Here is a 57,671-nt window from a genome sequence, read left to right on the forward strand (position 1 = left end):
CGGGCGGCTGCGGTTCGATGGGGGTCTCCGACTCACGCGGCGACTCGGTCAGCGCCGGAGGCTCGGTCGGTGCCGGGGCCCCCGCCGATCCGGGCGACGCGATCGGGGCGGGCGATGCGACGACGAGAGCAGACGACTCTTCGGCATCCGGGGGCCCCACCGGTGCCAGCTGCGCGGCGACCGCCGCGACCGCGACGACGGCCGTTGCCGCGGCGACAGATCCACCGACCAAGAGCCATTGTGACGTACCCCGGGGCATCCAGCCCGTCAGAGAGGCAGCCATGGCGGGCGCCGGAGATCCGGCCGAATAGGCTGCTGCCGCGGGTCCGCCGATGATCACGGGCAGCAGCACCGCCCGCAGCTTCGACGACGCCTGCTCGACCTCAGCGCTGGCCATCGTGCATCGGGCGCAGCGTTCGAGATGTGCATCGAAGCGGGCACGGTCCGCGCGCGCCACATGGCGCTTCCGGCCCTGCGCCACGATGCGCTCACAGGCCCAGCGGCACTCCGCGTCGCGTCCTGGTTCCTTGATGTGCGCTTGCAGCCACGCGATCTTGAAGCCCTCGCGTGCCCTCGCCGCCAGCACCGAGACGGCGTTCGGGGTCATGCCCATGAGCGGCGCGATCTCTCGCGGCTTCATGCCCTCGACCTCGAGGTACCAGAGCAGGGTGCGCCACCGCTCGGGAAGATCCTTGAACGCAGCCGTCAGCAGCGCCTTGTCTGATAGCAGGTCGAGGGAGTCGTCGGTGTGCTCGACAGGCAGCTCGTCGATGTACTCGAGGGCGACGACGTCCTTCTGCTTGCCTCCCCATGTGGCGGCGGCACTGCGCACGGCAGCGAAGATGTAGGGCCGGAAGGCGTCGGTCGGCCCGCCGCCGTTGCGGATGGCGCTGAAGGTCTTGGCGAAGGCCTCGCTGACGAGGTCCTCCGGATCGATCGAGCTCGTGATCGAACGCGCGGCGCGCAGTGCGGCCGGCGAGTGACGATCCCAGAGCACGCCGAACGCGCGGCTGTCCCCCGCGCGGGTGGCGAGCACGAGCTCGTCGTCACTCACCTCGGAGTCGGACCGGGTGCGCGGCTCGCGCACACTCGAAGAGCTCACGGCGTGACGCCGGTCACGAGCATCGAGTCAGGAGCAACGGGCGGGTTGTTCACTGGGTTCCCTTTCGACTTCTTACCACTAGTCTTTCGTTCAAGCGATCTGACCGGTATGTAGATTCGTACGAGAGTGCTCCGTACTGAGTAGAGAAGATTCCATGACGTCTCCCGAGATTCATCCTGAATCGCCCACATTGCGCGACGCGATGCTTCTCAGTGACGGCCGCCTCTTCGCCGCCACCCGGAGCACCCGCTTCGATTCGACGTCGTTCGCCGGAGTGGAGTTCTACGACCCGTCGGCGCCGACCTCCGAGTACATCGACCGCATCGTGCTCGGCGCCGGTGTCCCGCCGACGCACGTTGCGGCGCTCATCGCCGAGCTCGCTGACGTCGGAGCGGCCGCACTCGTGCTGCGGGCCCACGACGCCAGCGATTCTCGGGAATGGACACCGACCGATCAGCACCCCGCACTCGCCGTGCTCCACCACAGCGAAGGAGACTGGGCGCAGCTCGCGAACGTCCTGCGGTCGCTGCTCAGTGCTCATTCGATCGGGCAGGTCGCGGGTGTGCGGATGGGAGATCTCTTCGGTCTCGCCAACGCCATCGCCACCCTCGCAGACGGAGCGGTCAGCATCGTCGATTCCGCGGGCCAGGTCGTGGGGTATTCCACGCACAGCGAGCAGCCGATCGACGACGCCCGACGACGGACCACGCTTCTGCTGCAGGAGGATCTGTCGATCGCGTCCGACTCCCGCTACCGATCGCTGCTCCGCGCCAGTGAGGCGCGGCACTTCCCCTCGAGCACCGACCAGTTCGGCCGCGTCGGGATCGCCGTCAGGGCGTCCGGAGAGCTGCTCGGCTCTATCTGGGTGATCCAGATCGACCCGTCGCCGGCTTCCCGCACCCGATCTCTGCTTCAGGAGATGGAACCGATCGTCGCCCAGCATCTGCTGCGTGCTCGAGAGGACGCGGGCGACCGGGACAACCGCACCTCCGGGCTCCTCCGCACTCTTCTCGAGGACCGGAAGCACGCACGTGGCGCGGCGTCGCAACTGCTCATCCGCCCCGAGACCGGATGGACCGTCGTGTGCTTCCGCGTCAACACCTTCGACGACGTCGAGGCGGTGCGTGGACTGCACCGAGTTCTCCATCTGGCGATCAGCGTGTCGGGCGCAGCATTCCCGGGCTCTCACAGCGCGGTCGTCGGCTCCCAGGTCGTGACGCTCATTCCCGGGCCGCATGCGGCAGCAGTGCAGACCTTCACGCAGGCAGTGCTGCGCACCGACGGAGCCTTGATCGCCGGCATCGGCACGCGCGCGCACGACATCAACGGCATCATCCGTTCGTACCGCGAGGCCGGAGCGACCGCCGGCGTACTCATGAGCTCGCTGCACCACGACGAAGAACATCACGCCCGCATCGCGACCTTCGATGAGATGCGCGATCGCCTCGCCATCCTGCAGGTCGCTGATCTCATCGAGGGTCTTGACGCCGCGGTCGGCGATGCGGCGAGCACCCTCGCCGCACACGACGCCGCGCAGGGCACCGACCTGACGCGCACCATGCGCGTCTACCTCGACCAGCTCGGCAGCGTCCGCGAGACGGCGAATGCGCTGCACGTTCACCAGAACACCGTCCGATACCGGCTCGATGTCGTGCGCACCGAGCTGGGGATCGATCTCGATTCGCCCGACACTCGCCTCTGGCTCTGGCTTCGACTTTCGGTCGCCTCGCGCAACGCGGTCTGAGCGCTCATTCGATGGCCGCCGGCAGGAGGACGGTCACGCCGGCACGCGTCATCGTCGGGTCGATGTACCGGGCGGCGACGAACCGCTCATCGGCTCCGGAGCGGATGATCGCCTCGCCGTCGTCAGCCGGAAGCCGCACCGTGCGCGACCGCCCCTGCTCGTCGAGCAGCTCGACCCACGCGTCAGGCTCCGCGCGCAGATGCAGGCAGCTCACAGCGCCGAGAGAGACCCCGGGACAGACGTCCTGATCAGCCCGCGCGATCGTCGGAGTCGCGAAGGTCAGAGGCCCGATGTCCTCCGCCCACTCGGTGACTCCGGTCGCGGCGTCCTGCTGGCTCACGCTGAGCGTCATGCCCTGATGCGTCGCTTCGCCCGAGATGTCGAGCACGAAGGTGCCGAACTCATCGACGATGGCCGTGTGCAGCACGGCTCCGTTCTCGTCGACCACCGTGATGATCGCGCCGGGAATGCCGGTCCCCTGAAGGAGATCCGGGACGAGAGAGCTCTGCGCGATCGACTGGGTGAGGCGAAACTCCGATGCCTCGAGGGGAGCAGGCGTCTCCTCTGGCCCCTCGGTCGTCGGAGTCGTCCCCGGTGCGACCGGCGACGGAGCCGCGATACCGTCACTGCCCGCAACCTCGGGCTGTTCGCTCTCGTCGACGGGTGCCGGGTTCTCACGAGAATCGCTCTCCGTCGGATCCGGCGCAGGCGCATGCTCCGGTGTGGGCGTCGGCTGCGGCTGCGCCTCGAGCGTCGGTTCCGCCGCAGGCGGCAGGACCGGAGGGCGGGGCAGCTCTTCGCGAACCGGGCCGGCCTCACCCGCGATCGCCACCTCAGAGGACGACGGAGTGAGTTCGGTGCGGTCGGAATCCGCTGCGGACAAACTCAGCACACTCCCTGCGAAGATCACTGCTCCGACGACGACGACAGCAGTGGCCGCAAGTGCCGCCAGGCCTCCAGCAGGAACCACCGACGCCACTCCGTGCGCTGCGGCAGGAGTGCCAGCGCCGAACGATGACGCCGCCCCACCGTCGGCAACGAACGCCCCGGTTGACCCCATCAACGAAGCCGCCCCCAGGACCTGGGCCTCTGCCGACGCATCGCCTGTGTAGATCGCCGCCGCCGCGCCGCCGAGCAGCGCCGCGGGCAGGATCGATCGCAGCCGCTGCGAGACGGTGTCGATCTCCGCAGCGACGATCCGGCATCCGCCGCACGTGTTCATGTGCTCACTGAAGCGCTCGGCGTCGCCGTCGACCACCGAGCGACCGCGCCTGGCCACGACGCGCTCGCAGAACCACCGGCAGTCCTCCGACCGCGATGGGTCGTGGATGTGCGCCTCCAGCCAGGCTCGACGGAAGCTGTCGCGTGCACGTGCGGCCAGGGCAGAGACCGCGTTGGAGGTCATTCCCATCAGGGGCGCCAGCTCTCGCGGTTTCATCCCCTCGACCTCGAGATACCAGAGCAGGGTGCGATGCCGTGCCGACAGCGTGCCGAACACCGCGGCGATACTGGACCGCTCGGCGATGCGCTCGAACGCATCGCCCTCTTCCGGCGACAGGTCACGCTCTGACACCGTGTCGATCGAGAGCGCGCTCCCGTTCCGAGCCCAGCGCGCGGCGGTGTTGCGCAGCGTGGCGAGGAGGTAGGGCCGGAAGGCGTCGCTCGGACCACCGCCCGCCTTCGTCACCCGGAGTATCGACGCGAAGGCCTCGCTCACGAGATCGTCGGGATCGGATGACGGCGAGATCGCCCTGGCTGCACGCCGGGCGGACTCGACGTGCCGGCGCCAGAGAAGCGCGAAGTCGCCGATGTCACCGCCCCGCACGGCCTCGATGATCTGAGCATCGGACGGTTCGCCCGGGATATCGTCATCGCTGTCGTTGTGCGTGCCGAGATTCATGCTGCTCCGGATGCTGTCAGGGCCGCCGTCACGAGCGGAGCGCCGGAGACGGATGAGGGACGAGGCAGTGGGGATGCCTCGTCCCTCTGACTCTCGTGAGAGTCGATTCCGCTGGAAGAGGGTTCGGCCGGGGAGCGGTCGATCTCTGCTGTGCGGGCGTCGGCCGGGAACCCGACGCGCGGCCGATGGCCATACCTACAAGACCGGTATGACCGGAAAACATGACGACGCCCACCCGAGTTTCTCGACGAGACACGCATCAGCCGACGCTCGCCGCCGGGCCCACCGGTGCAAGAGACAGGAAACGCATCTTGTTCTCTCCGTAGAAGCAGGTCTGCACCATGAAATCGCCCGTCATGCCGGCGAGCGCCTCGACGTTCGACCACTTGGGAGTGTGCCTCTCCTCGACGACCTCGTAGACGACGTCGGAGCCCTCGACCATGACGCGCTGCCCGAGATCCCACCCGAGGATCACGTCGCCCCCGCAGTTGTTGTGCGCGGCGAAGAGCGGAAGCACGTCGTCGATGCGGTAGCTGACCATCTCGGTGAACGTGCCGTCGCAGTGGTCGAGCTCGACCATCCCGCCCTCAGCTCCGAGGCTGATCGTCGGCAGCTCGTCTGGCGCGAAGGTCTGATGGAACTGCTTGAGCACCGAGACCTTGAGGTCACCGGTCACCTTGTCGACGAGGTCGGGGGCGAGCACGGATGCCGAGAGGAACGACATTCCGAGGCCGACGAGCACGATGCTCGCGAACAGCAGACCGAACCGTCGCCGCGGCCGCCGATCACGGGCGGTCTCGCCGGGATCTTCGCGGTCAGAGGCGGTGGGGTCCACTGCGATGTCGACTGTCATGAGTCGGAATCGGAGGGAAGATGCGTGGCTCGCCGGCCGCTGCGATCCTTGCGCGCGCGCCGAGGCATGACGATGAGGAACGTGACCGCAGGCACCCCGACGACGAGGAGTGCCCACCAGGGGAATCCAGCCGGGTCGGTGGTGTCCGCGATCGTGGTGACGGAGGAATCCTCGGTCGGCGCATCGATCCGTTCGGCACGCACCAGAAGACGGTGGGTGTTGACGCCCGTGGGCGTGCACGTGACAAGAGTGAGATAGTCCTTGCCGGCGACCTGGCGCAGGTCTTCCGCATCGTTCGGAAGAACGGTCTTGGTCTGGTCGACCTCGTAGTAGAGGTCTTCGCCCAGGGCGCTGACGACGATGATGTCGCCCTTGACGAGCTCGTCGATGTCATCGAAGAGCGTCGCCTGAACGAAGCCGTTGTGCCCGGTGAGAACCGAGTGGGTGCCCGAGCCACCCACCGGGAGCGACGAGCCATAGAGGTGGCCGATGCCGCGCGACAGCGTCTCTTCGTCGGTGCCGTGGAAGATCGGCAGATCGACGTGGATGCTCGGGATGCGAATGCGCGCCATCGTGTCGGTTCCCTCGGTGGTGAGGGTGTCGAAGTACGCAGACGCGCCCTCCCCGATCGCCGTCTGCTGGCCGTCGGCTCCGAGTGCATAAGGGTCACGCAGCGGTCCGGTCGGCAGGTTCTCGTTGTACTCCTCGGCCGCGGCGAGCATCTCGTCGACGGCGCCATCCGGAATCTGCTCGACGGACTGGACGTAGCCGTCGACATCGGTGTCGTGACTCCATGCGGAGAACCACGACGCGGCGGTCGGATAGACGAGGACTGCGATGCCGATGGTCGCGATGAGCATGACGATCGACTGGCTCCATCCCCACCGCGCCTTGTGCGCGGCGGCACGCGTGGAGGGTCGCGCCGGAGAATCCGGTGTGGACGCGTCGATGAGGGTCATGCTGCGCTCTCTGATCGGAGAAGGGGAAGAGGAGGGGAACGAATGGGCCGTGCGGGGGAAGGGATGTCACCTCCCCCGCACGGCCGGTCTTTCGTGTTACGCCTGTGCGGCGGCCTTGCGGCGGCTGCGGATGGCGAGCAGGACCGCTCCACCGAGCAGCATGACGCCGCCGGTGAGGAACAGGGTCGTGCCGGTGCCACCGGTCAGCGGCAGGGTGAAGCCGGCGTTCGAGGGAACGTTGACGACCTCGAGGTCGACGCCCACCGCCGTGGTGGCTGCGGTGACGGTGAACTCGATCGGAGCTGCGAGCAGCTCGTATCCGTCGGGTGCGACGATCTCGGCGAGCCAGTACGACTGGTAGCCGTCTTCGCCCACGGCAACCGTGGCGTTGTCTGCCCAGTCGGAGTAGCGCAGACCCGAGATGGTCACGGTGCCGTCAGCGGCGACCGCGAACTCCGTGGAACCTGCGAGCGCGATGGCGTTGGTGCCGTCGATCGCGTCCTGCTGGGTCGGGTACACCGAGAACACGGCGCCGGTGAGGGGTGCACCGGCCTTGTCGGTCTTCTCGACCGTGATGTCGCCCCACTTGGTGATGACCTCGGGGGTGACGGTGGGTCCGCCGGGCTCGCCCGGGGTGACCGTGTACGAACCGGCGTTCGGGTAGAGCACTGCCGTGTTGGCGATCTCGCCGACCGTGTTGACCTCGGTCGTGACGACGACCTGCACCTGCGTCGCGGGGTTGGCCGCGAGCACTGCGAGACCAGAAGCGGTGAACTCGACCGTGACCGCGTTGGTCGCGGCGTCGTGGACGACCGTGTAGTCGCCCGCAGCGAGCGGGGTTCCGTCGACGAGCGAGACAGCGGCGCTGACGTAGTCGAGCTTCGCGTCGAGCGTGTCGACGATCTTGTAGGCGTCGATGACGGCGACGTTGGGGATGTCGCCCGTGATCGTGAAGTCGATCTCGTCGCCGAGCTTGACGTCTTCCGAGTCCTCGACGGTCTTGGTCGCCTCGGTGAGGGCGTTCTTCGGGTAGACGTGCACGTCGTACAGCCAGGTGCTGTCATCGGCGGGGTCCGTCAGCGGCACGGTCACGAGGAACGGCGCCACACCGGTCGAACCGGCCAGCGGCGCGGTCTCGACCACGAAGTACAGACCGAGGTCGAGGTTCGCCAGGGCGATCTCGCCGTTCGCGTCGGTCAGCGTCTCGCCACCGACCGCGCTGGCCGTGTAGCCGGCAGCGGTGATGTCGGCGACGCTGTCGGGGTCGAGGTCGGCGAGATCGTTCGCGTCGACCCATCCCTGGTTGCTCGTCAGATCGATCGTGTCGACCTTGTAGACCGTGAAGCCCACGCCCGGCAGCGGTGCCAGTGCGACGTTCTGCTCGGTGCCGTCGTTCGGCAGGCCGGTCGGCGTCTCGGGCGCCTCGAACTTGTGGATCGTCAGCGAACCGACAGCATCCGGGTCGACGAGGTTGGGCGTCGCGGCGCTTGCGGGCGCTGCGAGGGTCAGCGCGGCGACGCCTGCGACGAGCAGACCTGCCGCGACGCGGGATCCGCGTCCGTTGTTGGGAGTGTTCACTGTGTCTCTCTCTAGGTAGCCAGGTCGCCCTGGTGGGTTACAGGTGGTGGTCGGTGAGAAGTGCAGATCAGATCTGCGGGTCGGTGGTGTCGACACGCGCGTTGCGTCGGCGGACCCACAGGGCCAGCGCGCCCGCTCCGAGCACGGTCAGGGAACCGGCGAGGATGTAGGGCAGTGCGCCCGTACCGCCGGTGGTCGGAAGGCTCATCGCCGGAACATCGCGCACCGTGATGATCTGACCGGTGGCGGTCACCGCCTCATCGCCGCCTGCCGTGATGCTCACGGTGCGGTCGGGGTTGATGGTGAACTTCACCGGGGCGGCCAGAAGGCTGAATCCGTCGGGCGCAGTCAGCTCGCTCAGCCAGTACGTGCCGGCCGGGATGCTGTCGATCTGGAACAGTCCGGTCTCGACGTCTCCGATCGTGAAAGGCAGAGCCGTTCCAGGCTCGCCGTTCACGTCTTCGAGGATCGCGAAGGAGGATCCGTCCATGCGCACCCACGTGTTCGCGGATGCCTCGCCGACCTTCTCGATCTTCAGCGGGATGCGGAACGGCTCGATCGGCGTCTCGGTGCTGTCGTCGTTCGAGCGCACCGGGCCGCCCTTGGGGTCGGTTCCCGTGGAGTAGGCCGTGTTGATGACCTTCTTCGCGTCGACATCGGCCTGTCCGATGACGTACGGCGCGTTCGCGACGCAGTTCGCGACCTGGGTCGGTGCGATCGTCGTGGGCGTGCAGGTGACGGTGATGTTGCGCTGCGTCAGCCGGTCGTCGACCACGGTGATGTTCGCGACCGTGACGTTGCCGGTGTTGGTGACGACGAACGCGTACATGATGTGGTCGCCGAGCCCGGTCACACCGTCCTGGTCGACGTCGACGACCGAGGCTGTCTTGTCGAGCACGAGTGCAGGTGTCCAGGTGGCCGGGATGATCTCGTCATCGCTGTCGGTGACGTTCGGGCCGACCGCCGGGGTTCCGGTGGCGCGTGCGACGTTGGTCAGCGGAGCGTTGTCGATGTCGGCCTGCTGCACCACGTAGGTGGCCGTGCAGGTCATCTTGGCGCCGCTGGCGAGCGTGGAACCCTGCGGCGGGACGCAGGTCAGCGTGCTCATGTCACCGACACCCGAGAACGCGTCTTCGGTGATGCGCACGTTCGTGAGGTTGGTGTTGAGCGTCGTGTTGGTCGGTGCCTTGGGCGTCGTGTTGGTCGCCACGAAGCTGTAGGTGATGACATCGCCGACCGTGGTGTACACCTTGTCGGGGTCGGTGTCGCTGGTCACCGCGACCCCGTTCACGGCGGTGATGCTCTTGACGATGTCGATCGACGGCTGGATGACCTCGAGCGAAGCGTTGGCCGGCGGGTTCAGGTTCGTCGTGATGTTGGCTGGGCCGTTGATGTAGGTGCCGTTGACCGTCGAGGTGACGTCGACCGTGATCGTGCACGATGCCTCGTTGAGGGCGAGGTCGCCGCCGGTGACCGACACCGACGTTCCGCCTGCGGGCGCCGTGACCACGTAGGCCGCACCGGTGCGCTGGACGCAGGTTCCGCCCACGTTCGGCGCCGCCGCGATCTTGAGGTTGGTCGGCAGAGCGTCAGTGATGAACCAGTCGTTCTTGGCCATGAGGTCGCTCGTGTTCGTGACCGTGAGCGTCATCTTCGAAGTCGATCCGTTCGTGATCACCGTCGGGCTGAACGCCTTGTCGAGCTGAGGGGTCACGTCGACGATCTGCGGCAGGTCGAAGGCAGCGTCGTTTCCGGATCCGCTCGCGGTCGCGTTGAACAGGGACAGCCCGAGGTTCGCGGTCGTTCCGACGGGAATCTGGTAGGCGGCGGACTGCAGCTTCGCAACCTGAGCGGCGAAGGTGTTGGTGGTGCAGGGGTTCAGGCCGGTGCTCAGCACGATCGGAGAACCGTTCACGATGAGCGAGAACGTCTCCTTCGGCTGGTTGGCCCCGCCTGCGGCGGGGCAGTTGATGGCGGCGAAGTACGCGGACACCGCGTAGTAGTGCCCTGCGATCGCGGGGATCGTGTTGACCGTGCGGAACTGCGTGCCAGCCGCGATGGCGCCGTTCGTCGCGTTCGTGTACGACGTCAGCACCTGGTTGGTTGCGGCCTGTGTCGTGGTCTGGCCCTGTGCGACTCCGAGCGCACGAGCCATCTGCTGAAGGGCGGGCCACGTCGTGGTGACGTTGTTCGCGCATCCCAGGTCTGTGAGCGGGGCTGCCGGAGTCGTACCGCTCATGACCCACCCGTTGCACTGGTTGCCGGCGGGCGTGTACTGCGTCGACGCCGTGTACGTCGAGTTCGCGGCGGCTGCGCCACCTGTGTAGTTCAGGATGCTGATCGGCAGCACTGACGCGTTCTGGTTCGAGAAGGTCTCGGTGTACACCGGCGTGCCCGGCTGAGGTGTTCCCGGAGTGCCGGGCACCGTCGCCGCGGCCGTCATGCCGCTGTGGGGGGTGAGAGTCGCGCCGGCGACGAGGATGCCGGCGATGGCGAGCACGCCGAGCAGCCGCGTCATCGCCCGCCGGCGAGGCGCGACTCCGGAGCGTGATGACCGCTCCGTCGTGCGGTGGTGCGAGCGAATGCTCATGAATGTCCCAATCCCGGCGCGCCGACCCCGCCCGCCACGTGTGGCGAAGCGGGAGAGGCGATCGCCTTGTCCCCGAAAAGTCGTGTGTGTCCCCAGTGCGATACAGGAAGCAGAAGCTGCCCGTCATATACCCAGACCTCGGCGCGGAGTTTTTATGACGGGCCGTGAAAAAACTTTTCGATCGGTCTCTGCGGGCCTGCCCTAAGCTCGCACCATGTTCAGCGCCGAGACCCTCGCGACCTTCGTCGTGGCCGCGTTCGTGATGGTCGTGATCCCCGGGCCGACGGTGCTCTTCACGATCGGCAGAGCGATGGCCCTGGGGCGACTCGGCGGGTTCCTCAGCATCCTGGGCACGGCGCTCGGATCGATCCTGCTCGTCGTGGGGGTCGCGCTGGGAGTGGGCGCGGTGGTGGCGCAGTCGATCGTGCTCTTCACGATCGTGAAGGTGCTCGGCGCCGGCTACCTGGTCTTCCTCGGCATCCAGGCGATCAGGCATCGCAAGGACGCCGCAGCCACGATGACCGGGCCGGTGGCGAGGCGATCAGGCGCGCGGCTTCTCGGCGAGGGATTCGTCGTCGGAGTCACCAACCCCAAGTCGATCGCCTTCTTCCTGGCGATCCTCCCGCAGTTCGTCGACCTGCACGCGGGGTCGGTGCCCATGCAGCTCTTCGTGCTCGGCGCGATCGTCGTCGCGATCGGTGTCGCCTGCGATGCGATCTGGGTGCTGCTCGCCAGCGGTGCGCGAGAGTGGTTCGGTCGATCTCCTCGCCGCATCGAGGCCATGGGCGCGACCGGAGGTGGGCTCATGATCGGCCTCGGCGCGTTCCTGCTGCTGTGGAGCGAGAAGCCCGCTAACGGCTGAGGCCGAAGGTCACATCTGGGCGAAGCGGGCGCGGACCATCGAGAAGACGCCGTAGATCGCGAGTCCGACTCCGACGAGCCAGAGGATCGCGCGGCCCTGGGGCAGGTCGACGAGACTCCGCAGGGCCCCGTCGAGGCCCGCCGCCTTCTCAGGATCCTGCGTCCACGCGGCGACGACGAACAACAAGCCGGTCACGGTGATCGCGACGCCCTTGGCGATGTAGCCCGCGATACCGAGGGCGATGATCCCGGGCCGCGAGGCGCCCTCCGGAACATCCATCGTCTTCTCGAAGCCCCTCGTGAAACCGATGACGATGAACCCTACCCCCACCCCCGCCACGGTGAGTCCGAGGATGATGAGCAGCACGATTCCGCCGGGCGCACCGAGGATCACCGCGCTGAGGGTGCGCAGCGTCGTCTCGGACTCGACATGCCCTCCGAAGGCGAAGATCAGCGCCAGGCCGGCGATCACGAGATACGCGCCCGCGATGCCTATCAGCTTCACCCTCATCCCCCACTTGCGGGGCTCCTTGCCGGCGGCGAGGAGACCGCTGGCGATCTGCCACACCGCCAAGGCGATCAGCGCCACCGCGACCAGCCCGAGAACCAGCCCGCCGACGGGCGTCGAGCGGATCTGCTCCATCGCACCGTCCTGGTCGGCGTCCCCGCCGCCGCCGGTGGCGATGGAGACGGCGATCACGCCGATGATGATGTGCACGAGGCCGACCACGACGAAACCGGTGCGCGCCACTCGTCGGAATGCATCGGATCGCTGCGCCGTGCGCGCGGCACCCTTTGCTGAGGTCATCCGTGCAGGATATCGCTCGGCACGAAGAACGTCGGAGGGGTTGCGCCGAGCGGGCCTTGTACTCAGCCGGTGCGCTCCACCGGTTGGCGCAGGATCGTTCGCAGCTTCGCGGGGTCGACGCGCCTGACGTCGCTGAGGTAGACCTCGTGATGCAGCCCCGTCATGGCCAGTCCGTTCTCGGGGATGAACCGATGGTGCAGGTCATCGAGCACCGGGGCCTCGTCGTCGTACGACCCGACGTGCAGCGTCTGCACGCACAGCCCTTCGTCGAGGGTCTCGAGCCGCACCGACCGCAGCGCGGGAGACTCCTGCTTCTTCTTCGCGAGCTTCTTCTCGACCGTGTCGACCGCGTGGTCGAACATCTCGTGGGTGATGTGCTCCGGCACCATGATCATGAGAGTCCACTGCCACGCCGACTTGTCGCGACGCGACGTGAACGACTCCATGTCGGGTGCGTGCCACTGCCCCTCGAGAGGCATCACGACCGTGTCGATCCCTAGCTGCTCCCTGCTCGCGAACTTGAGCGTGTAAGCGAGGGGGAAGAGCGCGGACACCGCATCCTGATACGCCTGGGCGCTGTTGGGGTCACCTGCGCCGTCAGCCATCAGGTACTGCATCGGGGGAACATCGAGGATGCGGAACTCACCGCGCTTCGCCCTGTAGGCATCGAGGGTCTTCTTCGGGTCGAGCGCCATCGCGGGTCCTCTCACGGCGGCATCCGCATCCGACCGTCGCCACAGTGTCGCACGGGCGGCGGACATCGGGTGGGCGGTGCGGCCGTGCGCGCACCGCCCACCCGAGACGCCTCACGCCTGTTCGACCGCCAGCCAGAGCTCGCACGATGCGTGGGCGCCGGTGAACTCGAGGTACCGCACGATCGACGGGCCAGGACGCAGCCGCCACAGATTCGACGGGAACCACTCGGTCGCCGTCGCCGCCCAGAGGGTCTGCAGAGTCTCGGGGAACGGCCCCGACGCGGAGAACACGGCCCAGGCCCCCGCCTCGACCCTGATGACATCGAGGTCGTCGGGAGCCACGGTTGATGCAGACACCGAGACGCCATGCAGATAGGTGAGCTCCGTGCCCTCGGGTGCATCGGGTGCGATGTCGCCGGTGACGGCGAGGATTCCGCCAGGCTCCGCATCGCTCATCGCCTTCAGCCGGAGATGCTCTTCGGGTGCGATCGAGGCGATGTGCGCCTGGATGTGCGGGTTCGCGCCCTCGTGGATGAGCGGCACTCGCGCGGCGTGGCCGACGAGCACGAGCTCGGGGGTGGTGGTGATGGTGACGTCCATCTGGGTGCTCCCTTCGACGCTCAGGCGGAACCGGAGCGTGGGTTGTGTGCGGAGAGGACCCCCGTCTCGGCGCGCATCGACCGGGCTGATCCCGTGCACGGCGCGGAACGCGCGACCGAACGCCTCGATCGAGCCGTAGCCGTGTCTCACCGCGACATCGAGCACGTTCGGGGCGCCGGCGGCGAGTTCTGCTCCGGCGAGCGTCATCCGGCGCCGGCGGACGTACTCCGACAGCGGCATTCCGGCCAGAGCCGAGAACATCCGCCGAAGGTGGTATTCCGTCGTGCCGTGGGCGCGCGCGAACCCGGCGACGTCGATCTCGTCTACGGTGCCGGCCTCGACGAGATCGACCAGGGCGTTGAGCGTTCCGATCATGAGGTCCTCCTTTCCTCACCATCGTGCGATCCGAGGGTGTCCCGCGACCCGACTTTCCGCGTCGGATCCGATCAGTCGCCTCGCGAGGTCAGCTGCGCTCCCCCGGATCCGCGAGCAGGTCTGCGAACGCGAGTTCGGCAGCGCCGATCAGCAGCCTGTCGGCGCCGAGAGCGGCAGGACGGATCTCGAGCGCCTCCGCACTCTCGGGCATCGCCAGAGCTCGCACGTCGTCGGCGATCTGAGTCGCCCTCAGGCCGGCGATCGTCGCGAGGAATCCCCCGAGCACGACGAGTGCCGGGTTGAGCACGTTGACGGCGTTGGCCAGCGCCCCCGCGAGCACGTGCGCCTGACGCGTGATCTCGTCGGCCACCACCGCCGATTCCGACTCCGAGAGCTCGGCGTCGAGCGTCTCGTCATCGGCCGCATCGAGGCCCACCGCGTCGAGCAGCAGACGGCGACTCACCTCGGCCTCGAGCACGCCGTCGGCTGTGCGACGATCGGCGTCTGCAGAGATCCGCGGCCTGTTCTGACCGAACTCCCCCGCGTATCCGCCCGCGCCGGCGACCGGCTTGCCGTTGACGATCAGGCCGCCGCCGATGCCGGACGCGCCTCCGTTCAGATAGACGACGTCGTCGATCCCCCGGCCGGCGCCATAGCGGTGCTCCGCGATGGCGCCGAGCGTCGCGTCGTTGTCGACGAAGGCCGCAGACGACGTGGCCGCGCCGACGAGGTCGGCGAGCGGCACGTCGGTCCAGCCCAGATGCGGCGCGTTGCGCACGACTCCGTCGGAGGTGCGCACGAGACCGGGCACGGCGACGCCGACAGCCGCGATGCGCGCATCCGCGAGCGGTCCCTCGCGCCACGCGGCGATGCGCTCGGCGATCGTCGCCACCACGACTGCGGGTGTCGGCACGGTCTCGTTCGACAGGCGTTCGCGCACGAGGATGCTGCGGTCGAGACCGACCGCAGCGATCTCGATCGCATCGACCTCGGGGTTCACCGCGATGGCGACGACGTGAGCCGAGGCCGTCACGACCGGCGATGGTCGACCCACGCGACCGGCGACGTCAGGAAACCGCTCGTCGACCAGACCCCGCCTGACGAGCTCTGCGACGAGGTCGGCGATCGTCGAGCGGTTGAGCCCCGTCTGCTCGGTGAGCGCTGCTCTCGACTGGGCGCCGTTCTCGTGCACGAGCCGCAGGATCAGGGAGAGATTGTGGGGGCGGGTGCCCAGCGCGGGGCTCGACTGCGACGGCATCCCTTCACTGTAGGGGGTGGACGCGCCTCCTGTCATGAGATATGTTGTCAAGCACAACTTATTCGATGACCTGCACAGGAGCAGCCATGCCCACTCCCACCCGTGACGACAAGTTCTCCTTCGGCCTGTGGACCGTCGGCTACAACGGAGCCGACCCGTTCGGCGGCCCGACCCGCCCGGCGCTCGACGTGGTGCACGCCGTCGAGAAGCTCGCCGAGCTCGGCGCCTACGGCCTCACCTTCCACGACGACGACCTCTTCGCCTTCGGCTCGACGGACGCCGAGCGCCAGACGCAGATCGACCGCCTGAAGGGCGCACTCGCCGACACCGGCCTGGTGGTGCCGATGGTCACCACCAACCTCTTCAGCGCACCGATCTTCAAAGACGGCGGCTTCACCTCCAACGACCGCGACGTGCGTCGGTACGCCCTGCGCAAGGTGTTCCGCCAGCTCGACCTGGGCGCAGAGCTCGGCGCCAAGACGTTCGTCATGTGGGGTGGCCGCGAGGGTGCCGAATACGACTCCGCGAAGGACATCCGTCAGGCGCTCGAGCGCTACCGCGAGGCCGTGAACCTGCTCGGCGACTACGTCACCGACAAGGGCTACGACATCCGCTTCGCGATCGAGCCGAAGCCCAACGAGCCCCGCGGCGACATCCTGCTGCCGACCCTCGGCCACGCGATCGCCTTCATCGATTCTCTCGAGCGCCCCGAACTCGTCGGCGTCAACCCCGAGGTCGGTCACGAGCAGATGGCCGGACTCAACTTCACCGCCGGCATCGCGCAGGCCCTCTTCCACGGAAAGCTCTTCCACATCGACCTGAACGGCCAGCGCGGCATCAAGTACGACCAGGACCTCGTGTTCGGTCATGGCGACCTGCACAACGCGTTCTCGCTCGTGGATCTGCTCGAGAACGGCGGCCCCGGAGGCGTCCCCGCCTACGACGGCCCCCGCCACTTCGACTACAAGCCCAGCCGCACCGAAGACGAGACCGGCGTGTGGGAGTCGGCCGCCGCCAACATGCGCACCTACCTGCTGCTCAAGGAGCGCGCAGCGGCGTTCCGCGCCGACCCCGAGGTGCAGGAGGCACTCGCCGCCGCCCGCGTCGACGAGCTCTCGACGCCGACCCTCAACCCCGGAGAGAGCTACGACGAGTTCCTCGCCGACCGCTCGGCCTACGAGGACTTCGACGCCGACTCCTACTTCGGCGGCAAGGGCTTCGGCTTCGTCCGACTGCAGCAGCTCGCGACCGAGCACCTGCTCGGCGCCCGCTGAGTCATGCCGCTGGTTCTCGGGGTCGACTCGTCGACCCAGTCCTGCAAGGCCGTCGTCGTCGACACGGCGACCGGAGCGGTCGTGCGCGCCGGTCGCGCGTCGCATCCGGACGGGACGTCGGTCGACCCCGAAGCCTGGTGGCGTGCCCTGAATGCGGCGATCGCGGAGGCGGGGTCTCTCGACGACATCGAGGCATGGTCGATCGGCGGGCAGCAGCACGGCCTGGTCGCCCTCGACGAATCGGGCCGCGTGATCCGCGATGCGCTGCTGTGGAACGACACGCGCTCCGCCGGCGCGGCGCACGACCTGATCGCCGAGTTCGGAGCATCCGAGCTGGCCGCGCGCACCGGGCTCGTTCCTGTGGCCTCGTTCACGATCACGAAACTGCGCTGGCTGCGTGATCACGAGCCCGAGAACGCGGCGCGGGTGGCGGCGGTCGCTCTGCCGCACGACTGGCTGACGTGGCGCCTGCGCGGCTTCGGACCCGAGAACCCGGCGCTCGACGAGCTGGTGACCGATCGGTCGGATGCTTCGGGCACGGGCTACTGGAACCCGTCGGCGGGCGAGTACGACCGCGAGCTGCTGGTCGCCGCCCTGGGGCACGATGCGATCCTGCCCCGGGTGCTGGCGCACGACGAGTGGACGACGGATGCCGGTGGTCGGCGCGTCGGCGCCGGAGCCGGAGACAACGCCGCTGCCGCACTCGGGCTCGGCGCCGTGCCCGGCGACGTGGTCGTGTCGATCGGCACGTCCGGCACGGTGTGCGCGATCAGCACCACCCCGCTGAGCGATGCGAGCGGCACCGTGGCCGGGTTCGCCGATGCCTCGGGCAACTTCCTGCCGCTCGTGGCCACACTCAACGCGGCGCGCGTCGTCGACGTGACTGCGGCGCTGCTCGGAGTCACGCACAGCGAGTTCAGTGATCTCGCGCTGCATGCGTCGCCGGGCGCGGGCGGTCTCACATTGCTCCCCTACTTCGAGGGCGAGCGCACACCCAATCTGCCGGATGCCACGGCATCCCTCTCGGGCATGACACTGGCATCCACGACCAGGGAGAACCTGGCCCGCGCTGCGGTCGAGGGGATGCTGCGCGGACTCGGCGCGGGCCTCGACGCGCTGCGCGACCTCGGCATCCCTCTCGAGCGGGCTCTGCTGATCGGCGGCGGCGCGCAGTCGGAGGCCGTGCGCCGCATCGCGCCGGAGATCCTCGGTCTTCCTGTCGAGGTGCCGGAGCCTGGCGAGTACGTCGCGCTCGGTGCCGCCCGCCAGGCGACTCAGCTCGTCGGCTGATCTTCGCGCCTTCCGGACACGCACGCGCTCGGGAGGAGATCTGCGCTTCGGGAGGAGCGATCCTCTGAATCCGTCCTCCCGAAGCGCAGTCCTCCTCCCCAGAAGGTGACGACCGCGTCGGACGCGCGCTGCGAAGGACGCGCGATGACGCGGATGCGGAAGGCGGATGCGGTCAGCCGGCGAGCACCCGGGCGTCGCGCTGGGCGATGATGCTGAGCTCCGCGGCCGTGAACGCGTGCTGCTGGGTCATCGCGTGTTCCGTGCGGTCGAGGCAGTCGCGAATCAGCTGACCGAAGAACGGGAACCCCGTCTTGCCCGTCGCGTCGAACCGGTACTGCCCGTCATGGTTGACGAGCAGCACCTGTCCGCCGCCGTTGTCGGTCGTGATGTCGGTGTACTTGCGCAGCTCGATATAGCCGTCGGTGCCGAGCAGCACGGTGCGCCCGTCGCCGAAGACGTCGAGTCCTGCCGGGGTGAACCAGTCGACGCGCACGTAGCCGGTCGTGCCGTTGTCGAGCACCACGTGGGCGTCGCCGAAGTCCTGCAGCCCCGGAGTCTCGCGGTGCGCGTAGTTGGCGACCGTCGAGCTGACCACCTCGCCGTCGGTCGCGCCCGTGTAGTAGAGCATCTGCTCGAAGTTGTGGCTGCCTATGTCGCAGATGATGCCGCCGTACTGCTCGGGGTCATAGAACCAGTCCGGCCGGCCTGAGCCGATGCGGTGCGGACCGAACGACGCGACCTGCAGCACGGTTCCGATCGCCCCTTGATCGATCAGCTGGCCGGCCAGGATCGCAGCCTCGGAGTGCACCCGCTCGCCGTAGTAGACGGCGAACTTGCGGCCGGTGCGCTCGACGGCTTCGCGCGCGGCGGCGAGGTCGTCCATCGTCGTGATCGCGGGCTTGTCGGCGAAGAAGTCCTTGCCGGCGTCGAGCACCCGCACCCCGAGCGAGGCTCGCCGGTTGGCGATCGATGCGCTCGCGACGAGCCGCACCTGGGGGTCGTCGAGCACCTCCTCCTCGCTGGCGGCCGCCCGCGCCTGCGGGAACCGCTCGACGAAGTCGGCGAGCTTCGCAGGGTCGGGGTCGAAGACGAGCGACAAGGTGGCGCCCGCGTCGATGAGCTGCTCGACCATGCCGAAGATGTGGCCGTGGTCGAGCCCCACCGCAGCGAACACGAACTCACCGGGGCCGACCACCGGCTCGGGCAGCGGATCGAAGGCGTAGGTGCGAGTCATCGCGGGGTCTCCTCATCGTTCACGTCTCATCGTTCACGTCATAGGTGCGCAGACGTCCGCACATGCCGAATCCACGCTCTCCCACCGAGGGTACGGCCCGGTGCACGCGGGCCTCGGCCAGGTGCGCCGCAGAGCCTGATGCCACCGCCTCGGCGAGCGCGAGCGAGTGCTCGGCCTGCGCCAGCGGGCGCTCTCGCACCAGGTCGGGCCATGCTTGGGCGCGGTCGTGCACGAGCGCTGCGGCAGCGGCGTGGAAGGCGTCGAGCGCGGTGCGGTCGCCGGCGACCACGGCATCCCGCAGCGTCTCGAACCCCGTCACTGCGAGGTCGCGTCGCCGTCGGGCTCGCGCAGCACGTTCGCCGTCGTCGCCGCCGAGCGACACCGCTGCGGCGTAGGCGTCAGGTTCGCCGACGACCTCGGCCGGAAAGGTCAGCACGGCATCACCGGCCTCCGGCAGCCCGGCGTTGCTCATCAGCACGACGACGCGCAGGTCGCCGCGGTTGACTGCGCGGTGGATGGTGCCGGGGGTGAACCACACGACCGACCCGGCAGACAGCGGCGTCTCACGGAACCCGTCGGCGTCGATCGTCTGCAGGGCACCCTCGCCCGAGATCACGACGTAGGCCTCCGTCGAGACGAGGTGCATGTGGGGGCTCCCTCCGCAGATCCCGTCCGGTGCGGCGTCGGCATACACGTCGAGGTGCGACAGCGAGGTGCCCCCGGGGAACGACGATGCGGTCACGATGCCGCCTCCGCCAGCGACGAGGTCTTCTCGAAGAAGTGCGGAGCGTGCGCGACCAGCTGCCCGGCTCGGTAGTAGGGGTCTGACGCGGCGATCGGCAGCGATACGAACTGGCGTTCGAACCCCGCCTTGTAGATGGCGGTGACCACCTCGACCGCATTGCGGCCGTCCTGGCCCCCGGCGATCGGCGGCCGGTTGTCGCGGATCGCACCGATCAGATCGCCGATCTGACCCTCGTGGCCGAGGTGAGCGAGCGGCGTGCGGCCGGCGACGAGAGCCTCGATGCGCGCCACGACGTCGGGGGCGCCGCCCTCTTCGGGGAACCCGTCGCGCCGGGACTGCTCTGCGACGACGGAGAACGGCTGCGACACCCGCGCATTCGCGCCCTGGATCACGATCGCCTGCTCCTCACCGTGGTGCACCACCGAGCTGGTCAGCTGGGCGAGCCCGCGGTCGTAGCGGAAGATCGCGACCGAGAGATCCTCGACCTCGGCGTTCTCGTGCTGCGCGTTGGCGAGCATGGCGGTGATCTCGGTCGGACTCCCCAGCAGCCACAGCAGCAGGTCGATGTGGTGGATGGCGTGGTTCAGGGTGCACCCACCGCCCTCCTTCTCCCACGTGCCGCGCCACCAGAGGTCGTAGTAGGGGAGCCCTCGCCACCATGCCGAGTCGACGCGCACGTGCGAGATCGAACCCAGCAGACCTGAGTCGACGACGTCTTTCAGCGCGGCGAGGTCGTCGCGGAACCGGTTCTGCGCCACGACCGACAGCACTCTGCCCGAGCGCTCCTGCGCTGCGAGCATCGCATCGCACTCTTCGAGCGAGGGGGCCATCGGCTTCTCGACGAGCACGTGGATCCCCGCGTCAAGGGCGGCGATCGCCAGCGAGGCGTGCGTCGAGGGAGGGGTCGCGATGCTCACGATGTCGAGACCCCCGTGGGCGATCATCTCGAGCGGATCGTCGAACGTCGCCGCATCCGCGAGCCCGAAGGCCTCGGCCTTCTGCTCCGCCCTGCCGGGGATCACGTCGGCGAGCGCCGCGATCTCGCAGTCGTCCGCGAAAGCGAGGTATCCGCTGATGTGCGCATCCGCGATCCCGCCGGTGCCGATGATCCCGATCCTGAGCATTCGCTGCCTCCCCGATGAGATGTTACTACGTATTACTAAGACGTAGTAGATACTATCGAGAGGCATACCGGTCACGTCAAGCCCCGAGAGGACGGATGCCATGCACAAACGGCCGACGAGCCATGACGTCGCACACCTCGCCGGGGTGTCGCAGTCGACGGTGTCGTTCGTGTTCACCGGGCGCGCCGGAATCTCGGAGGCCACCCGCGAGAAGGTGCTGCGAGCGGCATCCGAGCTGAACTACCGACCGAATCTCGCCGCCCGATCGATGCGCACGCACCGCACCGGGCGACTCGCGGTCGTCGTGCCGATCGCCACGATGAACCCGCTCACCCTGCTGTCGGGTGCGATCTCCGCCGCCCGCGAAGACGGGTACGTCGTCGAGGTCGTGAGCCTGCCCCAGGATGAGACGGCGCGCGACGAGCGCCTCGCCGAGCTCGTCGACTCCGGACAGTACGAGGGCATACTCGCCTTCAGTCCCCTCCCCCTCGTCGACACGAAGGTCAGCGGCGGACCCGTCGTCTTGTCGGTCGGCGAGTTCGACGACGCCATGCACATGACCGGCGAGTTCACCGACTCACGCCCGATCGCCGAGATGATCGAGCGCCTCGCCGCGCAGGGCCACAGGAGATTCGTGCACCTGGCCGGCCCAGAGGACTTCCCGTCGGCGCGGGCCCGCCGCACCGCCTACCTCGACACGATCGCCCGTCTCGGACTCGAGTCGCTGGGGGTGTTCGGCGGGGAGTGGAGCGGCAGCGCGGGCGAGGCCGCCGTGGACGCGCTGCCCGCTGACGCACCGCCCCTGGCAGTGATCGCCGCGAACGACGTCATCGCGACGGGCGCCATCCGCGCCGCGACCAGGCGCGGATGGAAACTGCCCGAAGACGTCGCCGTCACCGGGTGGGACGACCACCCCCAGAGCGCGTTCCTCGTGCCCTCGCTCACCAGCGTCTCGCAGGATCGCGAGAGACTGGGGGCGTACTCGATGCATCGCCTCATCGCCGCCGTGCGCGGTGGAGAGCCGCCGACGAAACCCGACGGACTGCTCACCGTGATCTGGCGCGAGTCCACCGAATCCCCTCACTGACCGCCGTGACATGGAGACGCACATGAAGATCCTGATCCCGAACACCATCGAGCTGCCGCTCACCGCAGACGTCGAGACCGTCGTCTACGACATCGACACGGACATCCCCGATGAGCACCGTGACGCCGAGGTGCTGGTCGTCTGGCACAACTCGTCGTCGTGGCTGCAGGACGCAGCCCGCGCCTTGCCCCGGCTCCAGCTCGTGCAGGCGCTCGCCTCGGGAGCGGACGCGGTGCTGAATGCCGGGTTCGGGGCGGATGTGCGCATCTGCTCGGGTCGCTCGTTGCACGACGGCCCCGTCGCCGAACACGCCCTGGCGCTGATCCTGAGCGCGGTGCGCCGCCTCGACCGGCTGCGCGACGCCCAGCGCGAGCATCGCTGGGACGACGAGTTCAACGACGAGCAGAGTGCTGCCGAGACCCGCGCGCTGCACACGCTCGCCGGTGCGCGCGTGACGATCTGGGGCTTCGGATCGATCGCCTCGACCCTCGCGCCGTCGCTCACCGCACTCGGCGCCGAGGTGCAGGGCATCGCCCGCACCGCCGGAAAGCGGTCGGGCTTCGAGGTGCACGCGGATGCCGATGCGGCGGATGTTCTCGCCGACACCGACGTACTGGTGTCGATCCTGCCCGCCACCGACGAGACCGCCGACCTGTTCGATGCCGAGGTCTTCGGTGCGCTCACGCCGGGGGCCGTCTTCGTGAACGTCGGCCGAGGAGCGACCGTCGACGAGAGCGCGCTGATCGCGGCGCTCGAGTCAGGGCAGTTGCGCGCAGCGGCGATCGATGTCACGAAATCCGAGCCGCTCCCGGCATCCGACCCGCTGTGGGACGCGCCGAACCTGCTCATCACTCCGCACATCGCCGGCAACCGGCCGGTGGGTGCGGCCCGGCTCGTCGACGACAACGTCACCCGACTGCTCTCCGGCGACGGTCTCGTGAACCAGGTGCGCCCATAGGGTCTGGACACCTCGCCCGGAGCGGCGCATGCTGAACGCATGACCGCCTTCCAGACAGCACACGCGTTCAGCGGATTCAGCGTCGACGACATCGACGCCGCCCGCTCCTTCTACGGCGACACCCTTGGCATGGATGTCACCGTCAATGCCATGGGGTTCCTCGACATCAGCCTGCCCGACGGCGGGTCGATCCTCGTCTACGCCAAGCCGAATCATGAGCCTGCGAGCTTCACGATCCTCAACTTCCCGGTCGACGACGTCGACGCCGCCGTCGATGAGCTCAACGGGCGCGGAGTCGTGACGAAGATCTATGACGACTCGGACTTCGACACCGACGAGAAGGGCATCCTTCGGGGCGGCCCCGATAGAGGGCCCGACATCGCCTGGTTCAAGGACCCCGCAGGCAACGTGCTCGCGGTGCTCGCCGCCGGCTGAGCCTGCGTCAAACGAGCAGGCCGTCGAACAGGGCGTTCACGGCGGGGTCGACACGCTGCAGGTCGGGGTGCGCGTCGTGCCAGTCGATGATCTCTCGCGCCGCCGTGTGCAGGGGCACGACGGGGGCGAAGTCGGGCACGACTCGGCGGATCTTCGTGTTGTCGAAGACGACCGAGTGCGCCATGTCGCCCGTGAGCTGACCGGCGCGGTCGGGCGCAGCCTCCTCGATCGCCGCGCTCGTCGCGTAGCGGATCCTCGGCTCGGCCCCGGCCGCACGACCGAGGATCGAGTAGATCTCGTTCCAGGTGTAGACGAAGTCGCTGGTGATCTGGAAGGTGTCGCCATGGGCGAGCGGATTGCCGAGCAGGCCGGCGAATCCGACCGCGAAGTCGCTCGAATGAGTGAGCGTCCACAGCGATGTGCCGTCGCCGTGCACGATGATCTCCTCACCGCGGCGGATGCGATCGATCGCCGTCCAGCCGCCGAAGGCCGGGATCGTCCACTTGTCATAGGTGTGCGAGGGTCGCAGCACCGTGACCGGGAAGCCGCGATCGCGATAGGCGGTGGTGAGCAGGTCTTCGCACGCGATCTTGTCTCGCGAGTACTGCCAGTGCGGGTTGCGCAGCGGAGTGGACTCGGTGATCGGCAGGCGTGCGACGGGCTTCTGATAGGCGGATGCCGAGCTGATGAACACGTACTGCCCCGTGCGGCCGTCGAAGCGGTCGATGTCGCGCTGCACCTGGTCGGGCGTGAACGCGATCATGTCGGCGACGACGTCGAACTCACGCCCGGCGAGCGCGGCGTCGACCGCGGCAGCATCCGCGATGTCGGCCGTCAGCACCTCGACGCCCTCCGCAGGCTCCCGACGCGACTGCCCGCGGTTCAGCAGCGTCACCTCCATGCCCCTGCTCGCGGCGAGCGCGCTCGCCGCCGAGGAGATGATTCCGGTTCCACCGATGAACAGCACCTTCGTCGCAGCCATGGGTCGACTCTATCGACGCGTCAGGCAGGGTGCTCCGAGCCTCGGGGGTGAAGGCTCTGATCTCGACAACGAGACCGTGGGCTAAGCCAGATTCTCGAAAAGAGCGCGAACGGCTTTCTCAGCGGCATACGGCTCACCCGCGCGCATCGCGTGCGCGGCGGCTCCAGCCGCGGCGGATCGCACCTGCGTCACATCGCCGCGAGTGACCCCGGAGAACTGCAGGGCGCACTGGGCCAGGATCGTGGCCTCGACGAGGTGGATCGCCTGCCGCGGATGCTCGATGAGGTCGGTCACGGCAGTGAGGAACCCGATCACCGCCGCGTTGCGGCCGACGGCCCCGTCAGCGCCGCCGATCTCTTCGGCATAGGCCGCGAGATCTGAGCGCAGTCCCTCGCCCGTCGTCGGCAGCGCCTTCCTCAGCGCTGTGCCGGCGAGGACACCGGCATAGCTGAGGGCTGCGCAGGAATCGGCGGCGGTGAAATCGGCGACCTTGGTGTAGCGGGCGGGCGTCACCTCGACCAATCCGATGTCTCGGAGCCGGATGATCGCTTCACGGATCGGGTTCAGCGACATGTGGAGCTCCTGAGCGAAGAGCGCGGTGTCGAGCTTGTCGCCAGACACGTAGTCACCCCGCAGAATCGCCGCGAGGATGTGCTGGAAAGCGAGCTCGGGCAGCGGAACGGGGCTGCGATGGACCCACTGGTGCGCCCGTAACTCCACTTTGGCGATGGTCATCTGATGCTCCTCGGGATCCGTTGCGGACGCTCCCGTTCGTCGGGGCTTCCACTAACCAGACCCGCTGACGCCGCGAATATTACGCGGCGGCCGCAGAAAAGTCCGGGGAGTCCACTCGGACAGCCCGAACGTACGGACGGATGTCACCGCGGAATCCCGCTCAGGGACTCTGTTCAGACCACGCTGGTGCCAGGCGCTGCAGCGAACTCCTCGAGAGCGGCGATGACGTCATCCGTCAGCGCGACCTGGCTCGCAGCCACGGCGTCGTCGATCTGGCCGGTGCGCGACGCTCCGATGATCGCGGTCGTCACCACCGGGTCGCGCAGCACCCACGCGACGGCGAGCTGCGGGATCGACAGACCCGCCTCCTTCGCGACGCGGTCGATGCCGCGGATGCGCTCGAGGTAGCTGTCGGTGAGGGCCGATCCGTTGAGGAAGTGACTGTTCGCCGCGCGCGAGTCAGCGGGCACGTCACCGTCGATGTACTTGCCGGTGAGCAGGCCCTGGGCGAGCGGCGAGAAGACCGCACTGCCGACCTTCAGCTCGCGCAGCGCCGGGAACAGCTCTGCCTCGGGAGTGCGGTCGAACAGCGAGTATCGGGGCTGGTGCAGCAGCAGCTTCACTCCCTGGTCTGCCAGCAACTCGTACGCACGACGGGCGAGCTCCGCCGGATAGTTCGAGATGCCGACGTAGAGCGCCTTTCCGCTGCGCACGATGTCGACGAGAGCCGTCACCGTCTCGTCGAGCGGCGTCTCGGGGTCGGGGCGGTGCGAATAGAACACGTCCACATAGTCGGTGTTCATGCGCTGCAGGCTCTGTTCGAGCGAGCGCGTGAGGTATTTGCGCGAGCCGCCGTCGCCGAAGGGCCCCGGCCACATGTCGTAGCCCGCCTTGGTCGTGACGAACAGCTCGTCTCGGTAGCGGGCCAGGCCGCTGTCGAGCACCGCACCGAACGTCGATTCGGCTGATCCGTAGGGCGGGCCGTAATTGTTGGCGAGGTCGATGTGCACGACTCCGCGGTCGAACGCGTGCAGCACGATCTCGCGCTGGCTGTCGAAGGTGCGATCGCGTCCGAAGTTCTGCCAGAGGCCGAGCGACACCTTGGGCAGCTGGACGCCGCTCGCGCCCGCGCGCTGGAACGGCACGTCGGTATAGCGGGTGGACGCGGCCTCGTAGGCGTGCGTCAGGCGGGGGTCATCAGCGGCGATGGGCATGGACGATGCTCCTCTGCAGGCGGGGGAAGGTCTCCAGGATAGCGTTTTCTGGCGTCCGACCCCGGGCATGGACTGCGGTCGCCAGCGCCATCCGGGATGCCTTCGTGCGACTCGGCTGATCGGCCCGCCTTCCCGATCGACCGACCGCTGTCAAGCACCCCCGCGAAGTCGACGGGCGGGGTAGCGTGGCGCAGAGACGGCGATCGCCGCATCCACCCCCGCTCTTCGCGGGAGACGAGAAGAGGTCCATGATGGGCAGGACCCCACCGTCGAAGCGCTCGGGCACGTCGAACTCCATCGTCGTGACCGGCGCACGTGTGCACAACCTTCGCGATGTCGACGTCGCGATTCCTCGTGACGCTCTCGTCGCCTTCACGGGCGTCTCGGGCTCGGGCAAGAGCTCGCTGGCGTTCGGCACGCTGTACGCCGAAGCCCAGCGTCGGTACTTCGAGTCGGTGGCGCCCTATGCGAGGCGCCTGATGAGCCAGGTCGACATCCCCGACGTCGATGCCATCGAGGGGCTGCCCCCGGCGGTCGCCCTCCCCCAGCAGCGCACCGCAGGAAGTGCTCGGTCGACCGTCGGCAGCGCCACGTCGATCGGCAACGTCGTGCGCATGCTGTTCTCACGCGTCGGCACCTACCCGCCTGGGGCGGAGCCGTTGTTCGCAGAGGATTTCTCCGCGAACACCGTGCAGGGCGCGTGCCCGCAGTGCCACGGGATCGGGCAGGTCTACGACGTGCCCCTGCGCCTCATGGTCCCCGACGAGTCGTTGTCGATCCGCGACCGTGCTCTTGACGCCTGGCCGAGGGCGTGGCACGGCAAGCAGCTCATCGACAGCCTGATCTCTCTCGGCTACGACATCGACATCCCGTGGCGCGATCTGCCCGAGGAGCAGCGCCGGTGGGTGCTGTACACCGAGGAATCTCCTCAGGTTCCGGTCTTCACCGACCGCGGTCCGGCGCAGGTGCGCAAAGCAGTCGCCGCCGGCATCGAACCGTCGTACATGAGCACGTTCGTCGGCGTGAAGCAGTATGTGCTCAACACCTTCGCCCACTCGAAGAGCGCGAAGATGCGAGAGAAGGCGGCGAGCTTCATGATCAGCGTCCGCTGCCCGATGTGCGACGGACGCCGACTGAAGCCCGAGGCGCTCGCCGTGACGTTCGCCGGTCTCGACATCACCGAGATGGCCGCGCTGCCGCTGGCCGACCTCTCGGCTCTCCTCGAGACGGCCCTCAACCCGTCCGACGGCGGATCGGCCGCCGGGTCCGACAGCGAAGCGCTCGCGCCCGAGAAGCAGCTCGCCGCGCAGCGTCTGGTCGACGAGCTGCGCGACAGGGTCTCTCCGATCATCGAGCTCGGTCTGGGATACCTCTCGCTGGATCGGTCGACTCCCACCCTCTCGTCCGGGGAGCTGCAGCGCATGCGTCTCGCGACCCAGGTGCTCTCGCAGCTGTTCGGGGTCATGTTCGTGCTCGACGAGCCGTCTGCCGGGCTGCATCCCGCCGACGGCGAAGCGCTCGTGCGAATCCTCCGCTCGCTCAGGGACTCGGGCAACACGGTCTTCTTCGTCGAGCATTCCCTCGACGTGATCCGGCACGCGGACTGGATCGTCGACATCGGCCCCGGCGCGGGAGCCACAGGCGGCGAGATCGTCTACTCGGGTCCGATCGACGGGCTCCGCGAGGCCGAGGATTCCCAGACCCGGCGCTACCTGTTCGCCGATGCCTCGCGCGCCGAACAGCAGACGCCGAAGGCGGGCCCTCGCGAGCCCGACGGCGAACTCGTGCTCACCGACGTCTCACGGAACAACCTCCGCAGCGTCTCGGTGTCGATCCCGCTGGGCTGTCTCACCGCCGTCACCGGCGTCTCCGGATCGGGCAAGACGTCTCTCGTCACCCAGGCCCTGCCCGATCTGCTGCAGAAGAGCCTCTCCAGCGAGGTGGACGGCTCGACGATCGACACGTCGAGAGACGAGCAGAGCGTCGCGACAGCTGATCCGCTGTTCTCCTCGCCGACGGCGGAGACGGCGGGGCGCGCGTCCGGTCCCGCCGGCCGCGTGCGCCGGGTCGTGCAGGTCAGCCAGAAGCCGATCGGCCGCACGTCACGATCGAACGTGGCGACGTACACGGGGCTCTTCGACCGCGTCCGGGCTCTGTTCGCCGCGACTCCGGAAGCACGCCGTCGGCGATACGCCGCGAGCCGGTTCTCGTTCAATCTGCCGAGCGGACGATGCCCCACCTGCAAGGGCGAGGGAACGGTGGAGGTGGAACTGCTCTTCCTCCCCACCGTCCATGCTCCCTGCAGCACGTGCGGCGGCACCCGCTACAACCCGGACACCCTCGAGATCGAACTCCACGGGCACACCATCGCCGACGTGCTCGCCCTGAGCGTGAACGACGCGCGTGTTCTCTTCGCCGACGATGCCGACGTCGCTCGACACCTCGACGCCCTTCTCGACGTGGGACTGGGGTATCTGCCGCTGGGCCAGTCGGCGACGGAGCTCTCCGGCGGTGAGGCGCAGCGCGTGAAGCTGGCATCCGAACTCCGGCGTGCCCAGCACGGCGACACCCTTTACCTGCTCGACGAGCCCACCTCAGGGCTGCATCCGTCCGACACCGATCGGCTGCTCGTGCATCTGCAGCATCTCGTGGACGCCGGCAACACGGTCGTGATGGTCGAGCACGACATGCGCGTGGTCGCGCAGGCCGACTGGGTGATCGACATGGGTCCTGGCGCCGGAGACCTCGGTGGAACGGTCGTGGCGCAAGGGACTCCGCACTCCATCGCCTCGGCGAGCAGGAGCACGACGGCTTCGTATCTTGCGGATGCCCTCGCGGCAAAGAACTCAGAATGAGCCTCTGACCAGGAAATCTACTGCGGACCAGACCGACGAAGGCTGCACATCTCACACCGCCGGATCGATGAAGTGAGGCGTTCGCTCCACAGACGTAACTTCGCGTGTGGTCGCCGGAAACGCCGCTCGTCCATGCTCGATTCAGCTGAGCATCCGTGCTCCCGTCCCGTGGAGGTCATGTGTCATACATCAAGCCCGCCGAGCTCGCCACCCGCATGGTCGACGCCGGCGCATACAAACTGCAGCTGTCCACTCGCGACACCCTCATCCGCGCCTTCATGGGCGCCGCCCTGCTGACGATCGCCGCGGCTTTCGCCGTCACGGTCTCGACGCAGACCGGTCAGCCGCTCCTGGGCGCAGTGCTCTTCCCGGTCGGGTTCGTGATGCTCTATCTGCTCGGGTACGACCTGCTCACCGGAGTCTTCACTCTCGGGCCACTCGCAGTGCTCGACCGTCGCCCCGGAGCGACGTTCGGGTCGCTGATGCGCAACTGGGGCCTCGTCTTCCTCGGCAATTTCGGCGGCGCCTTCCTGGTGGCGATCCTGATGGCGATCTACTTCACCTACGGGTTCTCGACCGCGCCGAGCGCCGTCGGCGAGGCGATCAGCGAAATCGGACACGGTCGCACGGTCGGGTACGCCGACCACGGCGCAGCCGGGATGCTGACTCTGTTCATACGTGGCGTGCTCTGCAACTGGATGGTTTCGACGGGCGTCGTGCTGGCCATGGTCTCGGACAGCACGATCGGCAAGATCGTCGCGATGTGGCTGCCGATCATGCTGTTCTTCTACATGGGCTTCGAGCACTCCATCGTCAACATGTTCCTGTTCCCGTCAGGCCTGCTGATGGGCGCCGACTTCACGGTGTGGGACTACATCGTCTGGAACGAGCTGCCCACCGTCGTCGGCAATCTCGTCGGGGGTCTCGTGTTCGTCGGGCTCCCGATCTACTTCACGCACGGACGCCCGAAGGCTCGGAAGACCCGCGAAGCACGCGCTGCCCTGCGCCGGACGCGCTCCGTCATGGCCGAAGCACCCGCCGACACCACCTCGGTGACCCGCCAGGAGGCCAGCTCGGAACTCGAGCCCTCGCGCGTCTGACACCGAGGGGAAGAGGGCGGATGCTGCGGCATCCGCCCTCTTCCCCTGCGCGCGCCGTGCCGGGCGTTTCGCATACGCGTCAGGCGGAGCGGAATCGATCGATGATGACGTCCGCGATCCGCTCGTCGGCACCGAGGGGGGCGGATACCCGGTCCGCGCCGGACTTCTCCACGAGTCCGGCGAAGTATCCGGGAGCCAGGACGTGGCTCGCCGCGATCACCCGTGTCGCCCCGTCTCGCCGTGCTGCGGCGACGGCCTCCCCGATCTTCGGATCGATTGCCGAGGCGTATCCGATCGTGATCGGGGCGGGGATGAGGCGAGCGAGGTGCTCCGACGCCGCAGCGACATCGGCGACGGCTGCCGGATTGCTCGAACCGGCGGCAGCGAGAACGACGTGGTCGCCCGGGCGCCACATGCCCTCGACGGCCGCATACAGACGGGTGGCCAGCACCTGGGCGATCAGCGGGTGTGTGCCCAACGGCTCCCCCTGCCGGACGTTGTCGTGCGGCCGCACGGCGTCAGCGATATCGACGGCCGTGTGGAAGCCGACCGACAGCAGCAGCGGCACCACGATGACGTCGTCGAGCACCCGCTCCTGCTCGATCACATCGAGCAACGTGGGCTCCTGCACGTCGACGAACGCCTGCACGACCCGCGAGTCCGGTATCCCCTGCCGAACGAGGTCGACGAGCGCCTCGACCGTGCGCCGTCCCGCCGGTGAGTCCGTGCCGTGAGAGCAGGCGACGAGTGTGGTCATTCGGTTTCCTCCATGGTGAGCCGATACCCGCGCTTCACGACTGTCTGGATGGCGGTGGCTCCACCGAGCGCCTCGCGGAGCCGCGCGACCGCCATCTCGACGGCATGCACGTTCTCGCCGCCCCGCGGCAACACGAGCCCGAGCTGTTCCCTGGAGACCACCCGGCCCGCAGCATCGAAGAGTTCGCTGAGGATGCTGGAGCCGGCACGGGAGAGCGGCACGAAGCGCCCGTCGAGCAGCACGCCGCGGCTGCGCATCTCCATGGTGCCCGCAGCCGTTCGCCGCTGCGGGGCTGCTCCGGAGGCGAAGTAGTCGACGACGCAGCGAACCAGCGAACCGAGCCTTCCGCGCGCGGCGAGCGTGGCGTGCAGCCCAGCGCTGCGCAGCGGTGCCGCCGTGATAGGGCCGACGGCTGCGAGCAGCAGACGTCCAGCCTCCGCGCGTCGGCGGATCGCGTCGAGCGTGTCAGCGCGGATCGCGGCCCGGACCCACTCGGCTGCACCCGGCGCGGAGGTGAAGAGCACGGCGTCGACCTCGCCGGAGCCGGCCTGCATCACGGAGCGGTGCACGATCTGCGGGTCGGGCGGCGGCCCCCAGCGGTAGACCGTGATGCTCACGACATCGGCGCCGAGGTCGGCGAGCAACGCGTCGAGTCCGTCGGCACCCGCACCGTGGTGCTGGATCGCGATGCGACGCCCGGCGACGCCCTCAGCCGTGAGGTACTCGGCCACCTCCGCCGAGGTCTCGGACTCCGCAACCCAGTCGGCTGTGAACCCCGCCTGCTGGATCGCGCCGTGCGCCTTCGGCCCCCGAGCGACGAACTGAGCACCTGTGAGCGCGGTCGACAGCTCTTCTGCCAGATCGTTCTCGTGCGCTGCGTCGATCCAGCCGCGAAACCCGACGCCCGTCGTCACGATCACGATGTCCGGCGGATCCGCGATCAGATCACGGGTGCAGGCGAGCAGATCCTCGTCGTCTTCGTTCGGGATGATGCTCAGCGCCGGCGCACGGTAGACCTGCCCCCCTCGGCGTTCGAGAGCGGTGACGAGGTCGCCCGCGCGCCTGTCTGCGGCCACGACGATGGTGCATCCGGCCAGAGCCGGCGAGAGGGGGGCACGGATCGTCACGCCAGAGCAGCCCCGATGGTCGACGGCGAGGGCAGCAGCAGGCGCTCGCTCGCGACCTCTCCTATCACGATCACGGCGGGATTGCGGAGCCCGACGGCGAGAGCGTCCTCGACGGCACGCCCGAGGGTCGTGCGCGTCGTGCGCTGCTGCGGTGTGTGCCCGCTCTCTACGAATGCGACCGGACGGTCCTTCGGAACGCCGTGCGCGATCGCGGATTCCACCAGTCGCCCGAGAACTGCGACGCCCATCAGGATGACCGTCGTCACCGTCGCATCAGCCATGGCCTCCAAGGTACCCGGCCCGAGCCCGCCCTGCCCGTTCACGACGTGGAAGGCGGCCGCCGTGCCGCGATGCGTGACCGGGATGCCGGCGGACTGCGGCACCGCGATCGCGCTCGTGATCCCCGGGGTGACGTCGACCGGGATACCTGCAGCGAGGCAGGCGAGCATCTCTTCGCCCCCACGCCCGAAGACGAACGGGTCGCCGCCCTTGAGACGCACCACCCGCAGACCGGCAGCGGCGCGCTCGACGATGATCCGGTTGATCTCCTCCTGCGGGACCGGGTGTCGTCCCGGCTGCTTGCCCACGTCGATCACCTCGACATCGGGGGCGAGTCCCTGCACGATCTCGGCTGCCGGTCCGAGTCGATCGGTGACGAGCACATCGGCCTCCGCGATCAGTCTCCTCGCGCGCACGGTCATCAGATCCGCGGGACCAGGACCGCCGCCGACCAGGTCGACACGGCCGCTGCGCCCGCCCCGCCTGCGCCGGAGCGGCAGGCGGCCATCGCCGACCAGAGCGATGATCGCATCGCGCACGGCCATGGAGCGGCGAGGATCCGCGCCGACGGTGCTGGTGACCGCGACCGTCACGTCGCCGACTTCCGCCTGTGCAGTCAGCCTGGCCGATCCGTGTGCGCCGTCCGAGGCGTTGATGCAGAGGACCCGCTGCAGCTCGCACTGCTCGCCGACCGCGCGATCCACATGGACGTCGCCAGTCGCGGTGTGCACCAGCCACGCACCCGCGAGGTCCGCCGCGCGGAACTCCCGACCCTGCCAGGCGACTCCGTGACTCTCCACGAGCCGCACAGTGTCCTCGTGCAGCGCCGGTGCGACGATCCGCACACTCGCGCCCTCGGCGAGGAAGCGAGAGAGCCGCTTCGCGGCCACCTGACCTCCTCCCACGAGCAGCACGTCGCGTCCCGCCAGATTGACACCCAGCATCACGGTCATCGGATCTCCTCGATGTCGAGCTCGACGTGATCGTCGACGACGACCACGCTCCACACCCGCAGCGAAGCGGGTTCCCTGCCCTGCGTCTCGAGGCATTCGCCCGTGCGCAGATCGAACACCTGCTTGTGCATCGGCGACGCAAGGGTCGCCGCCTCGCCCCGGCTGCCGACGATGCCGCGTGACATGACGTGCGCACCGCTGTACGGGTCGAGATTCGACACGGCGTGCACCGAAGCGTCCGCCAGCAGGAAGAGTGCGACCTGGACCGTCCCGAAGAGCGCAGCCCTGCCGCGCTCGACCTCCAAATCGCCGACACGGCACACTCGAACTCGACTGCCGGTGGTGGTCACCGCCGCACCTCCAGCGTCGTGCCCGCGATCAATACCGAACCGTCGCTGCGCTCCTCCGCCGTGGCCGGGCGCACCTGGCCTCGTTCCGCCACATAGGCGAGGGAGGGGTCGGGGGTGTCCGTCGCGTTCACGAACGACTCGAACCGCCGGAGCTTCACCGGGTCCCGCAGGGTCGCGGCCCATTCGTCCTCGTAGCGATCGACGTGCACGGACATCGCCGTGTCGAGGTCATCGCAGATGCCGAGGTCGTCGTCGAAGATCACCGACCGCAGTCCATCCAGCCCGCCGTCGAGCTCTGCGCACCACCCGGCGGTGCGCTGCAGACGATCCGCGGTGCGAATGTAGTACATGAAGAAGCGGTCGATGGCGCGGATCAGCTCCTCGTCGTCGAGACCAGACGCGAGAAGCTCAGCGTGCCTCGGCGAGAACCCTCCGTTGCCGCCGACGTACATGTTCCAGCCCGTCTCGGTCGCGATCACCCCGACGTCCTTCGAGCGAGCCTCCGCGCATTCTCGTGCGCACCCGGAGACGCCCACCTTGAGCTTGTGCGGCGCTCGCAGTCCGCGGTAGCGCAACTCCAGCCGCACCGCCATCCCCACCGCGTCGAGCACCCCGTAACGACACCAAGTCGAGCCGACGCATGACTTCACCGTTCGCAGCGCCTTGCCGTACGCCTGTCCCGACTCGAAGCCGGCGTCGACCAGTCGCTGCCAGATCTGCGGCAGCTGCTCGAGGCGGGCACCGAACATGTCGATGCGCTGTCCGCCCGTGATCTTCGTGTAGAGGCCGTACGACTCGGCGATGTTGCCGATCGCGATGAGCCCCGCCGGCGTGACCTCGCCCCCAGGCATCCTCGGCACCACCGAATAGGTGCCATCTTTCTGCATGTTGGCCATCACGTGATCGTTGGTGTCCTGCAGCGAAGCGTTCTCACCGTCGAGGACATGCGCTCCGACCAGCACGGCAAGGATGCTGGCGAGGGCCGGCTTGCAGATGTCGCAGCCACGCCCGGTGCCGAAGCGCGCGATGATCGCGCTGAAAGTCGAGAGCTCCGACACCCGCACAGCGTCGAAGAGCTGCCGGCGTGACATCACGAAGTGCTCGCACAACGCATCGGAAGTCGTCTGCCCGAGCTTGGTCATCTCCTGCCCGACGATCTTCTTCACGGCGAAGATGCACGATCCGCACGTGGCGCCCGCCTTGGTGCACGCCTTCACGGCTGCGGCATCCGTGCAGCCCTCCGCGTGGACGGCCTCGCGGATACGCCCGGCGGTCACATTCGAGCAGGAACAGACGACCGCGTCGTCTGAGAGTTCGTTGTCGGGGAGGGCGGCACCGGCCTCGGGCAACAGATAGGCGGCGGGGTCGGCACCCAGTGGCGCGCCCACCAACGGACGCAGGGCCCCGTAGGCCGAGGCGTCGCCGACGAGGATGCCACCGAGCAGCGTCTTCGCGTCATCGGAGAGGACGAGCTTCTTGTAGACGCCGCTCACCGGGTCGGTGTACGCCACGTCGAGGGCATTGGGGGTGACGGCCATCGCGTCGCCGAAACTCGCGACGTCGACACCCGAGAGCTTGAGCTTGGCCGATTCGTCGTACCCGGGGAACGTCGCGTCGCCCCCGAGCAGTCGGGTCGCCGCCACCTCCGCCATCGCGTACCCCGGGGCGACGAGCCCGACCGAGCGCCCGTCGTAGTTGGCGACCTCACCGATCGCGAGGATGTGCTCGTCGGCGGTGCGGCACCGGGAATCGATCAGCACACCGCCGGACGGATGCACATCGAGCTGAGCGAGCCTTGCGAGCGAGTCCTGCGGACGAACGCCGACCGTGAAGATCACGATGTCGGTGTCGTGCATGGTGCCGTCCTGGAACTGCAGTGTCGCGACTGCCCCCGATGCATCCGGGTCCAGGCGTGTCGTCCGCGTCCCGGTTCGGACCGCGATCCCCTTCGATTCGATGAGGCGCCGGAGTACCGTTCCGCCCGCCAGGTCGAGCTGCGCGGACATGAGCCGGTCGGCGGACTGCACGACGGTGCATCCGACGTCGAGCCCCTGCAGCGCACCCGCGGCTTCGAGCCCGAGCAGACCACCACCGATGACCGTGCCGCGAAGCGGGCGCCCGAGCTGCACCTCACGGTGTGCGACGAAATCACGGATCGCCGAGAGGTCGTCGATCGTCCGATACACGAAGCATCCGGGGAGTTTCGCCCCGTCGATCGCCGGCCGCAGTGCATACGAACCGGTCGCGAGTACGAGCGTGCCGTACGCATGGATCGCGCCTGACCGCGTGCGCACCGACCGCGCGCTGCGATCGATGCTTATGACCCGGTCGTCTCGGATGAAGTGCACTCGGTCGTCGGCAAGGACGCCGGCGTCGAGCTCGAGGTCGTCGGCGCTGGCACCCGCGAAGTATGAGGACAGCCCGACGCGGTCGTAGGGCGCTCGTGCTTCCTCGCCGATCAGGGTGACGGAGCGCGTATCGCCCTCGGACCGGAGCAGACTCTCGACGAAACGATGCGCGACCATGCCTGCACCGACCACCACGACATCTGCCGATGTGCTGCCACGAGCGATCACGAGCCCTCCTCTGTCCGTAGTCCGACCGTAGAGAACCGGTGTTTCGCGGAGAGACGAGTCGCTGTTACGCCGAGCGAACGTTCTGCTCACATCCGGGTAACGCCGATGTGAGACCGTCGCGCCACTGACCCTCGACCCGACCAAGAACTACCAACGAAAAAACGGCTGAACCCCCGAAACCGGGGGTTCAGCCGTTCATGATGTCCTGAGACCTCAGACTGCGGAGACGAGGGGATTTGAACCCCTGGTCCCCGTGAGGGGACTCCACCTTAGCAGGGTGGTGCACTCGGCCGGACTATGCGACGTCTCCAGGCATCCGAACCGTGAAGAGCGGATGCACCTTGCAAGCATAACGGGTTCGTCTGGCAGGAACGAATCGGGGGTCAACGACCGCCGGAGCTCGACTCCCGCACCACGAGTTCGGGCTGGAAGCGCACCCGACGGTCGTGCTCGACCCCATCGAGCTCCTTGAGCAGCAGGTCGACGCCGGTCCAGCCGAGCAGCCTGGCCGGCTGGCGCACCGAACTCAGCGGCACGACGGTGGCCGAGGCGAAGTCGATGTCGTCGTATCCGACCATCGCGATGTCGTGAGGCACGCGGATGCCGGAGCCGAAGCTGAACGCCTGCAGCAGCCCCACGGCGAGCAGGTCGTTGGCGGCGAAGACGGCGTCGGGTCGAGACTCCGCCGGACGCGCAGCGATGGCCTCACCGGCAGCCCTGCCCTGCAGAACCGTGAGCGCCGACTGCTCGAACACCTCGAGCGTCACATCGGGGTGCGCCTCGACGGCGAGCTGCACTCCGCGAAGACGATCGGCGACCTGCTGCACCGACTGCGGCCCTCCGACAAAGGCCAGGCGACGACGCCCTGAAGACAGCAGATGGTCTGCGGCCAGACGCCCGCCCTCGACGTCATCGACCGAGACCGAGGGCAGCACACCCTCCTCGACTTCGCGGTCGACGAGGATCACCGGCATGCCGCCGGCGGCGAAGCGGTGCACGGCCGTGAGATCGTCCGTCGCCGGGGTGAGCAGGACACCGTTGACCCGCTGCTCCTGGAAGAGCTCGAGATGCGCCACCTGGCGCTCGTCACGCTCGTCGCTGTTGCCGAGCAACACGGTCATTCCGGCATCCGCTGCTCGATCTTCCGCTCCCCTGACCACCTCGGCGAAGAACGGGTTGCCGATGTCGGGAACCACGAGTCCGATGCTGCGGCTGCGACCGGCGCGCAGCTGTCTGGCCGCGTCGTTGCGCACGAAGCCGAGCTCCTGGATCACCCGCTGCACGCGCTCGACCGTCTTGGCTGACACGCGCTCCGGCTGATTGAGGACATTCGAGACGGTGCCGACCGAGACGCCGGCCGCAGCAGCGACGTCCTTCACCCCTACCGCCATGGCATGCCTCCGTCTGTCCGCGCGTGCGCCAACGACTACCTTCTCATTCCGCGCGGTGCACTCCGCGCCTGCGACGCGCGGGCACGGCGACGACGGCGAGCGCCGCACAGCCGATCCCCGCGATGAACAGCGGCGCGAGCGCCCAGGTCACGACCCCGGTGAAGACCGCAGCGGCCGCGATGTAGGCGGCACCAGCGGCATCCGCTCGGATGGCTGCGGGAATCCCGCGCACCGCTGCACGCCACCCCTGCTGGGGAGACCAGGCTCCTGCCGCGAAGAGAATCGCGACGGCGAGAGCGAGCAGGCCCGCCCAGCCGATGACCGCGATGACCTCTCCGCCCGGCAGCGCGCCCGACCCTGCGAGCACGACGTCGAGTGCGAGCACTCCCGCGATCAGCACGGCCGGAACACCCACGACGAGCGACGGCAGGATGCCGGCACGCACGTCGTCCCAGAACAGCCCTGCCCGGGAGTCCTCCGCGGCGACGAAGCGACGCAGATGACGGATGCCGGCGGCGAGCGCGATCGGCAGGGTGACGACGCCGAGGGCCACGAGGGTCATCATCAGACCGATCGTGAGCACCTCGCCGAACAGACCGAACTTCGCGGTCGCCCCGGGGTTGACGCCCGGTTCGATGCCGGCGACCGTGGGACCGGCGCCCGAGCGCGCCTCGCGCTTCGCCGCCCGGTGCTCCCGACGCTGTCCGCTGATGACCGACATGGCTAGCCCTTCAGTCCCTGCGTGGCCACGCCGTCGACGAGGAAGCGCTGGAACACCACGAAGAAGAGCAGCACCGGCAACAGCGCCACGAACGAGGCTGTGACCGTCGCGCCGTAGTCCGACGTCGACGACTGGTCGTTGTAGAGGCGCAGCGCGATCGGCAGCGGGTAGTTCTCGGGGCTGGTCAGGTAGAGCAGCGGCCCGAGGAAGTCGTTCCACGCCCAGATGAACGAGAAGATCGCGCAGGTGATCAGGGCCGGTTTGATCAGCGGCAGGATGATCGCCCAGAAGATGCGGAAGTGGCCGGCGCCGTCGATGCGGGCCGCTTCGTCCATGTCGCGCGGCATCTGGCGGATGAACTGCACGAGCAGGAAGACGAAGAACGCCTCGGTGGCGAGGAACTTCGGCAGGATCAGCGGGATGAAGGTGTCGACCCATCCGAGCTGATTGAAGATGATGTACTGCGGGATGATCACGACGTGGAACGGCAGCAGCAGCGTGCCGATCATCGCGGCGAACAGCACCCCGAGACCCTTGAACTGCACCCGAGCGAATGCGTACGCGGCGAGAGCCGACGAGAGCACGGTGCCGACCACGGCGGATGCCGCGAGGATCAGCGAGTTCAGGAAGAAGCGCCACATCGGCACTCCGGCGATGCCCTCCATGACCTTGCCGTAGTTCTCGATCGTCGGCGACTGCGGGAACAGGCCGGGATTCTGACCGAACTCGGAGTTCGGCTTGAACGTCGACAGGAACAGCCACAGCAGCGGGTAGAGCACGACCGCGGTCAGCACGAGGAGGCCGACGAACCAGATGACGGTCTGCCAGGTCTTGCGCTTCACGCGCCGACGGGGCGAGGGGGCGGATGCCGTGACGACGGCTTCTGTGATGCTCATTTGTCGTCTCCCGAGTAGTGCACCCACGACCGCTGGGTGCGGAACAGGATGAAGGCGATGATCGCGACGACGATCAGCAGCACCCACGCGATCGCTGCCGCGTAGCCCATCTGCCCGTCGGAGAATCCTCGCTTGTAGAGGTAAACGGTGATGAAGTTCGTCATGCCGGCGGGTCCGCCGGTGCCGTTGGAGATGATGTACGCCGAGGCGAACACCTGGAAGGCGCCGATCAGGCCCAGCAGCAGGTTGAAGAACATCACCGGAGAGAGCATCGGGATGGTGACGGCGCGGAAGCGACGGTAGGCGTTCGCCCCGTCCATCTCGGCCGCCTCGTACAGCTCCTTGGGGATCTGCTTGAGACCGGCGAGGAAGATCACCATCGTGGCGCCGAACTGCCAGACGGCGAGCAGGATCATCATCGGGAGCACGAGGCTCGGGTTTCCGATCCACCCGCCGAGGTCGACCCCGAAGACCTGCAGGCCGCTGTCGACCGGCCCGTCGGACGAGAACATCGCCCGCCACACGATCGCGACCGACACCGAGCCGCCGATGAGCGACGGAGCGTAGAAGGCCGAGCGGAAGAAGCCGGCGCCCTTGTCGCGATAGTTCAGGAGCATCGCGACGCCCAGCGCCGCGGCGAGGGTGATCGGCGTGCCGATGAACACGTAGACCAGGGTGATCTGCGCCGACTGGATGAAGTTCGGGTCGCTCGTGAAGAGACGGATGTAGTTGTCCAGCCCGATCCACTTGGGCGGCTGGAAGATGTTGTACTTCGTGAAGGAGAGGTACAGGGAGTAGATCATCGGCACGGCGGTCAGGCCGAAGAAGCCGATGAGCCAGGGTGTCAGGAACGCATACCCCGTCGCCGTCTCGCGGCGCAGACGTGCCCGCTGACCCGGTCGTGCCAGTTCCTTCTCGGGGCGTCGGCCGCTGCGCAGCGTTCGCCCTCGTCCGGACTTCTCGTCCGTGACGATCGTCCTCGTCGCCGTCGTGCTCATGACAGCTCCTTCCGAAGTGTGCGGGATGCGGTGGGCCGGGTGGAGATCACCCGGCCCACCGACGGAATCACTGGTTGAGGACGACGTCCATCTCGGAGAAGAACTGCGTCACGGCCTCGTCGACCGTCGTCGTGCCGAAGTTGAGCTCGGTGCCCAGCACGCGGAACTTCTCTTCGAGGGTGCCGTAGCCGACGATCGGCACGGGCGGAGCGTCGCCGAGGCGGTCTGCGATCGACTCCTCGTAGTCCTTGACGATCTGGCTCATCGGGTCGAGCTCAGCTGCCTCGAGAGCGGTCTCGGATGCGGGGAGACCACGGTTGGTGCCGAAGATCTCGCCGGACTCAGGAGAGTTGACCAGGAAGTTGACGAGCGTCGCCGCCGCCTCCGGGTGCTCGGTCTTGGCCGAGATCGTGTGGAGCATCGAGGGCTTCAGGTACAGGTCCTTCGCGCCCTCCTTCGTCACCGGCGGGGCGACGAGGCCGAGCTCGGTGTAGCTCTCGCCGAGGTTGGCGAGGTAGCCGGCACCGAAGTTGTCCCACGTCATCTCGCTGGCGTTCTTCGCCGCGTCGAACGCGGTGAGCGGGGTGAGCTCCTCGACGGTCTGCTGCGGCACCACGACACCTTCGCGGATGTCATCGCCGGACTCCCAGAACTCCTTGAGGCGGTCTTCGTCGAAGCCGGGCGTGCCGTCTTCGTCGAACAGGTTCTTGCCCTCGCTGCGCAGCTGCAGCTCGAAGTTCTGGATGCGGCCGGTCCAGTCGGACCCGCCCCAGAACTCGCCTGCGCCCGCCTCGGTGATCTCGCCCATCCAGTCGTCGTAGTCTTCCCAGTCGCCGCCGGCGAACTCTTCGACGCCCGCGGTCTCGAGCAGCGTCGGGTTCGTGAAGACGCCCCACGCGTTAGTCGAGGTCGCGATGCCGTAGGTCGTGTCGTCGACCACGCCGATGCTGAGGATGTTCTCGGGCAGTGGGTCGGTCTCGATGACCGATCCGAGGTAGGGCTCGAGGTCGAGCAGCAGACCGTTCTCGGAGTACTGACGAAGGTAGGAGTAGTCGAACTGCATCACGTCGGGGAGTCCGCCACCGGCGGCCTCGGTCTGACGCTTCTCCCAGAACTCCGGGAACCCGAGGAACGTCGCGTTCACCGTGATGTTCGGGTACTCCTCGTTGAACGCCTCGATCGCCTGGTTGTAGAGATCGGCACGGACGTCGTTGCCCCAGAACGCGAGGTCGAGGGTGACCTTCTCATCGGGGTCGTAGGTGGGCTCGCCCTCGGGGCTGCCGCCGCCGGCGCAGCCGGCGAGTACCAGCGCTGCGCTGGTGGCGACGGCCGCTGCGGCCGCCAGACGCTTCTTGCTGAACATCGTTGTCCTCTCTGGTGAACGTCCTCGTTCGGCAATGCCGCGGAACGCCTGTGTCCATGTGGTGCGGGAAGCGATCTCCGTAGTGCGGGGAAAACGCTTACCTGCACGCTAATCGAGATTGAAACGTTTCGCAACCAGCAATTCGCGGTGGGGATTACATCGATTACCGCGGGTTCTTCGATCCTCTCACGACCAGCCTTCCGCCCTCTGCGTCGAGGCGTGCACGATATATCGCCGATCGCCTCTCCTCGCCCGTGGCGACGTGCGCAGCAGCTGCCTCCGCCGCGCCGAAGAAGTAGAACCACAGGTCGTCGCCATCGCGCACCTGCGCCCCGTGATTGCCGTGGCCCCCTGCCGGCAGATCGGCGAGGATCACAGCATCCTCATCACCCTGACGCACCCAGTCGATGCCGTCGTCGGAGCGATAGACGCCCATCCCCCGCCACTCGTCGACGATCATCCACCAGAACCCGCCGAGCTCGAACACCGTCGGCCCCTCGTGCGGTCGCCCGCCGATCGCCACCCCGTCGAGGCTCCAGTCGTCGAGATCACGCGATGAGGCCACCATGGTGATCGAGTCCGCCGCCTCGTCCTTGTACCAGAGGCGCCACAACCCGTCCGGCGTGCGCGCCACCGCAGCATCGATCACGCGATCGCTGCTCAGTGCCAGCGGGCCGCGTCTCGACCAGTGACGGAGATCGTCTGAGACATACTCGACGATGGAGCGGACGAAACCGGGCCAGCGGTCGGGGATGCCGTCGATCTCGGTGAGGTGCATGCGCCACCGCTCGCCATCCCAGACGACCTCGGGCGCCCAGTGGGTGCGATCGACCTCGACGGGCGGTGGCCCTGGCTCGAGCTCGAGACCGGATGCCGTCGGCTCCAGAGTGCCGTCGTAGCGCCAGTCCACTCCGTCGCGAGATGTCGCGACGCCGATGCGGCTGCCGTGAATCCATGAGACCCCGGGCCCGGCATCCTCGAGGCTCGCGCGGCGCTGCGTGTAGAACATCCACCACAGTCCGTCTGCGTCGATCACGACCCTCGGGTCGGTCGCGCCGTCGTAGACGGGGTCGCGGTAGAGCTCTCTCATCGGCGCAGATCGGTGACCGGGCTCGCGAAGCCCGCGCGATGGGTGGGGTGCGCGGCGAGGATCTCGGGAGTGATCACGGCGCCGTCAGCCGCGGCCGAGGCGTAGATGCCCGCCACGATCTCGAGCGAACGGGCAGGCGCGTCTGCGGTCGGCGGAAGCGGCCCACCGTCGAGCAGAGCGTCGAACACGTCCCGCAGCAGCGGCTCGTGATCGCTGCGCTCCTCGGCATCCGGAAAGACCCACCCCTCGGCCTCGGACTCGAAGCCCGGCGCCGGGGTGATCCGCCAGTTCTCGTGACCGTGCCCGTAGACGTGATCGACGGTGATCGTGGCCTTCTGGGTGTCGATGCGGATCGAGCTCGCCTCTCGGGGTGACACCGCGCTCGTGATGAGCTGAGCGACCACGCCCTGATCGAACACGATCGTCGCGGTCGAGACGTCCTCGGTCTCGGTCTCGCGATCGAGGCGCCAGAGCCTGCCCTGCACCGACGACCAGTCGCCCAGCAGGTGCGCGAGCAGGTCGATCTGATGGATGCCGTGCCCGAGCGTCGTGCCGCCGCCCTCGGTCGCCCACTTGCCGCGCCACGGCACGGCGAAGTAGTCGGCGTCGCGGAACCAGAGCGTCTGACACACGGCGACCAGAGGGCGGCCGAGCGCGCCGCTCTGCAGCAGCGAGCGCACGTGCGCCGCGGCCGTTCCGGTGCGCTGCTGGAAGACGACCGCGAGCTGTCTGCCCGCAGCCTCGGCCCCGGCCCGCATGTCGTCGAGTTCATCGAGCGACGGTGCCGGAGGCTTCTCGACGATCACGTGCGCGCCCGATGCGAAAGCGGCGAGCGACTGCGAGCGGTGCGGCCCCGGCGGCGTGCAGATGAGCACGACGTCAGGCTGCTCGGCGGCGAGCATCTCGTCGAGGTCGCCGTAGGCGGCGGCGATGCCGTATCTCTCGGCGAACTCCCGGGCCTTCTCCGGGCTGAGGTCGGCGACGGCGACGAGCTCTGCGCGCGGGTACGCGGCGACGGCGCGGGCGTGCGAGTTCGCCACCGCTCCGGTGCCCACCAGGGCAGCGCGAAGTCTCTTCTCTGAAGTCATCGGTCCTCCTCAGGACGGAGAGTCGGGGTCATCTCATGCCGTTCTGCACCAGGTGCAACCGAGCGTATCGCCCGTCCGCGGCGAGCAGATCGTCGTGCGAACCCTGCTCGACGATGCGTCCGTGCTCGAGCACGACGATGCGGTCGGCCCGCCTGATCGTCGACAGCCGGTGTGCGACGACGAGAGTGGTGCGGCCTCGCATCAGCCGCTCGAGCGCCTCTTTCACGAGGCCCTCCGATTCGGGGTCGAGAGCGCTGGTCGCCTCGTCGAGCAGCAGGATCCGCGGGTCGCGGACGAGTGCACGGGCGATGGCCAGGCGCTGACGCTGACCGCCCGACAGGCGTGCGCCTCGCTCGCCGACGACCGTGTGCCACCCCTGCGGCTGCTCGCTCACGAACTCCCAGGCGTTGGCGTCTCGCAGCGCCTGTTCGACGCGTTCGGGCGTGACGTCGGGCATGCCGTAGGCGATGTTGTCGAAGACCGAGCCCTCGAACAGCACCGACTCCTGCGGCACGACCGAGATCGACCGGCGCACGGTGCGCAGGTCGAGCTCCTGCATGTCGGCCCCGTCGAGCACGATGCGGCCGCTCGTCGGTCTGACGAACCCCAGCACGAGGTTCAGCAGCGTCGATTTGCCCGACCCCGACGAGCCGACGAATGCGACCGTCTCGCCGGGCGCGATGCGCAGGTCGATCTGGAACAGAGCATCATCATCGGCATCCGAATAGCGATGCGTCGCCGAGTCGAGCACGATCTCACCGGCCACCGCAGAGACGACGCGCTTGCCGGAGTTCTGCTCGACGTCCGGCTCCTGCAGCACCTCGGCGATCGAGCGCACCGACTCGAGGCCGCGGGCCCCGACCGGGATGAGCATCAGCAGCTGGGTGAGCCCGCCGGTCAGCAGGGTGAAGTAGCTCGAGAGCATCACGACCTCGCCGGGCGTGATCGGAAGGAAACCGGTCAGCGCGCACACGGCCGCGAGCATGAGGCAGGCGACTCCGAGCAGCTGCATGGCCACCCACGAGATCGATGCCACTCTGCCGTTCAGCAGGTCGAGGTCGAGGCCCGCCTTGCGCACTCCGTCTGCACCGCCCGCGACCCGGCTGATCGCCGTCTCCTCGAGTCCGTGAGCGCGCGTCACCGGAATCAGCGACGCCATCTCGCCGACGCGGGCAGACAGCGTCTCGATCTCGCGACGGAAGACCTCGTTGCGACGCTGCGAGCGATTGCGCATGCCATAGCGGATGCCGATGGCGATGGGCACGGCGAGCGCGTAGACGGGAAGGAACTGCGGCACGGTGATCGCCGTCATCCCGAGTGCGCCGAGCATCACCATGGTCGACGACAGCAGCGGATGCGTGACCTGCTGCAGCATCAGCTCGACGTTCTCGACGTCGCGCACGACCTTGGTCTGCACGATCGATGAGCTCATCCGCGTGTGATACCCGATCGAGAGACTCTGCAGTCGGGCGGTGAGGGCGTTGCGCAGATCGGCGCCGAGGTCTCGCACCACGGTCATGAAGTTGCGCGTGTAGATGATGTGGTTGGGATAGTTCTGCAGCAGAAGCACCGCGGCGAGCGCGAACCACCACAGCACCTCGGTCACATCGCCCTTGCTCGCCACCACGTCGATGATCGCCGCGGTGATCACCGGCAGGAACCAGAGCGGAATCTCCTTGATCGCGAACGCGGTGATCGCGAAGGTCAGCCGCCAGGGCCGGCGGGCGATGAGGCGCAGCACAGAGCGAGTCGGGTGATTCCCATCGATGAGCGCGGCCGGATGGGAAAGCGCTTTCTGTACCATGGTCCTATCGTAGAGTCATCGCACTCTTCACGGAAGCGCGACCACCCGGATCGGCAGGAGCACACATGACCTTCGATGCAGCATTCGACTGGGCTCGTCGTCACGTGCAGGCAGAACGCCTGCCGACAGCGGTTGTCGGGATGGCCACCGCGGACGGGATCGTCGACCTCGAGGGATTCGGTGCTGCGACCGATGCCGTCTACCCGCTTTTCTCGATCACGAAGGTGCTCACAGGAATCACCGCGACGAGAGCCATCGAGCGAGGCCTGCTCACCCCCAACACTCCCCTCACAGAGGCGCTGCCCGACTTCGGGTCGTCTCGCGATGACATCGTGCGACTCTGGCACCTCGCATCGCACACCTCGGGGATCTCCGAGCCGGCCCTCGACACCCCGCTTCCGCTGCGCCACGAGCTGCTCAGCCAAGGGCGGGACTTCGCAGCAGGCACCGCATCGCGCTACTCGACGCTGGCCTTCGAGGGCATCGCCGCGCTGATCGAGCACGCGACCGACACGACGTGGGATGCCGGGACTCTCGAGTGGGCGCATCACATCGGCGCGATCGGGCTGACGCTCGACACCGTACAGTCCGTCGGCGTCCCGGATGCGGCGGCCGGCGGTCTCGACCTCGACCGATTCCATGCGACGCGAGCACCCGGCGCAGGGCTGCTCGGTCGCGCCGAAGACCTGCTGCATCTCGGCGCCGAGCTGCTGCGCATCGGCCGCGGCGAACGCGGCGGCATCCTGTCGCCCGCAGGGCTCGCGATGATGCTGCGTCCGCTGACCAGCGACATCCCCCGCCTCGATCCTTACCCCGACGGGCGCGGCCAGGACTGGGGATTCACGTTCAACCTCCGCTCGCGGGCGCCCGGGCTCGTCGATCGCGATGTCTTCGGCCACGGAGGGTGGGCGGGCACCGAGTTCTGGGTGCACCCGAACGCGGGCGTGGCCTGGGTGCTGCTCACCAACGCCGCAGTCCGGCCCGGCGTCGATGCCGACGAACTCGACAACGCGATCGTCGCGGCCCGGTAGCCGCCGACCCTCACTTGACACGACGATCGGCCCTGTCTAGTGTTGAGACACTGAATGAAACGATTCAAAACCTCGATGAAGAGAGAACACCCATGACCCGCGTCGCGTTCCAGTTGCAGGTGCGTCCTGAACTGCTCGACGAATACCTCGCCCGTCACTCCCCCGTCTGGCCCGAGATGCTGGCCGAGATCGCGGCCGCCGGTCGGCGCAACTACTCGCTGTTCCTCGCAGACGGTGGCACGCTCGTCGGCTACTACGAGACCGACGACGATGCCGCGGCGCAGGCCTACCTCGCCGCATCCTCCGTCGCGGCGCGCTGGGAGGCCGAGATGGGCCGTTTCTTCGTCGATCTCGACGGGCGCCCCGACCAGGCTGCCACCGCACTCACCGAGGTCTTCCACCTCGAAGACCAGCTCGCCGTGGCCGGCGGCTCCGCAGCATCCGACACCGACGACAACCGCAACGACACCGAAGGCAGCGCCTCATGAGCATCCTCTCGTCCGACAACCTCGCCGCTCTCGAGCAGCAGGGCATCGAGCTCCCCAGCTGGGCGTTCGGCAACTCCGGCACCCGCTTCAAGGTGTTCGGCACGCCCGGCACCCCCCGTGACCCGTGGGAGAAGATCGCCGATGCCGCGCAGGTCAACAAGTACACCGCCCTCGCCCCGTCTGTCGCCCTGCACATCCCGTGGGACCTCGTCGACTCGTTCTCCGACCTGCGCAAGCACGCCGAAGACCTCGGCGTGACCCTGGGCACCATCAACTCGAACACCTTCCAGGACGACGACTACAAGTTCGGCGCCCTGACCCACGAAGACCCCACGATCCGCCAGAAGGCGATCGACCACCACCTCGCCTGCATCGACGTGATGGATGCCACCGGCAGCCGCGACCTGAAGATCTGGCTCGCCGAGGGCTCGAACTACCCGGGCCAGGCCGACCTGCGCGGCCGTCAGGACCGCCTGCAGGAGTCGCTGCAGCAGATCTACGCGCGCCTCGGCGACGACCAGCGCCTCGTGCTCGAGTACAAGTTCTTCGAGCCGGCGTTCTACCACACCGATGTTCCCGACTGGGGCACGTCGTACGCCCAGGTCTCGTCGCTCGGCGACAAGGCGATGGTCTGCCTCGACACCGGTCACCACGCACCCGGCACCAACATCGAGTTCATCGTCATGCAGCTGCTGCGCCTGGGCAAGCTCGGCTCGTTCGACTTCAACTCGCGCTTCTACGCCGATGACGACCTGATCGTGGGCGCGGCAGATCCGTTCCAGCTGTTCCGCATCCTCTTCGAGGTCGTGCGCGGCGGCGGACTGAACAACCCCGATGTGGCGTTCATGCTCGACCAGTGCCACAACGTCGAAGACAAGATCCCCGGTCAGATCCGCTCGGTGCTCAACGTGCAGGAGATGACGGCCCGCGCGCTGATCGTCGATCGCGATGCGCTGACCGCCGCGCAGAAGTCCGGTGACGTTCTCGCCGCGAACGCCGTGTTCATGGACGCGTTCTACACCGACGTGCGCCCGGCTCTCGCCGAGTGGCGCGAGTCGCGCGACCTCGCCGCAGACCCGATGGCGGCCTACGCCGAGTCGGGCTACCAGCAGAAGATCGCCGCCGACCGCGTCGGTGGGGTGCAGGCCGGCTGGGGCGCCTGAGCCCACAAGACCCGTTCGGGTGCGGGAGCCGATCCCCGCACCCGGACGTCCCATCGACAGAACGGATGACGCTGTGACCGACCAGGTGCTCGACGGCCCGCATGGACCGCTGCGCGTGCGGGTGTACACGCCGACCTCTCCCGCAGGGCCCGGCCTCGTCTGGGTGCACGGCGGCGGATTCGCAGCCGGTGAGATCGAGATGCCCGAGGCCGACTGGGTCGCGCGGAGCTTCGCCGATCGCGGCATCGTCGTGGTGTCGGTCGACTATGCGCTCGCACCCTACCCTCGCAGCTGGGCTGAGGCGTCCGGAGCCCCCGAGCGAGATGGCGTGCACTACCCGGTCGCCTCCGACGAAGTCGAGGCCGCGTTCCGCTGGGCGGTGGAATCCGGTCTCGCGCACGGCCCGTGGTCGATCGGCGGAGCCAGCGCCGGCGGCAACCTCGCGGCCGGTGCCGCGCTGCGGCTCAGCCATGGCGCGGGACCTGTGCCCGCTCTCGCGGTGCTCGCCTACCCGACGCTGCACGCGGTGCAGGGAACCCCGGATGCCGCGCTGCGGGCGGCGCTCGACGCCGACCCCGCCGCTGACACGTTCGGCCCCGAGGCCGTGCGCGGAATGTATGAGAACTACCTCGGTGGCCCTGCCGAGCTCGCCGACGTCTACGCGGTGCCCGGCACGGCATCCCCCGCCCAGCTCTCGCACTTCCCCGCCACGATCATGATCAACGACGAGGTCGATGAGCTGCGCGTCTCGGGTGAGGCGTTCGGCGCCACGCTGCGCGACGCCGGCATCTCCCTCGACATCTCCACCGAGCCGGGCACCCGCCACGGCCACCTCAACCAGCCAGAACTCGCGGCAGCGGCAGCATCGATCGATCGCTTCGCCCGCCGCATCCTCGCCACGTCTCCCGAGAACAAGGAACAGCCATGACCAACCCCACCGCCGCCGCCCTCATCGAGCGGTCGAACCGCCTCGGCGCCGACCCCAAGAACACCAACTACGCCGGTGGCAACACGTCGGCGAAGGGCACCGAGACCGACCCCGTCACGGGGCAGCCGGTCGAGCTGATGTGGGTCAAGGGGTCGGGCGGCGATCTGGGAACGCTGAAGGAGCAGGGTCTCGCGGTGCTGCGCCTCGACCGCATGCGCGCACTCGTCGATGTGTACCCGGGCCTCGACCGCGAGGACGAGATGGTCGCCGCGTTCGACTACTGCCTGCACGGCAAGGGTGGCGCGGCCCCGTCGATCGACACCGCGATGCACGGCCTCGTCGACGCCGCGCACGTCGATCACCTGCACCCCGACTCCGGCATCGCGATCGCGACCGCCGCCGACGGCGAAGAGCTGACCGCGAAGATCTTCGGCGAGAAGGTCGTCTGGGTGCCGTGGCGTCGCCCCGGCTTCCAGCTCGGACTCGACATCGCGGCGATCAAGGCGAAGAACCCGCAGGCGATCGGCACGATCCTCGGCGGCCACGGCATCACGGCCTGGGGCGATACTTCGGAAGAGGCCGAGGCCAACTCCCTGTGGATCATCGACACCGCCGCCGCCTACATCGAAGCCAACGGCAAGTCCGACCCGTTCGGCGGCGTGCGCGCAGGGTTCGAGGCGCTGCCCGAGGCCGAGCGTCGCCAGCGCGCGGCGGCCCTGGCCGGCACCATCCGCGGCATCGCCTCCACCGACAAGCCGATGGTGGGTCACTTCACCGACTCCGACGTCGTGCTCGACTTCCTCGCCTCCGACCGCGCACCCGAGCTCGCGGCGCTCGGCACCAGCTGCCCCGATCACTTCCTGCGCACCAAGGTCAAGCCGCTGATCCTCGACCTGCCCGTCACGGCATCCGCCGACGAGCAGATCGCCCGCCTGCACGAGCTGCACACCGAGTACCGCGCCGACTACCAGGCCTACTACGACGCGCACGCCACGGCCGAGTCTCCGGCGATCCGCGGCGCCGACCCGCTCATCGTGCTCGTTCCCGGAATCGGCATGTTCTCCTACGGCGCGAACAAGCAGACCGCCCGCGTCGCCGGGGAGTTCTACGTCAACGCGATCAACGTGATGCGCGGCGCCGAGGCGCTGTCGACCTACTCCCCCATCTCCGATGCCGAGAAGTTCAACATCGAGTACTGGGCGCTCGAAGAGGCCAAGCTGCAGCGGATGCCGAAGCCCAAGTCGCATCAGGGGCGCATCGCGTTCGTGACCGGCGCCGCCAGCGGAATCGGCAAGGCCATCGCCACGCGCCTCGCCGCCGAGGGCGCCTGCGTCGTCATCGCCGACCTCGACCTCGAGAAGGCCCAGGCAGCCGCGGCCGAGCTCGGAGGCACCGATGTCGCGATCGGCGTCGCCGCGAACGTCGCCGACGTCGACGCCGTGCAGGCGGCCTTGAATGACGCCGTGCTCGCGTTCGGCGGCGTCGACCTGGTCGTCAACAACGCCGGCCTCTCGCTGTCGAAGCCGCTGCTCGAGACCACCGAGAAGGACTGGGACCTGCAGCACGATGTCATGGCCAAGGGCTCGTTCCTCGTGTCGAAGGCGGCGGCCCGTGTGCTGATCGACCAGAAGCTCGGCGGCGACATCATCTACATCTCGTCGAAGAACTCGGTGTTCGCCGGCCCGAACAACATCGCGTACTCGGCGACGAAGGCCGACCAGGCGCACCAGGTGCGGCTGCTGGCCGTCGAGCTCGGCGAGTTCGGCATCCGCGTCAACGGCATCAACCCCGACGGCGTCGTGCGCGGCTCGGGCATCTTCGCCTCGGGCTGGGGCGCGAACCGCGCAGCCACCTACGGCGTCGCCGAAGAGGACCTCGGCCAGTTCTACGCCAACCGCACGATCCTCAAGCGCGAGGTCGTTCCCGAGAACGTAGCGGATGCCGTCTACGTGCTGACCGGGCCCGAGCTCAGCCGCACCACCGGACTGCACATCCCGGTCGACTCCGGCGTCGCCGCGGCGTTCCTGCGATGACGGTGCGCGCCGTCGCCGCCGTCGACCTGGGTGCGACCAGCGGTCGGGTCATGATCGGACGCATCGGCGACGGTCGTCTCGACCTCGAACTCGTCTCGCGGTTCCCCAACGGGCCCGTCGAGCGCGAAGACGGACTGCATTGGGACTTCGGCGCTCTCTATGAGCACGTCGTCTCAGGGCTCGCCGAGGCCGTGCGCCGCGAGCCGGGCATCGAGAGCATCGGCATCGACTCGTGGGCCGTCGACTACGGCCTCGTGAAGGGCGGCGAGCTGCTCACCGAGCCGTTCCACTACCGTGACGTCCGCACCACGCGCGGCGTCGACGAGGTGCACGCCATCACGCCGTTCGCCGAGCTGTATCAGCGGAACGGTCTGCAGTTCCTGCCGTTCAACACGCTGTACCAGTACCGCATCGACGCGCGTCTCGCCGACGCCGACACCGCGCTGCTGATCCCCGACCTGATCGCCTTCCTGCTCACCGGAACGGCTGTCGCCGAGCGCACGAACGCGTCGACCACGGGTCTGCTCGGCGTCGAATCGGGTGAGTGGGACACCGAGCTGGCCGACCGTCTCGGCATCCCGGCCGGCATCCTGCCGTCTCTCGTCGATCCGGGTGAGACGATCGGCACGCTCCGTACCGACCTGGCTGAACGCATCGGCAAGCAGCTGCCCGTGATCGCGGTCGGCTCGCACGACACGGCATCCGCCGTCGTCGCCGCCCCCCTGTCGACCCCGCACTCGGCCTATATCTCGTGCGGCACCTGGGGTCTGGTCGGCGTCGAGCTGACCGAGCCGGTGCTGACGGACGCGGCGCGCGAGGCGAACTTCACGCACGAGCTCGGCGTGGACGGCCGCTACCGCTTCCTGCACAACGTCACGGGACTCTGGCTGCTCAGCGAGACCGTGCGCGCGTGGGAGGCGGAGGACGGAACGGCCATCGATCTGCCGGAGCTGCTGGCCGCGGCATCCGCGGTCACCGGTGACGTGCCGATCTTCGACGCGAACGACCCGACCCTCAGCGCTCCCGGCGACATGCCCGCGCGCATCACCGCGCTGCTCGGGGCGGAAGCACCATCATCGAGGCCCGCGTTCGCTCGGTCGATCGTCGAGTCGATCGCGACAGCGTTCGCGGATGCCGTGCAGACGGCATCCGCTCTTTCAGGGCGCGAACTCGACAGCATCCACCTGGTCGGAGGCGGCTCGCTGAACCGCCTGCTGTGCCAGGCGACGGCTGATCGCAGCGGACTTCCGGTTCTTGCGGGCCCGGTCGAGGCGACGGCTCTCGGCAACGTGCTCGTGCAGGCTCGCGCCCTCGGTGCCGCTCCCGCGTCTCTCGAGGCGCTCCGCGCCCTCGTCGCCGCGACCCACGAGCCCGAGCGCTTCGACCCCCGCTGACCTGCGCTGACCCGACGTCCCGTCCCGCCCCGTCCTGGGCACCCGCCCGCACACTTGGCTGGCCGATCCCCGGTCGGCTGCCGGCTGACGCCCGGCTTATCAGCCATCCGTGATCCGCGCAGCCATCCGTCCCGCAGAAACCGACTCAGCTCGCCCCGTACGCCCTCGCGACCGGACGCCGCAGACCCTCGTAGTCGACCGAGGGCCAGCGGCCGTCGACCGTGAGCACCTCCCAGCCGTCAGCCGTGCGCAGCATCGTGTCTTCGACCTTGAGCCCGGGCGCGGTCGGGTTCCAGGCGAAGGCCTGGTTCTCGACGAGAAGATCGACCGTGGATGCCGACGCTCGGGGATCGCGTCCGGCATAGCCGGTCGGCCCGCCCTGGTGGTGCCGCTGCCACTCGTCGGCGTCGAAGCCGAATCGCGCATACGCTGCGGCGCCCGCCTCGAACGCCTCGTCGAGCCGTGCACCGGGCGCCGACGCGTCGAGGAACGCCCGCTCGACGCCGAGCAGCGGCTCCTCGTCGACCGACTCTCCCACCCACCGGGTCGCGTTGGCGATCAATCCGTCGCGGCGACCGCACACCACGACCATGGCCCGATCTCCGAGCACGCCGGCAGTCGGAAGCGGATGCCGGAAGCCACCGCGCTGCGCACCGGCCACGAGCACCACGAGCGGGTCGATCCCCCGGGAGATGAGCTCAGCGGAGATGACGGCTGCGACTGCTCTCTCGGTCTGGGCAGGGTCGACCCGATCGAGCACATCGGTCAGGGCCTCCGCCGTCTCGCGCCCCAGCGATCGATATCTCGCACGCTCGGCCGTCAGCATCGGTGCCCGTGCCGCGCGCAACTGCGAAGCGACCGCCGCCTCGGCCACAGCCGACCGTTCTGCGGCGGCGACGGCCGGGGGGATCCACCACGGCACCCGCACGACTCGATCGGCATCCTCCGGCAGCAGCTCCTCGGCGATCAGCCGATCCGCCTCGTTGTCGGAGACGAGGAGCACGTCTCCGTGCTCCTCCACCCGCACCGCGAGCACCGGTGGGCCGGCGAGCGACACGTGTGTGCGCACTCCCTCGAGGTACCACGACACCGCCTCGTGCGACGTGAGCACGAGTGCTTCATCACCGGCCTCGTGGCGCACGCGCGCGAGGCGATCCTGCTTCTCGATGCGGTCCTCGGATGCTCCGGCCATGCGACTCTCCCTGTAGAACGTTTTCTCGTAGTATGACGACAGCCGCGACCGATCGTGGAACGGAGGGATGCTGATGGCACGCGAATCGTCTCGCCCCGGCATCACCGACGTCGCGAAGCTCGCCGGGGTCTCGCTGTCGACCGTCTCGCGGGCGATGAACGGCAACCCGACGGTCGACCCCGCTCTCGCGGAGCGCGTGCAGGCCGCCGCCGCGGAGCTCGGCTACACCGCGAACCCGGTGGCCCGCAGCCTGGTGCTCGGCCGCACTCAGACCGTCGCGGTCGTCATCCCGGATCTCGAGAACCCGACCTTCCAGGCGATCCTCCGCGGGCTCAGCCGTGCGGCCACGGCAGACGGATACCACGTGCTCGTCGCGGACTCCCGCGAGGATCTCGACGAGGAGCACGCCCTCGCCCGGGCGACCAGACTGCGCACAGACGGCGTGATCCTGTGCGCGCCGCGAATGCTCGAGAGGGAGCTCCGAGAGCTGCTCCCCGCACTCTCCCCCGCCGTCGTCGTCAACCGCGGACCACAGACGAGCACTCCTGTCGTCGGAGCCGACTACGGCTCTGGCATGCGCGAGATCGTCGACCACCTGACGTCTCTCGGTCACCGCCGGCTGGTCTATCTCGCCGGCGCGACGCGCAGCGTGACCCACAGGGCACGACAGGACGCGATCGCCGCGGCGGTCTCCCGGGTCGACGGGCTCGAGGTCGAGGAGATCACGGCGGGTGTCGACTTCGACAGCGGCACGGCCGTCGCCGATCGCGTGCTCGCGAGCGGAGCCACGGCGGTGATCGCCTACAACGACCTCGTCGCGATGGGGCTGCTCTCGGCGTTGACCGTGCGGCGGGTCGAGGTCCCCGGTCAGCTGTCGGTCACGGGGTTCGACGATATCCCCTTCGCCGCCTACACCTCGCCACCCCTCACGACCGCGGCCGTGCCGGCTGTCGAGCTCGGCACGGCCGCGTGGGCTGCGATGCACGCCCAGCTCACCGGTGGCGATCCCACACCGGCGCTCACACTGACGCCGACCCTGGTGGTGCGCGGAAGCACCGCCGCCCCGCGCGAGGACTGAGCCTCCTCCTTCCGAGTGCTCGGCTTCCGCCCTGTGCTATCGTCGAGAAAACGTTTCCTGAGTTCGAGATCAAGAAGGATCACGATGACGAAGACCCGTTACGCCCTCGCCGGCGCCGGTGCCCGTGCCCAGATGTACGTCGAAGGGATGCTCGGAGCCCACCGCGACCGCGCGGAGCTCGTGGCGATCATCGAACCGAACCCCGTTCGCGCCGCGCACTACGCCGACCGCATCGCCGAAGCAGGGGCCCCCGCACCTCGACTCGCGACCCCCGACGAGCTCGAGCAGGTGATCCGCGACGAACGCGTCGACCGGGTCATCATCTGCTCGCGAGACGACCTGCACGCCGAGCTGATCGTCCGCTCGCTCGAGGCCGGCGCCGATGTCGTGGTCGAGAAGCCGCTCACGATCGACGCGGCGAGCGCGGCCCGCATCGAAGACGCTGTCGAGCGCACCGGCCGCCAGGTCGTGCTGACGTTCAACTACCGCTACTCCCCGCGCAACAGCGCGTTGCGCCAGGTGATCCAGGACGGCACGATCGGGCAGGTCACCTCGGTGGACTTCTCGTGGATGCTCGACACGAACCACGGAGCCGACTACTTCCGTCGCTGGCACCGCGAGAAGAAGAACTCGGGCGGGCTGCTCGTGCACAAGTCGAGCCACCACTTCGATCTGGTGAACTGGTGGATCCGCTCGCAGCCGACCCGTGTCTTCGCCTCGGGCGGGCTGCGCTTCTACGGGGCAGACAACGCCGCGAGTCGTGGCCTGGGCGACCGGCCCGCGCGCGGCACGCACGACGACGGCGACCTCTTCGAGCTCGACCTCCGCACCGACGAGCGCCTCACCGCGCTGTACCTCGACGCCGAACAGCACGACGGATACCAGCGCGACCTCGACGTCTTCAGCGAGGGCATCACGATCGAAGACAACCTCGCTCTCGTCGTCGACTACGCCTCAGGCGCGACGATGTCGTATTCGCTGAACGCGCACTCGCCATGGGAGGGCTACCGTGTCGCGGTCAACGGCACGCTCGGTCGAGTCGAGCTCGAGGTCGTCGAACGCGGAGCCGTGCTGGCGGGCGAGGGGCTGCATCCGCACATCGACCCCAGCCTGTCCGGCGGCGACGGCACCACCTCGCTGCGACCCGAGAGCGAACGACTGATCGTGCAGCGGCACTGGGAGGCCGCATACGAGGTGCCGATCGACGGCGGCGACGGCGGGCACGGCGGCGGCGACGAGCTGCTGCTGTCCGATGTGTTCGAAGGCCCGGGCGACGACCCGCTCTCGCGTCCCGCCGACTGGACAGACGGCATCCGCTCCATCGCGGTCGGCATCGCGGGCAACCGCTCGCTCGAGACCGGAATGCCCGTGAAGGTCGACGAGCTGGGCATCGCACTGCTCGCACGCCGATGAGGATCGTCGTCACCGGCGGGTCCGGGCGCCTCGGCCGCACACTCGTGACGGGACTCGCAGATGCCGGGCACGAGCTCGTCTCGATCGACAGAGAGCCCACCACGCACCTCGACCACCCGGGGATCACGCAGTTCTCCCTCGATCTGAGCGATGCGGATGCCACGGCGTCGGCGCTCGCGGGCACAGGCGCCGATGCGCTGATCCACCTCGCGGCGATCGCCGTGCCCTTCAGCGCTCCCGAAGACGTGATCCTGCGCACGAACGCCGCACTCGCACAGTCGGTGCTCGGCGGAGCGGTGCGTGCCGGCATCCACCGCGTGGTCGCCGCGTCGAGCCCGACGGTGATCGGCTACGGCGCACCCCGCGGTTGGACCCCCGAGCGCCTCCCTCTCGACGAGACGTCGCCCACCGAACCCTGGAACGCCTACGCCCTGTCGAAGCTGCTGATCGAGCAGACGATCGACATGCTGAGGCGTCAGACGGGCGACGACGTGCGCTTCGCGACATTCCGCCCCTGCTACGTGATCGCCCCCGAGGAATGGGCCGGCGCTCCCACCCAGCAGGGGCACACCGTGCTCGAACGCCTCGACGACCCCGCTTTGTCGGCACCGGCGCTCTTCAACTACATCGATGCCCGCGACGTCGCCGCCTTCGCCGACGCACTGCTCTCGGCTCTCGACCACATCCCGAACGGCGAGCGGTTCTTCGTCGGCGCCGACGACGCGCTCGCTCGCCGCCCTCTGAGCGAGCTGCTGCCGCAGTTCCACCCCGGCACCGAGCGGGCGGCCACCGCGCTCACCGGCACTGCGCCCGCATTCTCCGCCGCCAAGGCCACCCGGCTGCTCGGCTGGCGCCCCACCCGCACCTGGCGCACCGAACTGGCCGCCGCATCCGCATCCGCATCCGTCTCCTGAAAGGCTCGACATGGACTTCGCTGGAATCCTGTTCTTCCCGGTGACCCCGTTCACCGCCGACGGCACGATCGACCACGACCTGCTCGCGACGCACGTCGCCACCGGCGTCGAGGCCGGCGCGGGCGGAGTCTTCCCTGCCTGCGGCACCGGCGAGTTCCATGCGCTGTCGGCGAGCGAGGCCGCAGCGGTCACCCGCACCACGGTCGCCGCAGTGGCCGGCCGCGTGCCGGTGATCGCCGGAGCCGGCGGCCCGCTGGGCCACGCGATCGAGGTGGCGAGGGCCGCGGC

Annotated in this window: 49 protein-coding genes and 1 tRNA gene (2 of these 50 cut by a window edge); 19 read left to right on the plus strand and 31 right to left on the minus strand. The window is 68.5% G+C overall.

The window, feature by feature from the left end; genetic code table 11:
* A protein-coding gene (locus RQG82_RS10420) for a sigma-70 family RNA polymerase sigma factor (RefSeq protein ID WP_311259017.1) crosses the window boundary here: on the minus strand, nt 1-1,102 show its 5' portion. 761 nt of this gene lie to the left of the window's left edge; 1,102 of the gene's 1,863 nt are visible here — the first part of the coding sequence; its start codon is at nt 1,100-1,102; its stop codon lies beyond the left edge, outside the window.
* A 154-nt stretch (nt 1,103-1,256) separates the two neighbouring features.
* On the opposite strand from RQG82_RS10420, the gene RQG82_RS10425 reads away from it, so the two are divergent.
* Nucleotides 1,257-2,846, plus strand: coding sequence for a helix-turn-helix domain-containing protein (locus tag RQG82_RS10425; RefSeq protein WP_311259018.1), 1,590 nt, complete (start codon nt 1,257-1,259; stop codon nt 2,844-2,846).
* 4 nt (nt 2,847-2,850) lie between these two features.
* Here the strand turns inward: RQG82_RS10425 and RQG82_RS10430 are convergent, their stop codons facing one another.
* The 5 genes from RQG82_RS10430 to RQG82_RS10450 form a co-directional block, all read right to left on the minus strand.
* The gene (locus RQG82_RS10430; protein ID WP_311259019.1) at nt 2,851-4,746 is read right to left on the minus strand and encodes a sigma-70 family RNA polymerase sigma factor; all 1,896 of its coding nucleotides are present in this window, start codon (nt 4,744-4,746) and stop codon (nt 2,851-2,853) included.
* A 259-nt stretch (nt 4,747-5,005) separates the two neighbouring features.
* The gene (locus RQG82_RS10435; RefSeq protein ID WP_311259020.1) at nt 5,006-5,599 is read right to left on the minus strand and encodes a hypothetical protein; all 594 of its coding nucleotides are present in this window, start codon (nt 5,597-5,599) and stop codon (nt 5,006-5,008) included.
* Nucleotides 5,596-6,558 (minus strand): class C sortase, encoded by a 963-nt coding sequence (locus RQG82_RS10440; RefSeq protein WP_311259021.1) that lies wholly within the window; start codon nt 6,556-6,558, stop codon nt 5,596-5,598. The genes RQG82_RS10435 and RQG82_RS10440 overlap by 4 nt, the downstream gene beginning before the upstream one ends.
* A gap of 96 nt (nt 6,559-6,654) precedes the next feature.
* Nucleotides 6,655-8,136, minus strand: a complete 1,482-nt coding sequence (locus tag RQG82_RS10445) for a SpaH/EbpB family LPXTG-anchored major pilin (protein ID WP_311259022.1) — start codon at nt 8,134-8,136, stop codon at nt 6,655-6,657.
* Nucleotides 8,137-8,203: 67 nt separating this feature from the next.
* Nucleotides 8,204-10,726 carry a SpaA isopeptide-forming pilin-related protein gene (locus tag RQG82_RS10450; RefSeq protein ID WP_311259023.1) on the minus strand — a complete coding sequence of 841 codons (2,523 nt, stop codon included), beginning with the start codon at nt 10,724-10,726 and terminating at the stop codon, nt 8,204-8,206.
* 214 nt (nt 10,727-10,940) lie between these two features.
* Here RQG82_RS10450 and RQG82_RS10455 point away from each other — a divergent pair, with 214 nt between their 5' ends.
* The gene (locus tag RQG82_RS10455) at nt 10,941-11,588 is read left to right on the plus strand and encodes a LysE family translocator (RefSeq protein WP_311259024.1); all 648 of its coding nucleotides are present in this window, start codon (nt 10,941-10,943) and stop codon (nt 11,586-11,588) included.
* 9 nt (nt 11,589-11,597) lie between these two features.
* Here RQG82_RS10455 and RQG82_RS10460 read toward each other — a convergent pair whose 3' ends face one another.
* The 4 genes from RQG82_RS10460 to RQG82_RS10475 form a co-directional block, all read right to left on the minus strand.
* Nucleotides 11,598-12,395 carry a DUF1206 domain-containing protein gene (locus tag RQG82_RS10460; RefSeq protein ID WP_311259025.1) on the minus strand — a complete coding sequence of 266 codons (798 nt, stop codon included), beginning with the start codon at nt 12,393-12,395 and terminating at the stop codon, nt 11,598-11,600.
* A 62-nt stretch (nt 12,396-12,457) separates the two neighbouring features.
* Complete coding sequence (locus RQG82_RS10465) at nt 12,458-13,090, minus strand: GyrI-like domain-containing protein (RefSeq protein WP_311259157.1); 633 nt, start codon at nt 13,088-13,090, stop codon at nt 12,458-12,460.
* Nucleotides 13,091-13,201: 111 nt separating this feature from the next.
* The gene (locus RQG82_RS10470) at nt 13,202-14,065 is read right to left on the minus strand and encodes an AraC family transcriptional regulator (RefSeq protein WP_311259026.1); all 864 of its coding nucleotides are present in this window, start codon (nt 14,063-14,065) and stop codon (nt 13,202-13,204) included.
* An 88-nt stretch (nt 14,066-14,153) separates the two neighbouring features.
* Complete coding sequence (locus tag RQG82_RS10475; protein ID WP_311259027.1) at nt 14,154-15,323, minus strand: ROK family transcriptional regulator; 1,170 nt, start codon at nt 15,321-15,323, stop codon at nt 14,154-14,156.
* Nucleotides 15,324-15,409: 86 nt separating this feature from the next.
* Here RQG82_RS10475 and xylA point away from each other — a divergent pair, with 86 nt between their 5' ends.
* On the plus strand, nt 15,410-16,597 hold the full coding sequence (xylA, locus tag RQG82_RS10480; protein ID WP_311259028.1) for a xylose isomerase: 1,188 nt from the start codon (nt 15,410-15,412) through the stop codon (nt 16,595-16,597).
* Between the two features lie 3 nt (nt 16,598-16,600).
* Nucleotides 16,601-17,887, plus strand: a complete 1,287-nt coding sequence (gene xylB, locus RQG82_RS10485; RefSeq protein WP_311259029.1) for a xylulokinase — start codon at nt 16,601-16,603, stop codon at nt 17,885-17,887.
* Nucleotides 17,888-18,059: 172 nt separating this feature from the next.
* Here the strand turns inward: xylB and RQG82_RS10490 are convergent, their stop codons facing one another.
* Genes RQG82_RS10490 through RQG82_RS10500 form a run of 3 tightly spaced genes read right to left on the minus strand, consistent with a single transcriptional unit; the run spans nt 18,060 to nt 20,990 of the window.
* Nucleotides 18,060-19,121 carry a Gfo/Idh/MocA family oxidoreductase gene (locus RQG82_RS10490; RefSeq protein WP_311259030.1) on the minus strand — a complete coding sequence of 354 codons (1,062 nt, stop codon included), beginning with the start codon at nt 19,119-19,121 and terminating at the stop codon, nt 18,060-18,062.
* Nucleotides 19,122-19,140: 19 nt separating this feature from the next.
* Nucleotides 19,141-19,863 carry a cupin domain-containing protein gene (locus RQG82_RS10495; protein ID WP_311259031.1) on the minus strand — a complete coding sequence of 241 codons (723 nt, stop codon included), beginning with the start codon at nt 19,861-19,863 and terminating at the stop codon, nt 19,141-19,143.
* A complete protein-coding gene (locus tag RQG82_RS10500; protein ID WP_311259032.1) occupies nt 19,860-20,990 on the minus strand; it encodes a Gfo/Idh/MocA family oxidoreductase in 1,131 nt (376 codons plus the stop codon). The genes RQG82_RS10495 and RQG82_RS10500 overlap by 4 nt, the downstream gene beginning before the upstream one ends.
* Nucleotides 20,991-21,090: 100 nt before the next feature.
* On the opposite strand from RQG82_RS10500, the gene RQG82_RS10505 reads away from it, so the two are divergent.
* Genes RQG82_RS10505 through RQG82_RS10515 form a run of 3 tightly spaced genes read left to right on the plus strand, consistent with a single transcriptional unit; the run spans nt 21,091 to nt 23,470 of the window.
* Nucleotides 21,091-22,077, plus strand: coding sequence for a LacI family DNA-binding transcriptional regulator (locus tag RQG82_RS10505; protein ID WP_311259033.1), 987 nt, complete (start codon nt 21,091-21,093; stop codon nt 22,075-22,077).
* Between the two features lie 22 nt (nt 22,078-22,099).
* On the plus strand, nt 22,100-23,035 hold the full coding sequence (locus RQG82_RS10510) for an NAD(P)-dependent oxidoreductase (RefSeq protein WP_311259034.1): 936 nt from the start codon (nt 22,100-22,102) through the stop codon (nt 23,033-23,035).
* A gap of 39 nt (nt 23,036-23,074) precedes the next feature.
* Nucleotides 23,075-23,470, plus strand: a complete 396-nt coding sequence (locus tag RQG82_RS10515) for a VOC family protein (RefSeq protein WP_311259035.1) — start codon at nt 23,075-23,077, stop codon at nt 23,468-23,470.
* Between the two features lie 7 nt (nt 23,471-23,477).
* Here the strand turns inward: RQG82_RS10515 and RQG82_RS10520 are convergent, their stop codons facing one another.
* The 3 genes from RQG82_RS10520 to RQG82_RS10530 form a co-directional block, all read right to left on the minus strand.
* Nucleotides 23,478-24,452: an NAD-dependent epimerase/dehydratase family protein gene (locus RQG82_RS10520; RefSeq protein WP_311259036.1), complete on the minus strand. Its 975-nt coding sequence runs from the start codon at nt 24,450-24,452 to the stop codon at nt 23,478-23,480.
* A gap of 81 nt (nt 24,453-24,533) precedes the next feature.
* Nucleotides 24,534-25,187, minus strand: coding sequence for a GntR family transcriptional regulator (locus RQG82_RS10525; protein ID WP_311259037.1), 654 nt, complete (start codon nt 25,185-25,187; stop codon nt 24,534-24,536).
* Nucleotides 25,188-25,360: 173 nt separating this feature from the next.
* Complete coding sequence (locus RQG82_RS10530; protein ID WP_311259038.1) at nt 25,361-26,401, minus strand: aldo/keto reductase; 1,041 nt, start codon at nt 26,399-26,401, stop codon at nt 25,361-25,363.
* Nucleotides 26,402-26,649: 248 nt separating this feature from the next.
* On the opposite strand from RQG82_RS10530, the gene RQG82_RS10535 reads away from it, so the two are divergent.
* Complete coding sequence (locus tag RQG82_RS10535; RefSeq protein WP_311259039.1) at nt 26,650-29,256, plus strand: excinuclease ABC subunit UvrA; 2,607 nt, start codon at nt 26,650-26,652, stop codon at nt 29,254-29,256.
* A 179-nt stretch (nt 29,257-29,435) separates the two neighbouring features.
* Nucleotides 29,436-30,356, plus strand: coding sequence for a formate/nitrite transporter family protein (locus RQG82_RS10540; RefSeq protein ID WP_311259040.1), 921 nt, complete (start codon nt 29,436-29,438; stop codon nt 30,354-30,356).
* Nucleotides 30,357-30,435: 79 nt separating this feature from the next.
* Here the strand turns inward: RQG82_RS10540 and RQG82_RS10545 are convergent, their stop codons facing one another.
* The 14 genes from RQG82_RS10545 to RQG82_RS10610 all read right to left on the minus strand — a co-directional run bounded on the left by RQG82_RS10545 (nt 30,436) and on the right by RQG82_RS10610 (nt 45,749).
* Nucleotides 30,436-31,113, minus strand: a complete 678-nt coding sequence (locus RQG82_RS10545) for a CbiX/SirB N-terminal domain-containing protein (RefSeq protein ID WP_311259041.1) — start codon at nt 31,111-31,113, stop codon at nt 30,436-30,438.
* Nucleotides 31,110-32,240, minus strand: coding sequence for a uroporphyrinogen-III synthase (locus tag RQG82_RS10550; protein ID WP_311259042.1), 1,131 nt, complete (start codon nt 32,238-32,240; stop codon nt 31,110-31,112). The genes RQG82_RS10545 and RQG82_RS10550 overlap by 4 nt, the downstream gene beginning before the upstream one ends.
* A complete protein-coding gene (gene cobA, locus RQG82_RS10555) occupies nt 32,237-33,472 on the minus strand; it encodes a uroporphyrinogen-III C-methyltransferase (protein WP_311259043.1) in 1,236 nt (411 codons plus the stop codon). Before cobA ends, RQG82_RS10550 begins: the two co-directional genes overlap by 4 nt.
* Nucleotides 33,469-33,822 (minus strand): nitrite reductase small subunit NirD, encoded by a 354-nt coding sequence (gene nirD, locus RQG82_RS10560; protein WP_311259044.1) that lies wholly within the window; start codon nt 33,820-33,822, stop codon nt 33,469-33,471. Before nirD ends, cobA begins: the two co-directional genes overlap by 4 nt.
* Complete coding sequence (gene nirB / locus RQG82_RS10565; protein ID WP_311259158.1) at nt 33,819-36,347, minus strand: nitrite reductase large subunit NirB; 2,529 nt, start codon at nt 36,345-36,347, stop codon at nt 33,819-33,821. Before nirB ends, nirD begins: the two co-directional genes overlap by 4 nt.
* Before the next feature lie 272 nt (nt 36,348-36,619).
* Nucleotides 36,620-36,708 (minus strand) — tRNA-Ser (locus tag RQG82_RS10570).
* 73 nt (nt 36,709-36,781) lie between these two features.
* Nucleotides 36,782-37,789, minus strand: a complete 1,008-nt coding sequence (locus tag RQG82_RS10575) for a LacI family DNA-binding transcriptional regulator (RefSeq protein WP_311259045.1) — start codon at nt 37,787-37,789, stop codon at nt 36,782-36,784.
* Nucleotides 37,790-37,832: 43 nt separating this feature from the next.
* Nucleotides 37,833-38,510 carry a hypothetical protein gene (locus RQG82_RS10580; protein ID WP_311259046.1) on the minus strand — a complete coding sequence of 226 codons (678 nt, stop codon included), beginning with the start codon at nt 38,508-38,510 and terminating at the stop codon, nt 37,833-37,835.
* Between the two features lie 2 nt (nt 38,511-38,512).
* Entirely contained in the window at nt 38,513-39,406 is an 894-nt protein-coding gene (locus RQG82_RS10585) for a carbohydrate ABC transporter permease (protein WP_311259047.1), read from the minus strand.
* Nucleotides 39,403-40,404: a carbohydrate ABC transporter permease gene (locus RQG82_RS10590; RefSeq protein WP_042537052.1), complete on the minus strand. Its 1,002-nt coding sequence runs from the start codon at nt 40,402-40,404 to the stop codon at nt 39,403-39,405. The genes RQG82_RS10585 and RQG82_RS10590 overlap by 4 nt, the downstream gene beginning before the upstream one ends.
* 67 nt (nt 40,405-40,471) lie before the next feature.
* Nucleotides 40,472-41,767, minus strand: a complete 1,296-nt coding sequence (locus RQG82_RS10595; protein ID WP_311259048.1) for an extracellular solute-binding protein — start codon at nt 41,765-41,767, stop codon at nt 40,472-40,474.
* A gap of 163 nt (nt 41,768-41,930) precedes the next feature.
* On the minus strand, nt 41,931-42,857 hold the full coding sequence (locus RQG82_RS10600) for a hypothetical protein (protein WP_311259049.1): 927 nt from the start codon (nt 42,855-42,857) through the stop codon (nt 41,931-41,933).
* Nucleotides 42,854-43,945 (minus strand): Gfo/Idh/MocA family oxidoreductase, encoded by a 1,092-nt coding sequence (locus RQG82_RS10605; protein WP_311259050.1) that lies wholly within the window; start codon nt 43,943-43,945, stop codon nt 42,854-42,856. The genes RQG82_RS10600 and RQG82_RS10605 overlap by 4 nt, the downstream gene beginning before the upstream one ends.
* A gap of 28 nt (nt 43,946-43,973) precedes the next feature.
* Nucleotides 43,974-45,749 carry an ABC transporter ATP-binding protein gene (locus RQG82_RS10610; RefSeq protein ID WP_311259051.1) on the minus strand — a complete coding sequence of 592 codons (1,776 nt, stop codon included), beginning with the start codon at nt 45,747-45,749 and terminating at the stop codon, nt 43,974-43,976.
* 65 nt (nt 45,750-45,814) lie between these two features.
* Here RQG82_RS10610 and RQG82_RS10615 point away from each other — a divergent pair, with 65 nt between their 5' ends.
* From RQG82_RS10615 to RQG82_RS10640, 6 genes are all read left to right on the plus strand, one after another.
* Nucleotides 45,815-46,780, plus strand: a complete 966-nt coding sequence (locus RQG82_RS10615; protein WP_311259052.1) for a serine hydrolase domain-containing protein — start codon at nt 45,815-45,817, stop codon at nt 46,778-46,780.
* Nucleotides 46,781-46,872: 92 nt separating this feature from the next.
* Nucleotides 46,873-47,268 carry an L-rhamnose mutarotase gene (locus RQG82_RS10620; protein WP_311259053.1) on the plus strand — a complete coding sequence of 132 codons (396 nt, stop codon included), beginning with the start codon at nt 46,873-46,875 and terminating at the stop codon, nt 47,266-47,268.
* Nucleotides 47,265-48,431, plus strand: coding sequence for an L-rhamnose isomerase (rhaI, locus tag RQG82_RS10625; protein ID WP_311259054.1), 1,167 nt, complete (start codon nt 47,265-47,267; stop codon nt 48,429-48,431). The genes RQG82_RS10620 and rhaI overlap by 4 nt, the downstream gene beginning before the upstream one ends.
* A gap of 73 nt (nt 48,432-48,504) precedes the next feature.
* Nucleotides 48,505-49,359 carry an alpha/beta hydrolase gene (locus RQG82_RS10630; protein ID WP_311259055.1) on the plus strand — a complete coding sequence of 285 codons (855 nt, stop codon included), beginning with the start codon at nt 48,505-48,507 and terminating at the stop codon, nt 49,357-49,359.
* Complete coding sequence (locus RQG82_RS10635; RefSeq protein WP_311259056.1) at nt 49,356-51,392, plus strand: bifunctional aldolase/short-chain dehydrogenase; 2,037 nt, start codon at nt 49,356-49,358, stop codon at nt 51,390-51,392. Before RQG82_RS10630 ends, RQG82_RS10635 begins: the two co-directional genes overlap by 4 nt.
* Nucleotides 51,389-52,786: a rhamnulokinase family protein gene (locus tag RQG82_RS10640; RefSeq protein ID WP_311259057.1), complete on the plus strand. Its 1,398-nt coding sequence runs from the start codon at nt 51,389-51,391 to the stop codon at nt 52,784-52,786. Before RQG82_RS10635 ends, RQG82_RS10640 begins: the two co-directional genes overlap by 4 nt.
* A 145-nt stretch (nt 52,787-52,931) precedes the next feature.
* On the opposite strand, the gene RQG82_RS10645 is transcribed toward RQG82_RS10640, so the two are convergent.
* A complete protein-coding gene (locus RQG82_RS10645) occupies nt 52,932-53,978 on the minus strand; it encodes a peptidase M24 (protein WP_311259058.1) in 1,047 nt (348 codons plus the stop codon).
* 73 nt (nt 53,979-54,051) lie between these two features.
* On the opposite strand from RQG82_RS10645, the gene RQG82_RS10650 reads away from it, so the two are divergent.
* The 4 genes from RQG82_RS10650 to RQG82_RS10665 form a co-directional block, all read left to right on the plus strand.
* On the plus strand, nt 54,052-55,056 hold the full coding sequence (locus tag RQG82_RS10650) for a LacI family DNA-binding transcriptional regulator (protein WP_311259059.1): 1,005 nt from the start codon (nt 54,052-54,054) through the stop codon (nt 55,054-55,056).
* An 84-nt stretch (nt 55,057-55,140) separates the two neighbouring features.
* Nucleotides 55,141-56,469, plus strand: coding sequence for a Gfo/Idh/MocA family oxidoreductase (locus RQG82_RS10655; protein WP_311259060.1), 1,329 nt, complete (start codon nt 55,141-55,143; stop codon nt 56,467-56,469).
* Entirely contained in the window at nt 56,466-57,383 is a 918-nt protein-coding gene (locus tag RQG82_RS10660) for an NAD(P)-dependent oxidoreductase (protein WP_311259061.1), read from the plus strand. Before RQG82_RS10655 ends, RQG82_RS10660 begins: the two co-directional genes overlap by 4 nt.
* 10 nt (nt 57,384-57,393) lie before the next feature.
* A protein-coding gene (locus tag RQG82_RS10665; RefSeq protein WP_311259062.1) for a 5-dehydro-4-deoxyglucarate dehydratase crosses the window boundary here: on the plus strand, nt 57,394-57,671 show its beginning. Its footprint extends 622 nt past the window's final position; the window shows 278 of its 900 coding nt (coding positions 1-278); it begins with the start codon at nt 57,394-57,396; the stop codon falls past the right edge of the window.

The sequence above is a fragment of the Microbacterium sp. WCS2018Hpa-9 genome (assembly GCF_031843745.1).
Classification (GTDB): domain Bacteria; phylum Actinomycetota; class Actinomycetes; order Actinomycetales; family Microbacteriaceae; genus Microbacterium.

Bases quoted from the DNA above. Each gene is read 5' to 3' on its own strand.
- RQG82_RS10425 (WP_311259018.1), top strand. From the start codon at position 1,257: ATGACGTCTCCCGAGATTCATCCTGAATCGCCCACATTGCGCGACGCG.
- RQG82_RS10430 (WP_311259019.1), bottom strand. From the start codon at position 4,746: ATGAATCTCGGCACGCACAACGACAGCGATGACGATATCCCGGGCGAA.
- RQG82_RS10435 (WP_311259020.1), bottom strand. From the start codon at position 5,599: ATGACAGTCGACATCGCAGTGGACCCCACCGCCTCTGACCGCGAAGAT.
- RQG82_RS10440 (WP_311259021.1), bottom strand. From the start codon at position 6,558: ATGACCCTCATCGACGCGTCCACACCGGATTCTCCGGCGCGACCCTCC.
- RQG82_RS10450 (WP_311259023.1), bottom strand. From the start codon at position 10,726: ATGAGCATTCGCTCGCACCACCGCACGACGGAGCGGTCATCACGCTCC.
- RQG82_RS10455 (WP_311259024.1), top strand. From the start codon at position 10,941: ATGTTCAGCGCCGAGACCCTCGCGACCTTCGTCGTGGCCGCGTTCGTG.
- RQG82_RS10460 (WP_311259025.1), bottom strand. From the start codon at position 12,395: ATGACCTCAGCAAAGGGTGCCGCGCGCACGGCGCAGCGATCCGATGCA.
- RQG82_RS10465 (WP_311259157.1), bottom strand. From the start codon at position 13,090: ATGGCGCTCGACCCGAAGAAGACCCTCGATGCCTACAGGGCGAAGCGC.
- RQG82_RS10470 (WP_311259026.1), bottom strand. From the start codon at position 14,065: ATGATCGGAACGCTCAACGCCCTGGTCGATCTCGTCGAGGCCGGCACC.
- RQG82_RS10475 (WP_311259027.1), bottom strand. From the start codon at position 15,323: ATGCCGTCGCAGTCGAGCCCCGCGCTGGGCACCCGCCCCCACAATCTC.
- xylA (WP_311259028.1), top strand. From the start codon at position 15,410: ATGCCCACTCCCACCCGTGACGACAAGTTCTCCTTCGGCCTGTGGACC.
- xylB (WP_311259029.1), top strand. From the start codon at position 16,601: ATGCCGCTGGTTCTCGGGGTCGACTCGTCGACCCAGTCCTGCAAGGCC.
- RQG82_RS10490 (WP_311259030.1), bottom strand. From the start codon at position 19,121: ATGACTCGCACCTACGCCTTCGATCCGCTGCCCGAGCCGGTGGTCGGC.
- RQG82_RS10500 (WP_311259032.1), bottom strand. From the start codon at position 20,990: ATGCTCAGGATCGGGATCATCGGCACCGGCGGGATCGCGGATGCGCAC.
- RQG82_RS10505 (WP_311259033.1), top strand. From the start codon at position 21,091: ATGCACAAACGGCCGACGAGCCATGACGTCGCACACCTCGCCGGGGTG.
- RQG82_RS10510 (WP_311259034.1), top strand. From the start codon at position 22,100: ATGAAGATCCTGATCCCGAACACCATCGAGCTGCCGCTCACCGCAGAC.
- RQG82_RS10515 (WP_311259035.1), top strand. From the start codon at position 23,075: ATGACCGCCTTCCAGACAGCACACGCGTTCAGCGGATTCAGCGTCGAC.
- RQG82_RS10520 (WP_311259036.1), bottom strand. From the start codon at position 24,452: ATGGCTGCGACGAAGGTGCTGTTCATCGGTGGAACCGGAATCATCTCC.
- RQG82_RS10525 (WP_311259037.1), bottom strand. From the start codon at position 25,187: ATGACCATCGCCAAAGTGGAGTTACGGGCGCACCAGTGGGTCCATCGC.
- RQG82_RS10530 (WP_311259038.1), bottom strand. From the start codon at position 26,401: ATGCCCATCGCCGCTGATGACCCCCGCCTGACGCACGCCTACGAGGCC.
- RQG82_RS10535 (WP_311259039.1), top strand. From the start codon at position 26,650: ATGATGGGCAGGACCCCACCGTCGAAGCGCTCGGGCACGTCGAACTCC.
- RQG82_RS10545 (WP_311259041.1), bottom strand. From the start codon at position 31,113: ATGACCACACTCGTCGCCTGCTCTCACGGCACGGACTCACCGGCGGGA.
- cobA (WP_311259043.1), bottom strand. From the start codon at position 33,472: ATGACCGTGATGCTGGGTGTCAATCTGGCGGGACGCGACGTGCTGCTC.
- nirB (WP_311259158.1), bottom strand. From the start codon at position 36,347: ATGGTCGCGCATCGTTTCGTCGAGAGTCTGCTCCGGTCCGAGGGCGAT.
- RQG82_RS10575 (WP_311259045.1), bottom strand. From the start codon at position 37,789: ATGGCGGTAGGGGTGAAGGACGTCGCTGCTGCGGCCGGCGTCTCGGTC.
- RQG82_RS10580 (WP_311259046.1), bottom strand. From the start codon at position 38,510: ATGTCGGTCATCAGCGGACAGCGTCGGGAGCACCGGGCGGCGAAGCGC.
- RQG82_RS10585 (WP_311259047.1), bottom strand. From the start codon at position 39,406: ATGAGCATCACAGAAGCCGTCGTCACGGCATCCGCCCCCTCGCCCCGT.
- RQG82_RS10590 (WP_042537052.1), bottom strand. From the start codon at position 40,404: ATGAGCACGACGGCGACGAGGACGATCGTCACGGACGAGAAGTCCGGA.
- RQG82_RS10595 (WP_311259048.1), bottom strand. From the start codon at position 41,767: ATGTTCAGCAAGAAGCGTCTGGCGGCCGCAGCGGCCGTCGCCACCAGC.
- RQG82_RS10600 (WP_311259049.1), bottom strand. From the start codon at position 42,857: ATGAGAGAGCTCTACCGCGACCCCGTCTACGACGGCGCGACCGACCCG.
- RQG82_RS10605 (WP_311259050.1), bottom strand. From the start codon at position 43,945: ATGACTTCAGAGAAGAGACTTCGCGCTGCCCTGGTGGGCACCGGAGCG.
- RQG82_RS10610 (WP_311259051.1), bottom strand. From the start codon at position 45,749: ATGGTACAGAAAGCGCTTTCCCATCCGGCCGCGCTCATCGATGGGAAT.
- RQG82_RS10615 (WP_311259052.1), top strand. From the start codon at position 45,815: ATGACCTTCGATGCAGCATTCGACTGGGCTCGTCGTCACGTGCAGGCA.
- RQG82_RS10620 (WP_311259053.1), top strand. From the start codon at position 46,873: ATGACCCGCGTCGCGTTCCAGTTGCAGGTGCGTCCTGAACTGCTCGAC.
- rhaI (WP_311259054.1), top strand. From the start codon at position 47,265: ATGAGCATCCTCTCGTCCGACAACCTCGCCGCTCTCGAGCAGCAGGGC.
- RQG82_RS10635 (WP_311259056.1), top strand. From the start codon at position 49,356: ATGACCAACCCCACCGCCGCCGCCCTCATCGAGCGGTCGAACCGCCTC.
- RQG82_RS10640 (WP_311259057.1), top strand. From the start codon at position 51,389: ATGACGGTGCGCGCCGTCGCCGCCGTCGACCTGGGTGCGACCAGCGGT.
- RQG82_RS10645 (WP_311259058.1), bottom strand. From the start codon at position 53,978: ATGGCCGGAGCATCCGAGGACCGCATCGAGAAGCAGGATCGCCTCGCG.
- RQG82_RS10650 (WP_311259059.1), top strand. From the start codon at position 54,052: ATGGCACGCGAATCGTCTCGCCCCGGCATCACCGACGTCGCGAAGCTC.
- RQG82_RS10655 (WP_311259060.1), top strand. From the start codon at position 55,141: ATGACGAAGACCCGTTACGCCCTCGCCGGCGCCGGTGCCCGTGCCCAG.
- RQG82_RS10660 (WP_311259061.1), top strand. From the start codon at position 56,466: ATGAGGATCGTCGTCACCGGCGGGTCCGGGCGCCTCGGCCGCACACTC.